48 protein-coding genes and 1 pseudogene (2 of these 49 running past the window's edge) are annotated in these 56,806 nt (G+C 65.8%); 25 read left to right on the plus strand and 24 right to left on the minus strand.

The window, feature by feature from the left end:
• Nucleotides 1–380 carry the 3' portion of an RbsD/FucU domain-containing protein gene (locus tag AAFG16_RS19045; RefSeq protein WP_342740202.1) on the plus strand. 61 nt of this gene lie to the left of the window's left edge, so the window shows 380 of its 441 coding nt (coding positions 62–441); its start codon lies off the left edge, out of view; its stop codon occupies nt 378–380.
• Here AAFG16_RS19045 and AAFG16_RS19050 read toward each other — a convergent pair.
• The gene (locus AAFG16_RS19050) at nt 377–2,065 is read right to left on the minus strand and encodes a Na/Pi symporter (protein ID WP_342740203.1); all 1,689 of its coding nucleotides are present in this window, start codon (nt 2,063–2,065) and stop codon (nt 377–379) included. The two genes, AAFG16_RS19045 and AAFG16_RS19050, sit on opposite strands and share 4 nt — an antisense overlap.
• 268 nt (nt 2,066–2,333) lie before the next feature.
• On the opposite strand from AAFG16_RS19050, the gene AAFG16_RS19055 reads away from it, so the two are divergent.
• The 3 genes from AAFG16_RS19055 to AAFG16_RS19065 all read left to right on the plus strand — a co-directional run bounded on the left by AAFG16_RS19055 (nt 2,334) and on the right by AAFG16_RS19065 (nt 3,629).
• Nucleotides 2,334–2,693, plus strand: coding sequence for a hypothetical protein (locus AAFG16_RS19055; RefSeq protein ID WP_283085838.1), 360 nt, complete (start codon nt 2,334–2,336; stop codon nt 2,691–2,693).
• A 199-nt stretch (nt 2,694–2,892) separates the two neighbouring features.
• On the plus strand, nt 2,893–3,219 hold the full coding sequence (locus AAFG16_RS19060; RefSeq protein ID WP_342740204.1) for an SDR family NAD(P)-dependent oxidoreductase: 327 nt from the start codon (nt 2,893–2,895) through the stop codon (nt 3,217–3,219).
• Nucleotides 3,216–3,629 carry an SDR family oxidoreductase gene (locus tag AAFG16_RS19065; protein WP_342740205.1) on the plus strand — a complete coding sequence of 138 codons (414 nt, stop codon included), beginning with the start codon at nt 3,216–3,218 and terminating at the stop codon, nt 3,627–3,629. The genes AAFG16_RS19060 and AAFG16_RS19065 overlap by 4 nt, the downstream gene beginning before the upstream one ends.
• Before the next feature lie 293 nt (nt 3,630–3,922).
• Here AAFG16_RS19065 and AAFG16_RS19070 read toward each other — a convergent pair whose 3' ends face one another.
• The 3 genes from AAFG16_RS19070 to AAFG16_RS19080 form a co-directional block, all read right to left on the minus strand.
• Entirely contained in the window at nt 3,923–4,732 is an 810-nt protein-coding gene (locus AAFG16_RS19070; protein WP_342740206.1) for a Hint domain-containing protein, read from the minus strand.
• A 297-nt stretch (nt 4,733–5,029) separates the two neighbouring features.
• Nucleotides 5,030–5,785, minus strand: coding sequence for an outer membrane beta-barrel protein (locus AAFG16_RS19075; protein WP_342740207.1), 756 nt, complete (start codon nt 5,783–5,785; stop codon nt 5,030–5,032).
• Between the two features lie 273 nt (nt 5,786–6,058).
• On the minus strand, nt 6,059–7,477 hold the full coding sequence (locus AAFG16_RS19080) for a hypothetical protein (protein ID WP_342740208.1): 1,419 nt from the start codon (nt 7,475–7,477) through the stop codon (nt 6,059–6,061).
• Nucleotides 7,478–7,552: 75 nt separating this feature from the next.
• On the opposite strand from AAFG16_RS19080, the gene AAFG16_RS19085 reads away from it, so the two are divergent.
• Entirely contained in the window at nt 7,553–8,749 is a 1,197-nt protein-coding gene (locus AAFG16_RS19085) for an MFS transporter (RefSeq protein WP_342740209.1), read from the plus strand.
• Here AAFG16_RS19085 and dgcA read toward each other — a convergent pair.
• Nucleotides 8,719–9,714, minus strand: coding sequence for an N-acetyl-D-Glu racemase DgcA (dgcA, locus tag AAFG16_RS19090; RefSeq protein ID WP_342740210.1), 996 nt, complete (start codon nt 9,712–9,714; stop codon nt 8,719–8,721). The genes AAFG16_RS19085 and dgcA overlap by 31 nt on opposite strands.
• Nucleotides 9,715–9,848: 134 nt before the next feature.
• Here dgcA and AAFG16_RS19095 point away from each other — a divergent pair, with 134 nt between their 5' ends.
• Genes AAFG16_RS19095 through AAFG16_RS19105 form a run of 3 tightly spaced genes read left to right on the plus strand, consistent with a single transcriptional unit; the run spans nt 9,849 to nt 12,666 of the window.
• Complete coding sequence (locus tag AAFG16_RS19095; RefSeq protein WP_342740211.1) at nt 9,849–10,982, plus strand: ABC transporter permease; 1,134 nt, start codon at nt 9,849–9,851, stop codon at nt 10,980–10,982.
• Between the two features lie 2 nt (nt 10,983–10,984).
• A complete protein-coding gene (locus AAFG16_RS19100; protein ID WP_283085846.1) occupies nt 10,985–11,767 on the plus strand; it encodes an ABC transporter ATP-binding protein in 783 nt (260 codons plus the stop codon).
• A gap of 29 nt (nt 11,768–11,796) precedes the next feature.
• The gene (locus AAFG16_RS19105) at nt 11,797–12,666 is read left to right on the plus strand and encodes an MlaD family protein (protein ID WP_342740212.1); all 870 of its coding nucleotides are present in this window, start codon (nt 11,797–11,799) and stop codon (nt 12,664–12,666) included.
• Nucleotides 12,667–12,970: 304 nt separating this feature from the next.
• Here AAFG16_RS19105 and AAFG16_RS19110 read toward each other — a convergent pair whose 3' ends face one another.
• Nucleotides 12,971–18,751 (minus strand): negative regulator of septation ring formation, encoded by a 5,781-nt coding sequence (locus AAFG16_RS19110; protein ID WP_342740213.1) that lies wholly within the window; start codon nt 18,749–18,751, stop codon nt 12,971–12,973.
• Between the two features lie 397 nt (nt 18,752–19,148).
• Between AAFG16_RS19110 and AAFG16_RS19115 the strand changes: the two genes are divergently transcribed.
• Together AAFG16_RS19115 and AAFG16_RS19120 are read left to right on the plus strand one after the other, a co-directional pair.
• Nucleotides 19,149–19,523, plus strand: coding sequence for an Hpt domain-containing protein (locus tag AAFG16_RS19115; protein ID WP_283085849.1), 375 nt, complete (start codon nt 19,149–19,151; stop codon nt 19,521–19,523).
• Nucleotides 19,524–19,700: 177 nt separating this feature from the next.
• Nucleotides 19,701–20,021, plus strand: a complete 321-nt coding sequence (locus AAFG16_RS19120) for a 2Fe-2S iron-sulfur cluster-binding protein (RefSeq protein ID WP_008143731.1) — start codon at nt 19,701–19,703, stop codon at nt 20,019–20,021.
• Nucleotides 20,022–20,046: 25 nt separating this feature from the next.
• On the opposite strand, the pseudogene AAFG16_RS19125 reads toward AAFG16_RS19120, so the two are convergent.
• Nucleotides 20,047–20,502: pseudogene (locus tag AAFG16_RS19125) on the minus strand (thioesterase family protein); the annotation flags it as partial.
• Nucleotides 20,503–20,684: 182 nt separating this feature from the next.
• On the opposite strand from AAFG16_RS19125, the gene AAFG16_RS19130 reads away from it, so the two are divergent.
• The 3 genes from AAFG16_RS19130 (at nt 20,685) to AAFG16_RS19140 (ending at nt 23,015) form a co-directional block, all read left to right on the plus strand.
• Nucleotides 20,685–21,713 carry an NAD(P)/FAD-dependent oxidoreductase gene (locus tag AAFG16_RS19130; RefSeq protein ID WP_342740214.1) on the plus strand — a complete coding sequence of 343 codons (1,029 nt, stop codon included), beginning with the start codon at nt 20,685–20,687 and terminating at the stop codon, nt 21,711–21,713.
• Between the two features lie 107 nt (nt 21,714–21,820).
• Nucleotides 21,821–22,420 carry a DUF2147 domain-containing protein gene (locus AAFG16_RS19135; protein WP_283085851.1) on the plus strand — a complete coding sequence of 200 codons (600 nt, stop codon included), beginning with the start codon at nt 21,821–21,823 and terminating at the stop codon, nt 22,418–22,420.
• Nucleotides 22,421–22,667: 247 nt separating this feature from the next.
• On the plus strand, nt 22,668–23,015 hold the full coding sequence (locus tag AAFG16_RS19140) for a hypothetical protein (RefSeq protein WP_283085852.1): 348 nt from the start codon (nt 22,668–22,670) through the stop codon (nt 23,013–23,015).
• A 61-nt stretch (nt 23,016–23,076) separates the two neighbouring features.
• Here AAFG16_RS19140 and AAFG16_RS19145 read toward each other — a convergent pair whose 3' ends face one another.
• From AAFG16_RS19145 to AAFG16_RS19155, 3 genes are all read right to left on the minus strand, one after another.
• On the minus strand, nt 23,077–23,346 hold the full coding sequence (locus AAFG16_RS19145) for a hypothetical protein (RefSeq protein WP_283085853.1): 270 nt from the start codon (nt 23,344–23,346) through the stop codon (nt 23,077–23,079).
• A 184-nt stretch (nt 23,347–23,530) separates the two neighbouring features.
• On the minus strand, nt 23,531–24,895 hold the full coding sequence (locus AAFG16_RS19150; RefSeq protein WP_283085854.1) for a HAMP domain-containing sensor histidine kinase: 1,365 nt from the start codon (nt 24,893–24,895) through the stop codon (nt 23,531–23,533).
• Complete coding sequence (locus AAFG16_RS19155) at nt 24,892–25,572, minus strand: response regulator transcription factor (RefSeq protein ID WP_283085855.1); 681 nt, start codon at nt 25,570–25,572, stop codon at nt 24,892–24,894. Before AAFG16_RS19155 ends, AAFG16_RS19150 begins: the two co-directional genes overlap by 4 nt.
• Before the next feature lie 338 nt (nt 25,573–25,910).
• Between AAFG16_RS19155 and AAFG16_RS19160 the strand changes: the two genes are divergently transcribed.
• Both AAFG16_RS19160 and AAFG16_RS19165 read left to right on the plus strand, forming a co-directional pair.
• Entirely contained in the window at nt 25,911–26,798 is an 888-nt protein-coding gene (locus tag AAFG16_RS19160; RefSeq protein WP_342740215.1) for a MipA/OmpV family protein, read from the plus strand.
• 54 nt (nt 26,799–26,852) lie between these two features.
• Complete coding sequence (locus AAFG16_RS19165) at nt 26,853–27,545, plus strand: hypothetical protein (RefSeq protein WP_283085857.1); 693 nt, start codon at nt 26,853–26,855, stop codon at nt 27,543–27,545.
• A gap of 3 nt (nt 27,546–27,548) precedes the next feature.
• On the opposite strand, the gene garD is transcribed toward AAFG16_RS19165, so the two are convergent.
• The 8 genes from garD to AAFG16_RS19205 form a co-directional block, all read right to left on the minus strand.
• Entirely contained in the window at nt 27,549–29,090 is a 1,542-nt protein-coding gene (garD, locus tag AAFG16_RS19170) for a galactarate dehydratase (protein WP_342740216.1), read from the minus strand.
• 114 nt (nt 29,091–29,204) lie between these two features.
• The gene (locus AAFG16_RS19175; protein ID WP_283085859.1) at nt 29,205–30,653 is read right to left on the minus strand and encodes an aldehyde dehydrogenase family protein; all 1,449 of its coding nucleotides are present in this window, start codon (nt 30,651–30,653) and stop codon (nt 29,205–29,207) included.
• Nucleotides 30,654–30,673: 20 nt separating this feature from the next.
• On the minus strand, nt 30,674–32,017 hold the full coding sequence (gene gudD, locus AAFG16_RS19180) for a glucarate dehydratase (protein ID WP_342740217.1): 1,344 nt from the start codon (nt 32,015–32,017) through the stop codon (nt 30,674–30,676).
• Nucleotides 32,018–32,043: 26 nt separating this feature from the next.
• Nucleotides 32,044–32,988: a 5-dehydro-4-deoxyglucarate dehydratase gene (kdgD, locus tag AAFG16_RS19185; protein WP_342740218.1), complete on the minus strand. Its 945-nt coding sequence runs from the start codon at nt 32,986–32,988 to the stop codon at nt 32,044–32,046.
• A 129-nt stretch (nt 32,989–33,117) separates the two neighbouring features.
• On the minus strand, nt 33,118–34,023 hold the full coding sequence (locus AAFG16_RS19190; protein WP_283085862.1) for a LysR substrate-binding domain-containing protein: 906 nt from the start codon (nt 34,021–34,023) through the stop codon (nt 33,118–33,120).
• Nucleotides 34,024–34,148: 125 nt separating this feature from the next.
• Entirely contained in the window at nt 34,149–35,501 is a 1,353-nt protein-coding gene (locus AAFG16_RS19195; RefSeq protein ID WP_342740219.1) for an MFS transporter, read from the minus strand.
• Between the two features lie 271 nt (nt 35,502–35,772).
• The gene (locus AAFG16_RS19200) at nt 35,773–37,725 is read right to left on the minus strand and encodes a hypothetical protein (RefSeq protein ID WP_342740220.1); all 1,953 of its coding nucleotides are present in this window, start codon (nt 37,723–37,725) and stop codon (nt 35,773–35,775) included.
• A 96-nt stretch (nt 37,726–37,821) separates the two neighbouring features.
• Nucleotides 37,822–38,904: a YbhN family protein gene (locus AAFG16_RS19205; RefSeq protein ID WP_283085865.1), complete on the minus strand. Its 1,083-nt coding sequence runs from the start codon at nt 38,902–38,904 to the stop codon at nt 37,822–37,824.
• 427 nt (nt 38,905–39,331) lie between these two features.
• Between AAFG16_RS19205 and AAFG16_RS19210 the strand changes: the two genes are divergently transcribed.
• Nucleotides 39,332–39,838 (plus strand): ferritin-like domain-containing protein, encoded by a 507-nt coding sequence (locus AAFG16_RS19210; protein ID WP_342740221.1) that lies wholly within the window; start codon nt 39,332–39,334, stop codon nt 39,836–39,838.
• Nucleotides 39,839–39,889: 51 nt separating this feature from the next.
• Here AAFG16_RS19210 and AAFG16_RS19215 read toward each other — a convergent pair whose 3' ends face one another.
• The gene (locus AAFG16_RS19215) at nt 39,890–41,134 is read right to left on the minus strand and encodes an MFS transporter (RefSeq protein WP_342740222.1); all 1,245 of its coding nucleotides are present in this window, start codon (nt 41,132–41,134) and stop codon (nt 39,890–39,892) included.
• 222 nt (nt 41,135–41,356) lie between these two features.
• On the opposite strand from AAFG16_RS19215, the gene AAFG16_RS19220 reads away from it, so the two are divergent.
• Both AAFG16_RS19220 and AAFG16_RS19225 read left to right on the plus strand, forming a co-directional pair.
• Entirely contained in the window at nt 41,357–42,766 is a 1,410-nt protein-coding gene (locus AAFG16_RS19220) for an MFS transporter (protein ID WP_342740223.1), read from the plus strand.
• 112 nt (nt 42,767–42,878) lie between these two features.
• Nucleotides 42,879–45,278, plus strand: a complete 2,400-nt coding sequence (locus tag AAFG16_RS19225; RefSeq protein WP_283085869.1) for an EAL domain-containing protein — start codon at nt 42,879–42,881, stop codon at nt 45,276–45,278.
• A gap of 4 nt (nt 45,279–45,282) precedes the next feature.
• Here AAFG16_RS19225 and AAFG16_RS19230 read toward each other — a convergent pair whose 3' ends face one another.
• On the minus strand, nt 45,283–45,717 hold the full coding sequence (locus tag AAFG16_RS19230; RefSeq protein WP_027560358.1) for a hypothetical protein: 435 nt from the start codon (nt 45,715–45,717) through the stop codon (nt 45,283–45,285).
• 64 nt (nt 45,718–45,781) lie between these two features.
• On the opposite strand from AAFG16_RS19230, the gene AAFG16_RS19235 reads away from it, so the two are divergent.
• Nucleotides 45,782–46,369 carry a hypothetical protein gene (locus AAFG16_RS19235; protein WP_283085870.1) on the plus strand — a complete coding sequence of 196 codons (588 nt, stop codon included), beginning with the start codon at nt 45,782–45,784 and terminating at the stop codon, nt 46,367–46,369.
• Between the two features lie 12 nt (nt 46,370–46,381).
• Here AAFG16_RS19235 and AAFG16_RS19240 read toward each other — a convergent pair whose 3' ends face one another.
• Entirely contained in the window at nt 46,382–47,725 is a 1,344-nt protein-coding gene (locus AAFG16_RS19240) for a PLP-dependent aminotransferase family protein (protein ID WP_283085871.1), read from the minus strand.
• Between the two features lie 186 nt (nt 47,726–47,911).
• Between AAFG16_RS19240 and AAFG16_RS19245 the strand changes: the two genes are divergently transcribed.
• Nucleotides 47,912–48,148 (plus strand): DUF1127 domain-containing protein, encoded by a 237-nt coding sequence (locus tag AAFG16_RS19245; RefSeq protein WP_342740224.1) that lies wholly within the window; start codon nt 47,912–47,914, stop codon nt 48,146–48,148.
• Between the two features lie 26 nt (nt 48,149–48,174).
• Here the strand turns inward: AAFG16_RS19245 and AAFG16_RS19250 are convergent, their stop codons facing one another.
• Genes AAFG16_RS19250 through AAFG16_RS19260 form a run of 3 tightly spaced genes read right to left on the minus strand, consistent with a single transcriptional unit; the run spans nt 48,175 to nt 49,671 of the window.
• Nucleotides 48,175–48,636 carry a hypothetical protein gene (locus AAFG16_RS19250; RefSeq protein ID WP_342740225.1) on the minus strand — a complete coding sequence of 154 codons (462 nt, stop codon included), beginning with the start codon at nt 48,634–48,636 and terminating at the stop codon, nt 48,175–48,177.
• A gap of 15 nt (nt 48,637–48,651) precedes the next feature.
• Complete coding sequence (locus tag AAFG16_RS19255; protein ID WP_283085874.1) at nt 48,652–49,077, minus strand: universal stress protein; 426 nt, start codon at nt 49,075–49,077, stop codon at nt 48,652–48,654.
• Between the two features lie 57 nt (nt 49,078–49,134).
• Nucleotides 49,135–49,671, minus strand: a complete 537-nt coding sequence (locus AAFG16_RS19260) for a histidine phosphatase family protein (protein WP_283085875.1) — start codon at nt 49,669–49,671, stop codon at nt 49,135–49,137.
• A gap of 195 nt (nt 49,672–49,866) precedes the next feature.
• Between AAFG16_RS19260 and AAFG16_RS19265 the strand changes: the two genes are divergently transcribed.
• The 5 genes from AAFG16_RS19265 to AAFG16_RS19285 all read left to right on the plus strand — a co-directional run.
• Complete coding sequence (locus AAFG16_RS19265; protein ID WP_342740226.1) at nt 49,867–51,324, plus strand: FAD-binding oxidoreductase; 1,458 nt, start codon at nt 49,867–49,869, stop codon at nt 51,322–51,324.
• 86 nt (nt 51,325–51,410) lie between these two features.
• Complete coding sequence (msrB, locus tag AAFG16_RS19270; RefSeq protein ID WP_342740227.1) at nt 51,411–51,923, plus strand: peptide-methionine (R)-S-oxide reductase MsrB; 513 nt, start codon at nt 51,411–51,413, stop codon at nt 51,921–51,923.
• Nucleotides 51,924–52,214: 291 nt separating this feature from the next.
• On the plus strand, nt 52,215–54,512 hold the full coding sequence (locus tag AAFG16_RS19275) for a flagellar hook-basal body complex protein (RefSeq protein WP_283085878.1): 2,298 nt from the start codon (nt 52,215–52,217) through the stop codon (nt 54,510–54,512).
• A gap of 35 nt (nt 54,513–54,547) precedes the next feature.
• Nucleotides 54,548–56,431: a flagellar hook-associated protein FlgK gene (gene flgK / locus AAFG16_RS19280; RefSeq protein WP_283085879.1), complete on the plus strand. Its 1,884-nt coding sequence runs from the start codon at nt 54,548–54,550 to the stop codon at nt 56,429–56,431.
• A 20-nt stretch (nt 56,432–56,451) separates the two neighbouring features.
• A protein-coding gene (locus AAFG16_RS19285) for a flagellar protein (RefSeq protein WP_283085880.1) crosses the window boundary here: on the plus strand, nt 56,452–56,806 show its start. It continues 1,547 nt past the right edge of the window; 355 of the gene's 1,902 nt are visible here — the first part of the coding sequence; the start codon lies at nt 56,452–56,454; its stop codon lies beyond the right edge, outside the window.

Consider the following 56,806-nt stretch of genomic DNA (forward strand, 5'->3'; position numbering starts at 1 on the left):
GCCATGGCGACGACCTCGTCTTCGTCGATGCCAATCATCCGGCCACCCGCATCGCGCAGAGCACCACGTCGCAGCGCCTGATCCAGCTGCCGGGCATGAGCATGGAGACCGCCATGCGCGCCATCATGTCGGTCTATCCGCTCGATGATTTCGATCCCGACCCGGTGCGCGTGATGATGCCAGTCGACGATCCCGATCGTGTTCCCGACGTGCAGCGCGCGGTGCTCGCCGAGATCGAGCGTGCCGCCGGCCGCGCTGTCGCGCCAGGCAAGCTCTCGCGCCCGGATTTTTACCGCGCGGCAGCTGCCGGCTTTGGCGTGGTGCACGTCGGCGACAGCAGGGGCTATGGCTGCTTCCTGATCAGGAAGGGCGTGATCTAGCCGCGACCGACCAGATGAGCCGCCGAGCGCCAGGCGTGCTGCGACAGCGCTTGGAGGTTGCGAACCGCCTCGACACGCAGCAGGGCAGCGTCGGCAGTCAGGCTTCCATTGGCGACTGCGCCGAGCGTCTCAGTCCGGTGGGCCCGCAGCATTTCACCGAGCTGTGCCATGCAACGCTCGAGCTCGGCGATGGCCTCGTCGGGCGGATTCGCGCGCGGACCGGCCATCGCATCGCGGGCATGCGAGGCGGGCACGGACTGCGGCGCTCCATCGATGCCGGTCGACACTGCCACACCGCGTGCAATCGCGGCTGCACTTCGCATCACTTCTGCACATAGCTCTCGGGCGCGAATGTCCACAGGTCCGCCGGCCGCTGGGCCAGCATTGTCTCTTCCGTTGGCGAGGTCCGTCAGTCGAGATGCGTGGTCGAGTGCGTGCAGCGTGCTCGTGAGACGACGTTGCTCATCGTCGGTATCTGGAGGTCCGGCCACGTCCGACAGGAATATTTGCGCCCGGCTCACGGCATCGGCCGCTTCCTGCGTGGAGACGACGTCCTTCTCAAGGCGTATCGGTCCAGCGCGGCCAGACAGTTGCGCCTCGACCGAACCGCACACCGTCAGGAGCACGCGCGCGATCGCGCGTCGTACCGCCTCCACCGCCACGATAGGGGTCTCGAGCGCCATCGGATCGAGGCATCGCGTCAGCGGTGAGCCACGGTCGGGCAGAATCCGTTCGACCAATCGTGTGAACGGGTTGATCAACGGCAGCAGGACCGCGACGCCGACGACGTTGAACGCCGTGTGATATCCGGCCAGCAGCGTGACGCCGTCGATCGTGTCCGAGGCGCGCAGCAGCCAGGGCGTCACGACGGGGAACACTGCGAGCGCGATGAGCGCAGTGATCAGCTTGAACAGGACGTAGGCGATGGCCAGACGTTTCGCGGTGGCGCTGGCGCCGATCGCGGCCAGCGCGGAGCTCGTCGCCGTTCCGATGTTCTGGCCGATGATCAGCGCGCAGGCCTGGTCCAACCCGATCGCGCCCGCGAAATAGCCGGACAAGGTCACCGCGATGGCGGCCGTTGACGATTGCATCAGCGCGGTCATGACCAATCCGATCATAACCAGCGCCAGTACGCCGAGCAACCCCGACCACCATGACACCCCTGGACTGCCGAGGACTGCGGGCAGGTCCGCCGGATGCAATCGTTCCGCTAGCCCGCCCATGCCCTGTTGCAGGGTCGTCAACCCGAACAGCACAAGTCCAAAGCCTGCGAGCGCGGCGCCAACGCCGGAGACCCGCCCCTTGGCGAGAAGCCTGGTCAGAGCGCCGACGAAGATCATTGGCAGCGCGGCGGCCGTGAGCGAGACGCGGACGCCGATCAGTGCGACCAGCCAGCCGGTTCCCGTGGTGCCGATATTGGCGCCGAAGACGAGGCTCAACCCTTGCTGGAACGTCAGCAGGCCCGCGCTGACGAGGCCGATCGTGGTCATGGTCGTTGCGCTGGAGGACTGCACCAGCAGCGTGACAATCGCCCCCCAGAACGAGCCGAGCAGGGGCGTCGAGGCCGCCTTGCCGAGCACCACGCGCAACGCAGAACCGGCCAGCGTCTTCAGGCCCTCCGTCATCACGGTCATGCCGAGCAGGAAGAGACCTACCCCGCCGAGCGTCGAGATCGCCGTGGACATGCGCGCGCCTTCTGTCAGGGCACCATGACGAGCAACGCCGACAGTACAGCAACAAAGCCCCGATGAGTCGGATTATTGCCCGATAGCTGGGCTCGCCCCGTTCCGCCCGACCGGCGCTCTTGTCGTAAACGGTGTGCCTTGGAGATCGACAGGCGATGCGTAGGGCTCGATCGGCTTTGCGAGGTCGCCTTCGGCATCGACCATTTTGTTGCAGCTCCGCGCCCGGATTTGAATGGCCTTCCTGCAAGCGACTCTCTATGGTCGATCCATGTCGCGCCTCATGTGTCTATTCGTTGCTGCCATCCTGTCGCTGCTGCCCGCCGCTGCACCAGCAGAATCCATCAAGAAACAGCCGAAGCCGGTCTGGCATGGCTACGGCTTTCTGCCCGGCTATCGCCAGCCGCTGAGCAACAGCATTCCGCTCTACAAGCAGAAGGACGTGATGCGGCGCCTTGCGCGCAGCGAGCGGCGCCATTGGTACATCGACCCGGTGCCGCAGTATTACCGCTGGGACGGCGAGTGGCACTATTTCGGCCGGCCCGGTTTTGGCGGCGGCCGCTACAATGGCGGCAGTTTTGGCCCGTGCTGGACGCGGACGCCGATCGGCGCCGTCTGGAATTGCGGGTGATCAACCTCGTCCCGTTTTGCCGACATGTTTCGAAAGGCACGTCTTCGCGGTCGGCTTTACTCGGCAGATTTCAATCGTAACCGAATCCGGTTCGGCTGAAGCCAAATCGTCGTCCCGGTGTCCTAGCTGTCATCCCTACCTTGCGGTTTCGGGGGGAGTTGCCGGCATGCTTTCTCGGTTCAAGGATAAGGTCGTCATCGTGACGGGCGCCGGCAGCGGTATCGGCGCCGCCGCCGCAAGGCGCTTTCACGACGAAGGCGCTATTGTCGTGCTCAACGGACGGCGCGAGCTCAAATTGGCCGAAGTCGGCGCGGAGCTGGGAACCGATCGCTGCATGATCCGGCCCGCCGATGTCTCGATCGCCGCGGATGTCGAGCGCCTGGTCGCCGACGTAGTCCGGCAATTGGGCAGGATCGACGTCCTCGTCAACAATGCGGGGACGTGCGCACTGATCGATTTCCTGGCTCGCCGGTCCAGTTGTGGCGAGATCTCTTCGCGGTCAATGTCGACGGCGTTTTCTACATGACGCGCGCCGCGCTTCCGCACCTGATCGAAAGCGGCGGCTCGATCGTCAACGTGTCGTCTCTCAGCGGGCTTGGCGGCGATCGGGGCTTGAGCTTCTACAACGCCACGAAGGGCGCCGTCAGTAATCTGACACGCAGCCTGGCGCTCGAATTTGGCCCGAGAGGCGTGCGCATCAATGCGGTGTGCCCATCATTGACTCTCACCGACCTGACGATGCCGATCATGGAGCAACATCCGGAATTGCTCGCGAAGCTGGTGGAATGTATCCCCCTGGGGCGCGCAGCCCAGTCCGAGGAAGTCGCGAGGGTCATCGCATTTCTCGCAAGCGCCGACGCCAGCTTCGTGAATGGAGTGAACCTGCCAGTCGACGGCGGCGTCGACGCATCGACCGGGCACACCTCCTTCTTGTAGGGCGGATTGCGCTTGCGATGACGGGACAGGCAGCGAGCGTCATACCACCACTGTCGCCCTGAGGTGCTCGCTGGGACGGCGAGTGGCACGATTTCGGCCGGCTCGGTTTTGGCGGCGGCCGCTACAATGGCGGCAGTTTTGGCCCGTGCTGGACGCGGATGCCGATCGGCGCCGTCTGGAATTGCGGGTAGCCGACAGGGCAGGACTTTCGCCGGTCGCGAGCGCTCATGCCGCGGCAGCCGGCGCGCCGGCTGCCTGATCGTCCTCGATGCCGTCGATCTCTGCGCGCTCGCTCAGATGATGCGAGCCGCGCGCGATCCGAGGCGGGCGCTGATGATGTCGATCTTTTGCGGGCCGAGGAGGGGCGAGACCAGGCGCCGCGCGCTCGTCATCATCGCGCTGCGGCGGCCATGGCCGGTGATCGGCGCGCAATGGACGACGTCCCGCGCGTTCTGCTCGCCGTGCTTGCGCAGATAATCCGCAAAATTGCTCATGGTCTCGTCGACTCGCAGCAGCGTCTCGCAAGGCGCGCCTTCGGCGTAGATCACGTCGTGGGATTCGAGCTTGATGTGGAAGAATTCGAGCTCGTCATGCTCATCCGCGGCGTCGAGCGTGATCGTCGTGCCGTTGACGAGATTGCCGGCCGGGATGAGGAGGCCGTCGAGCAGCACGGCATGCCCCTGGGTCACGTAGAGGTCGGCGTGCGGCACGTTGGGCGCAAGCGCCGAGCGGGCGATGCGGACCGGCCGCGTACTCTTCACCCACGGCTTGCTCGGATCGCTCCTGGTGCGGCTGAACCGGCCGATCCATTGCACAGCGCGCAATCCGCCGAACACCGTCGGCAACAGATCACCGGCGACGAGATCCTCGATCCTGCGCTCGCCTGCCGCCGTCGAAATCCGGGTGCCCTTCAGGAAGCAGTTGCCAGCGCCGGCGGCGCCGCCTCGAACGAAATTCGCCGCTCCATTGCTCTTACCGTCGGCCATTGCCGAACGCGTCGCCATCGCGCTTGCGGCAACGCCTGCTGCCGCAGCACCAAGGCCTCTCGATATGACGGCACGCCGCGTGGCGGCACCCGACGACGGGTTCGTGATCTCGGACATCGCGCAAAATTCCCTGTGTCTACCGTCGGCTTATATGCAATCGGCTTCAACACGATCAGGATCGTTGCAGCCGAGCTTCGCCTGTTGGTCGCGGCATATAGCAGAAAGTTCGCACGCCGATGAGTCAAAACTTCATGCAGTGACGAAGAGTCACTCGAGAGAATTTCATCCTAGGCATGATCCGGAAAAGTGCGCAGCGGTTTTGCCTTGCGACAAACGCGGAACGCGTTTGCGCGGAGATCATGCTCAAACAATAACCTAACGCACGACGTCGATTCATCCTGATCTCATCGCGCTTTAGTAGTGGCGGATCGGAAGGCCGCTGAAATAGTAGTTCACGCCGATCCGAACAATGTGATCGTCGAATGACACGTGACTGCGATCGAACGCCGCGCCAAGGTTGGGCGTGGTGAAACCGCCATCTTCCAGTTTCACATAAAGATATTCGACTTTTGCCGACCATGCGGGCGCGAATGCCCATTCGGCACCTGCGCCTGCGGTCCATCCGGATCGCCACGACGACGCGCTGTCGAAGACCGCGCCGGTTGCGGACGATTTGATGCCCGCTTTGACGCCTGCGGCTGCATAACCCGCCGTCGCATAGAGCAGCACATTGCCGGGCATGTATCCAATGCGCCCGCGAAGCGTGCCGAGCCATTGCAGTTTTGTGAAGCTCGAGAAATCCACGTTGCCGGCAGGACCACTGTCGAGCGAGCTGCCTTTTTGACCGGCCCATGACAAGTCGCCCTCGGCGCCGAAGACCCAGCTCATCAGCTGCCAATTGTAGCCCGCCGTCGCGCCGAACACGCCGCCATTGACGTTGAACACCGGTGTGTCGTCGAGGCCTGTCACACGATCGACATGCTTGCTGCGTCCCCACAATCCGCCGCCGGCGACGCCGACATACGCGCCTTGCCAGCCATAGACCGGCGCGCCGCGAACGACCGGCGCATCGTGCGGAAAAGGCGGCAGGTCGGCGGCCGAGGCGTTCGCAGCAAAGACGATGGCTGTGACGCCGAGGATTGCCGTCGAGATCGGGAGCGAAGATGTCATCGGACAGAGTCTCTGGCTTGCTGCCGTCGCAAAACCGCTGCACGGGACCAATTGCGTCTCACGCACGCGTTCGCGGACAGCGGCACGCGAATGACCGCATGCCCTCGTGATGTAGACGTTTGCCGAGGTCTTTCTCCGCGCAAATATTTCCACGCATTTTTCGGGCGCGCGTCATGGGATCGACGCGTGAGCGTCACAATCGCGAGTGCGGCGCCTGAGGCGCTCGCCTCTTCACTGCGCTCGCAATGACGGTGTGGAGTGAGCGCTTGCCCGTTACGAGAAGAACGCGATCTTCTCGGCCTGGGTCATGCGGCGGATCGGGGCGAGGGGATCGTTGGCGGCGGCGCGGGGCTTTTGCAGCATGCCGCTGGCGAGGATGGTGGCGCCGAGCGACGGCTCGGGCAAGGACGCGGACATGGACGCAGACAAGGGCGAGGGCATCGGCAGCGTCGCGGTCGGCGCGGTGCCGAAGCTTGCGGCGGCGGCCATGGCCGGGGCCGGCTGCTCCATCACCTCGGCGGCGGCCTCGGCGATCGCGTTGGTGAGGCGCGCGAGCGACTCCATCGCGATCGGTGCGTCTTCTGCGGCATCCGCCGCGACCGGTGCGGCCGGAGCAGCGGCAACCGGCACCTCGACCTCGACCGCAACGGGCCCTGCAGTCTCCGCCGCCATCGGCTCCGGAGCAGCGGCTGCGATCTCGATCGGCTCGATGATCTCGTCGAACTCGGGATCGGGCGCGGCCATCTCGAGCGCGATGGCTTCGAGTATGGCTTCGTCCTCGGCTTCCGCCGCGGCGTCGAGCGAGAACGCGTCGGTCACCTCCGCGACAGCAGCGGGCTCGGCGACCGGCTCTTCAAACGCGATGTCTGCAACCGCGACGTCGTCGGGCGCGCTCTCGCGCTCGGCTGCGATCTCCGGCGCAACGGCAGCATCGATGGCCTGCTCGGCGATCGCGGACGCCGCAGGCGTACCGGCCGTCTCCACGGCTGCTTCGGGCTCGGGAGCTGCCGCGATGTCCGGCTGAGTCTCCGCAAAAGCCACGGGGGCTTCGCTCGCCATCGCGGCGGGCGCGGGCTCGACAGCCGCAGTCTCTGCGACCGGCGGCGGTGTGTCGTGCGCAGGCGCCGGCGAGGGATGCGCGGCCTGCGGCATCGCGCCGCCCTCGGTCTGCTCGATCCGTTCCCTGAGCAGATCGAATGCGGCCTTGAGCTCGACGCGGGGGTCGACGGTCGAAATCTGCCCGCAGGCGGCCTCGATCGAGGCGAGCTGCGAATCAATGAGGTCGCAGATTCGCCCGTCGGCGCCGATCTCGCGCCAGCGCCAGGAGATCTCCTTGATGATGCGCACCCCGCGCGGGATCGGGGCGAGGCTGGCCTCGATCGCGGCGGGATCGAACGCCGCGATCGCGATCGTCTCGGCCTCGCGGATGGCACGGCGGATCTCCACCAGCGCTTCGGGCAGGCGGTCCTCGACGACGGGTTGTCGCTGTGCGGCAAGGGTTTCTTCGATTTTCGCGACCGCATCCAGCACCATGCGTGTGTCGGCATTGCGGTTGCGCTTGGCATATTCGCCGAGGAACCAGCGGCCGCGCGCGGTCTCCATGAAGGCTTCGCGGATCGCGTCGTAATCCTGCTCGTTCGGCTCGGCCGCGCGGGCAGACATGGGCGAAAGGGCGAATGCTTCATTGGCCATGACAATCTCGTCGCGCAAATCAGTGCGCGTTACACTAACGATCACCACGATATCGACCGAATCGCAATTGGTTTGATGCAGTCCGAATCACAAATCCCCACGCCAGCAGCCGTGAAGCGGCGATTCGCCGTCAGTCTTGCGCTGTTCTACTCGGCCGTGTTCGCGGTATCGGGAACGCATCTGCCGTTCTTTCCGGTCTGGCTGAAGGCGATCGGCATCGACGCCGGCTGGATCGGCCTCATCAACGCGCTGCCGGCGATCACGCGCTTCACCACGCTGCCGCAAGTGACCGCCTTTGCCGAAAAGCGGCGCGCCATTCGCGCCGGCATGATGGTGTCGGTGCTGGCGACCGCGATCGGTTTTGCGGCCGTGGCCCTGCAGCAGCAGCCGCTGGCGCTGTTCCTGATCTATGCGCTGACCTGCATGATGTGGACGCCGACGATGCCGCTGACCGATGCCTATGCGCTGCGCGGTGTCGCCCGCTACGGGCTTGATTATGGCCCGTTGCGGCTGTGGGGCTCGGCGGCCTTCGCTGCGGGCTCGCTCGCCTGCGGCTATCTCGTCGACGTGATCGCGGCGCGCGATCTGATCTGGGTCATCGTCGCCTGGGCCGTCGTCGCGGTGCTCGCGAGCCTCTTATTGCAGCCACTCGACGATGTCAGGCGCAAGAGCGCCGAGGCGCGTGCCGACACGGCGCTGCTGCGCGATCTTGGCTTCTGGGCCGTGATCGCCTCGGCCGCGCTGATCCAGGGCAGCCACGTCGCTTATTACACATTCTCGGCCATCAACTGGCAGCTCCATGGCCTCGGCGGGCTGACCATCGCGGGGTTGTGGACGCTGGGCGTGATTGCCGAGATCGTCGTGTTCGCGCTGTCGCCGCGCTTTTCGCTGCATCCGTCCACGATGATCGCGATCGGGGGCTTAAGCGCCGTCCTGCGCTGGATCGTCACCGCCAACGAGCCGCCGCTCGCGCTGCTCGCGCTCGCGCAGCTCGGTCATGGATTCACCTTCGGCATGACCATCCTCGGCACCATGAGCCTGCTTGTGCAACGCGTGCCCTCGCATCAGATCGCGCGCGGGCAGGGCTATTATGCCGCCTGCAACGGGTTGCTGGGCGCCGCAACCTCGATCGCGTCAGGCGCGATCTACGCGCGGATCGGCGACGGCCTCTATTACGTGATGGCCGCGATGGCCGCGGCCGGCGCGCTCGTGATCTGGTCGGCGCGGCATCGGCTGATCGCTCATCCCCAGAGCGAGGGCTCCGGCGGATAGACCAGGCTGCCGTCGTAACGAAGCCCGTGATTGCGGTCGCGCGCCAGCAGCAGCGGGCCGTCGAGATCGACGAAGCGGGCCTGCGGCGTCACCAGCATGGCAGGGGCCATCGACAGCGAAGTCGCGACCATGCAGCCGATCATGATCTCGAAGCCGAGCGCCTGCGCGGCATCCGCCATCGCCAGCGCCTCGGTGAGGCCGCCGGTCTTGTCGAGCTTGATGTTCACGGCGTCGTAGCGATCTCGTAAGGGCGCGAGCGAACCACGGTCATGCACGCTTTCGTCGGCGCAGACCGCGAGCGGCCGCTTGATCCGTGCCAGCGCGTCGTCCTTGCCCGCTGGCAGCGGCTGCTCCACGAGCGTGACGCCGGCGGCGGCACAGGCCGCGAGGTTGGCTTCCAGATTGGCCTCGGCCCAGGCCTCGTTGGCATCGACGATCAGCTCAGACTCCGGGGCGGCCTTGCGGACGGCCGCGATCCGCGCGACATCTCCGTCGCCGCCGAGCTTGATCTTGAGCAGGGGTCGGTGCGCGGCCTTGGCGGCCGCCGCCGCCATCGCCTCTGGGGTACCCAACGAAATTGTGAAGGCGGTGGTGCGCTGGCCCGGCGAGGGGAGGCCGAGCAGGCTCCAGGCCCGCAATCCGGCCTGTTTGGCTTCCAGATCGATGAAGGCGCAGTCCAGGGCGTTGCGGGCTGCGCCAGGCTTCATGGCGGCCTGGAGGGCCTCCCGGTCGAGGCCGCCCCGGACCGCGTCCTCCATGGCCTGGATCGCGGCCAGCGTCGCCTCGGGGGTCTCGCCATAGCGGGGATAGGGCACGCACTCGCCGCGGCCGGTCAGGCCGTCCCGGCTCACCTCGGCCACGACGGTGACGGCCTCGGTCTTGGCGCCCCGGCTGATGGTGAAACTGCCGGCAATCGGAAAGCGCTCGATTTGCGACCTAAGTGCCGGAACTTTGCTGGAAGTCATTTTGAACTCTGGCGAAATCTGAACCTGCTAGTTACCTCTAGCAACTAACAATGGCCAGTTGGGGATACCTTCTCTAGGTAAGGGCGCGTGCGCAACCATCTGATTTTCTCCGCCCCGGCACGGGAGCGGACATCTTGAACGGCGATCCCAAGCTGGAGCGGATTGCCAAAGGCAACGCGCTGGCCCTCTGCGCCACCGGAACCTGGACCGCGAGCTTCGCGCCGGTCCTGGAGCGGATGGTGGCCGACGCCGAGAAGCTCGCCGGCGGCCCGCAAAGCATCTTCATCGACGTCTCCGAGGTCGCCAAGCTCGACACCTTCGGCGCCTGGCTGATCGAGCGGCTGCGCCGCAGCCTGACGCAAGGGCCGGTCGAGGCGCAGATCGCAGGGCTCTCGGCCAATTATTCCAGCCTCGTCGACGAGGTCCGGCGGGTCAGGGCAACGCCCGTGATCGAGACCTCAACGATCACCATCACCGGCATGCTGGAGCAGATCGGCCGCGCCGTGTCCGGCCTTGGCGGCACGGTGTCCGGCCTCATCGACATGCTCGGCGCTGTGCTCGCCGCAGGCTTCCGCGTGCTGATCCATCCGCGCTCGTTCCGTCTGACCTCGACCGTGCACCACATGGAGCAGGTGTGCTGGCGCGCGGTGCCGATCATCGTGCTGATCACCTTCCTGATCGGCTGCATCATCGCCCAGCAGGGCATCTTCCATTTCCGCCGCTTCGGCGCCGACATCTTCGTCGTCGACATGCTCGGCGTGCTGGTGCTGCGCGAGATCGGCGTGCTCTTGGTCGCGATCATGGTCGCGGGCCGCTCGGGCAGCGCCTACACCGCCGAGCTCGGCTCGATGAAGATGCGCGAGGAGATCGACGCGTTGCGCACCATGGGCTTCGACCCGATCGAAGTGCTGGTGCTGCCGCGCATGCTGGCGCTGGTGCTGGCGCTGCCGATCCTCGCCTTCCTCGGCGCGATGGCCGCGCTCTATGGCGGCGGACTCGTTGCCTGGCTGTATGGCGGCGTCGATCCCGAGGCTTTCCTGCTGCGGTTGCGCGATGCCATCTCGATCGATCATTTCATCGTCGGCATCGTCAAAGCACCGGTCATGGCCGCGGTGATCGGCATCGTCGCCTGCGTCGAAGGGCTCGCCGTGCAAGGCAGTGCGGAATCGCTCGGACAGCACACCACGGCCTCTGTGGTGAAGGGCATCTTCTTCGTCATTGTCATGGACGGCGTGTTCGCCATCTTCTTCGCCTCGATCGGGATGTGATGATGGCGCAAGAAATCCAAAACGCTGTTCAAAATCCCATCATCCGCGTCCGCGACATCACCGTGCAATTCGGATCGACGCGCGTGCTCGACGGCCTCAACCTCGACGTCAAGCGCGGCGAGATTTTGGGCTTCGTCGGCCCCTCGGGCGCGGGTAAGTCCGTGCTGACGCGCACCATCATTGGCCTCGTGCCGAAGGTCGCGGGCTCCATCGAGGTGTTCGGCGTCGACCTCGATTCCTCCAGCACCTCGCAGCGGCGCAATGTCGAGCGGCGCTGGGGCGTGCTGTTCCAGCAGGGCGCGCTGTTCTCCTCGCTCACCGTGCGGCAGAACATCCAGTTCCCGATGCGCGAATATCTTCGCGTCTCGCAGCGGTTGATGGACGAGATCACCATGGCCAAGCTCACCATGGTCGGCCTCAAGCCTGAGGTCGCCGAGCGCTTCCCGTCGGAACTCTCGGGCGGCATGATCAAGCGCGTGGCGCTCGCCCGGGCGCTGTCGCTCGACCCGGACCTCGTGTTCCTGGACGAGCCGACCTCGGGCCTCGACCCGATCGGCGCCGGCGATTTTGACGAGCTGGTGAGGACGCTCCAGCGCACTTTGGGGCTCACGGTTTTCATGGTAACGCACGACCTCGATAGCCTTTACACAGCATGTGACCGCATCGCCGTTTTAGGGAACGGTAAGATCATTGCTGCAGGGTCGATGGCCGACATGCAGGCCTCGCAGCATCCCTGGCTGAGGCAGTATTTCCATGGCAAGCGCGCCCGCGCGGTCATGGGTTGAGTAGCTGGGTTGAGTAGCCGGAGCACCTGATGGAAACGCGGGCGAATTACGTATTGATCGGGTCGTTCACGCTGGCGGTGATCGCCGCGGCGATCGGCTTTGTGCTGTGGTTCCAGTCGCTGCACACCACCAAGCAGCGCAGCCCGCTGCGTGTCGTGTTCGAGGGCCCCGCCGCGGGCCTGCGCAACGGCGGCAGCGTCAACTTCAACGGTATCCGGGTGGGTGAGGTGGTCTCGGTGAAGCTGGACAATCCGCGGCGGGTTGTCGCACTCGCCATGGTCGAGAACAACGCCCCGATCCGCAAGGACACGCTCGTCGGCCTCGAATTCCAGGGCCTGACGGGTGTGGCCGCAATCTCGCTCAAGGGCGGCGAGGAGGCGGCACCGCCGCCGCCGCTCGACGAGGACGGCATCCCCACGCTGACGGCCGACCCCAACAAGCTCCAGGACGTCACCGAGGCGATCCGCGCCACGCTGCAGAACATCAACAAGATCGTCGCCGACAATCAGGAGTCGGTGAAGAACTCGCTGAAGAATCTGGAGACCTTCACCAATTCGCTCGCGCGCAACTCCGAGAAGATCGACGGCGTGATGGCCAAGGTCGACGGCGTGATGCTCAAAGCCGACAATCTCATGCTCGGCCTCAACACGCTGGCCGGCGGCAAGGACGGCGGCGAGCTGTTCCTGGCGGTGAAGTCGATCCGCGAGCTCGCCGAGGATTTCGACAAGCGCTCCGGCGCGCTGATGACGGACGGCCGCCGCACGCTCGGCGACATCAGCCGCGCCGTGAACAATTTCGACCGCAACCCGACCCGCGTGCTGTTCGGCGCCAGCAACTCATCGCAAGCCGCCCCGCCGCCCGAGCCGCCGAAGCCGGTAGCGGCGCCGAGGCGCCAGTAGGCGTGTAGTCCGCCGAGTTCTCCTCGTCATTGCGAGCGAAGCGAAGCAATCCAGACTGTCTCAGCGGAAGCAGTCTGGATTGCTTCGTCGCTTCGCTCCTCGCAATGACGAGTTTGTGGAGATCGCGCAATTTCCCAATGCGCAGCCCGTAGCCCGGATGGAGCGCAAGCGTAATCCGGGGTTCTTCGCTTGGCCCCCGAATTCCGCCGCGCTCCATGCGGGCTACGAGCGCAATGACGCGCTTAAACAAAAACGGAGGCCGAGAGGCCTCCGTTGTCATTCGCTATTCGTTGCTTCCCGCCGCTTACCCGAGCCGGCCCGCCGCGTGCGCCAGCAGCGTGTACACCAGACCCGTCTCCGAGGTCAGGTGGCTGCGCAGCTCCTGCGGGCCGCGGCCGTCGCGGGCGACTTCGTCGAGCAGGCGTTCGAACTCGGCGACGTAGCGGTCGACCGTGCCCTTGAAGTTGCGGTCGGCGCGATACTTGCGGGCGACCTCGTCAAAGGCCTTCTGGCCGGCGGGCGTGTACAGGCGCTTGGTGAAGGCCTTGTTCTCGCCGCGCTGGTAGCGGTCCCACATCTCGGCGGCGAGGTTCCGGTCCATCAGCCGGCCGATGTCGAGCGAAAGCGATTCCAGCGGATTGCTGCTGCTCTGTGACGCCTGCGGCTGCTGCGCAGGTGCAGCGCGGCCACGGGGAGCCTCTCGGCCGTTCGGTGCGCCCTGGTTGGCGTCGGTGCGGTTGAGCAGGTCCGACAGCCAGCCGTCACGGCCCTGGTCGTTGCTGGAAGGCGCGACCGACGGCGCTTCGGTGCGGCGCGAGGGGGCGGGCATGCCGAGGTCCGGCGGCGGCAGCGTCGAGGCGCTGCCGGTGTCGCGCATGCGCGTCTCGGTGCCGCGACCGCCCGCGCTTGCCATGATCGGCTCTTCCTGGCGCTGGACGGCGACGGAGGCGCGGCCCGTCGTCGAGACGTCGAGACCACGGCCGTGCTGGGCCACGATGCGGTTGAGCTCGGCGAGCGCCTCGATCTGGTCGACGATCACCTTGCGCATCTGCGCAGTGCTCTCGGCGGCCTCCTGCGGCATCTCGAGCACGCCACGGCGCAGCTCGTTGCGGGTGGCTTCGAGTTCGTTGTGCATCTCGAACGCCATCTGCTTCATGCTGGACACGAGGTTGGTGAACTTCTCGGTCGACTGCTTGAACATCGCATCCGCCTCGTCGGTGGTCTGGCGGTAGATGTCGTGCATGGCCTCGATGGTCTGCCGATGCTCCTCTTCGGAGGCCACGCGCACCGCCTCGAACTGACGGGTGATCGCAGCCGAGCCTGCGCCGGCGGTCTCGGCGACGACGCGGGCGATGTCGCGGGCACGCTCCTCGGCGGCGGCCAGCGATTCGTCGAGCAGGCCGGTGAAGCGCGACAGCCGCTGGTCGAGATCGGCCGTGCGCAGGTCGATCGTGGTGACGAGCGATTCCAGCGCCTGCTTGCGTTCGGCGAGCGAGGCGGTGGTGTTCTTGTTGCTCTGCTCGACGACCTGGGCGGCGTCGACGAGCGCCTTGCCGTGCGCGTCGAACTGGGTCGACAGCTCGCCGAGGTCCTGCAGCGCCTTCGTGGTCTTGCTGTTGAAGACGTTGAGCTGGTCTTCCAGGTTCTGCGTCGCCGCGCCGTTGCGCGAGGTGACGTCGTTCATCGCCGAGACGAAGTCGGCGACACGCGTCACCAGCGCCCGCTCGAGCGAGTTGAGGTTGTCGTGCGCACCGGTCAGCACCTCCTGGAGCAGGATGTTGCCTTCGCGCAGGCGCTCGAACAGGGCGACCGTGTCGGTGCGCAGGATCTTGCTGGTCTCCTGCATCTCGGTGACGGCCGCGATCGAGACCTGGCGCGACTGGTCGATCGCCGCGCGCGAGGCCTGCTCGAGGTCCTTGAGCGACTTGCCGACCGCGCCGGTGGCGATCTCGCTCGCCGCGTTGATGGTGCGGGCGACCTCCGAGCCGTTGCCCATCATGGTCTGCGAGAAGGCGTGGCCGCGCGTCTCGATCGACTTCAGCGCGTCGGAGGTGACGCGGTCGATGTCGAGCGTGAGCTGGCTGGTCTTCGAGCCGATCGCGTCGACCAGCGCACCGCGCTTGGCGTCGATCATGTTCGACAGACGGTCGGCCTGCTGCTGCACGTAGGTGACGATCTCATCGGTCTTGCCGGTCATGGCCTGGCCGAAGCTGCTCGAGGCGGCGAGCACCGAGCGCTCGACGTCGGCCGAGCTCGACTTGACCCGCGAGCTCGCCTCGTTGGAGGCGGAGATCAGCGCGTTCTGGGCGTTGAGCGCGCTGCTCTGGATGTCGCTGGTCGCATTCGCGGTGGCCGCGCTCAGCGCGCGCTCGATCTCGGTCGAGATCGTGCGGATCTGGCTCGCGGCATCCGCCGAGGTCGAGGTCAGCGAGGTCTGCGCCTCACGCGCGCTGTTGAGGATGGTCGAGGCGGTGTCGGCGCCGACCGCGGTCAGCGTGCGCTCGATGTCCGTGGTCAGCGACTTGATCTGGCTCGCCGCATCGGTCGATGCGGAGATCAGCGTGCCCTGGGCCTCGCGCACGCCGCTGGTCAGCGCTTCGATGGTGGCGCCGCCGGCGGTCGCCAGCGCGCGCTGCATCTCGGCCGCGAGCGAGCGGACCTGGCTGGTCTGCTCGGCGGAGACCGAGAGCAGGGTGCTCTGGGCGTCGCGGGCGCTCGTGGTGATCGTCTCGGCGGTGGTCTGGCCGACCTGCGAGAGCGAGCGATGCACTTCGGCCGCGAGCGACTTGACCTGGCTCGCCGCGTCCGACGACGCGGTGACCAGCATGTTCTGCGCTTCGCGAGCGCCTGCAGTGATGGTTTCGGCGGTGGTCGTGCCGGCCATCGAGAGCGAGCGCTGTACTTCGGCCGTGAGCGATTTGACCTGATTTGCCGCGTCCGCCGATCCGGCAATGAGCGTGTTCTGGGCCTCGCGAGCGCCGGTCGTGAGGATCTCGGCCGTCGAGGTGCCGGCCATCGTAAGCGAACGCTGCACGTCGGAGGACAGCGCCTTGATCTGGTTGGCAGTCTCGGTGGAGGCCGCAATCAGCGCGCTCTGCGCATCGCGGGCCCCGGCTGTGATCGATTCGGCGGTGGTGGTGCCCGCCAGCGACAGCGAGCGCTGCACGTCGGCAGTGAGCGTCTTGACGTGGTTGGCCGCGTCCGAAGACGCCGTGACGAGCGTGGTCTGCACTTCGCGGGCGCCGGCCAGGATCGAGGCTGCGGTGGCGGAACCGGCCGCCGACAGCGTGCGCTCGACATCGGCTGCGAGCCCCTTGATCTGGTTCGACGCATCCCCAGATGCCGCGACCAGGCTCGATTGCGCTTCGCGGGCGCTGGTCAGGATTGAGTTCGCTGCTCCCGTGCCGACCGCGGTCAGGGCGCGCTCGACCTCGGTGGAGGTCATCTTGAGCTGGGCGTTGACGTCGGAGGAGACCGTCATCAGCGACTGCTGGGCGGTGCGAGCCCCGGTCTGGATCGTCTCGCTGGTGTTGACGACGAGGTTGGTGAGCGAGCGCTCGGCGTCCTCGACATGCGAGCGGATCGCGGTCGAGATCATCTCGGCGCGGGAGATCATGTCCTCGCTGGCCTGGCGGCCGCTGCTCTCGATGCGGCCGGCGACGGCCTCGACGCGCGAGCCGAGCAGGTCCTCGAACTGCGCCACGCGCACGTCGATGTCGTTGGCGACCGACCCGACCTTGGTCTCGATGGCCTGCTGGATGTCCTGGAAGCGCGCGGTGACCGTGTCGGTCAGATGCGTGCTGCGGCCGTCGATGATCTCGGCGACGCCGGTAATGCGGCGGTCGACCGCCTCGATCGCCTGCGCGGTGCCGTCGGTGAGCGTCGAGGTCAACAGGCCGAGGCGCGTGTCGATCGACTGCATGGCCTGCGAGGCGCCGTTGGTCAGCGCCGTCGTCAAGTAGGTGAGGCGGGTGTCGATGGACTCGAGCGCCTGCGAGGCGCCGCCGGTGAGGGTGGTCGTCAGATGCGTCAGGCGCGTATCGATGGTGTGGATGGTCTGCGATGCGCCGTCGGTCAGCGACGTCGTGAGGTGGGTGAGGCGGGAGTCGATCGACTGGATCGCCTGCGCGGCACCGTCGGTCAGCGAGGTCGCGAGCGTGTTGAGACGGCCGTCGATAGTCTCGGTGACGGACCGCGCGCGGGTATCGAACGACTCCTCGAGCGCGCTGACGCGGAAGCCGAGCTGCTCGTCGAAGGTCTTGATGTGGCCTTCAATCGTGCCGTCGAGGCTGGCGATCTTGCCGTGCAGCGAGGCGTCGAAGTTGGAAACGCGTTCGCCGATCGTGGTCTCGAACTGCACCAGCCGCTGGTCCAGCACGGCCGTGATCTCGCCGCCGTTGGAGGTGAAGCGGGTGTCGAAATTGTCGACATAGGTCTTCAGCGACTCGTGGATGTCCTGCGTGCGCTGGCCCATGCGCTCGACGATCTCGCCGCCGAACGTCTTCACGGTGCGGTCGAATTCGGAGATGTGGCGGGTGATCAGCGCGCCCAGCGTGCCGGAGTCGCGGGCGAACTTCTCGACCAGCTCGGAGCCCTGATTCTTCACCAGCTCGTCGAAGGCGCTCATCTGCAGCGAGAGGGAATCGTGCGCGGTCTCGGTCTGGCTGACGACCTTGGCGACGAGGGCGTTGACGGTGGCGTCGAGCGCCTCGCTCGCCTTGTCGCCGCTGGTCATGATGTGGCCGGCGAGGCGGTTGCCGGCGTCGTCGATCTTGGCGGAGAGGTCGTTGGAGCGCAGCTCGAGCTCGAGCAGCAGCGAGTCCGACGAGTTCTTCAGGGAATCGTGCACCTGCTCGGTGCGCTCGGAGATGCCGTCGACGATCGCGGCGGAGCGCTGCTCGAACTCGCCGGTGATGCGGTCGATGCGCTCGTTCAGCATCTCGTGGACGCGGTCGGCGAGGTCGACGAACTCGTCGTGGACGTGGCCGGTCTTGAAGTTGAGGCTGGTGGTCAGCCGCTCGCTGGCATCGAGCACGGCGCGCGTGGTCTCGTTGCTGGCTTCCTCGAGGCGGTCGAGCAGGTCGCCGCCGCGCTCGCCGAGCGCCAGGATCATGTTGTCGCCGGCATTGCTCAAGGCGCTGGTGATGTGGGCGCCGCGCTCTTCCAGCGCGCCGGTGATGGATTTTGCGACCTCGTCGACGCGCGAGGCGATCGCGTCCGAGATCAGCGCGATGTCGTGGCGCAGATCGATCTGCACGCCGGAGATGGCGCTGCGGACCTGCTCGGCCTGGCCGACCAGGTTGTCGCGCTGATGGGCGATGTCCTGGAGCAGGGCGCGGATGCGCACTTCGTTGTCGCTGTAGGCGCGCTCGAGCGCGGCGACCTCGTTGGCGACCAGCGTCTCGAGCTCGCCGGCGCGTGCGATCGCGCGCTCGATGCCGTCGCCCATCGCCGCGACCTCGCGGCGGATGGCCTGGCCGACGGTGACCATGGAATCGGAGGCCGAGCCTTCCGGCTCGGAGAAGCGGATCGCGACCTGCGCCATCGCTTGCGCGATCATGCGCATTTCCTGGCCGCGCCAAACGAGGCTCGCCAGGAAATAGAACAGCATGATCGGGGCGAAGAACATCGCGAAGAGGCCGGCGATGACCAGCACGCCGCCGCTCTGGCCCATGGCGGCCTGGATCGAGGGCAGGAAGCCGACGGTCAGCGCAGCGCAAGCCGCGAGCCAGACGCCGGCGAAGATGGTGGCGAAGGTGTAGACGCTGCGGGCAGGGCGGCCCTTCTGAAGCGCCTGGAGCAGCTGGCCAATGGTCTCGCGGTCGTCATTGGCGGCGCGGCGCGCGGTGCGCGGCTCCTCGATCGGATCGAACACGGTGGCGCGTTCGTTGGCGGCCGGACGCGGCTCGAAGGCCGGCTCGTCGAAGGACGGGGGCGGCGGCGGTGTTACCGCAGGTGCGGTCTCGTTGCGCATCGCGGCGTTGCGGCTGGTGTCCGCGGCCGTATCGCTGATGTTCAGGGCTTCCTGGATCGCAGAAAGTGCAACTTCTGTCGGGTCTTTGACCTTCTTGGGAGTGTTCGCCATGTTCAGTCCGAGCCCTCGTTACTAGTACACGCCCCCCGCGAGCCCTGCGCGCGACGCAAGCCCACAGACCGGATCATGCCGCTTGTGCGGATCTCCAAGCCGTCCCCACCCGGACGGCTTGTCCGCTAATTTCCGCAACATCCTATTGGCAGAGCGTCGCGAATGAAATGCCCACGATTAAGACAATCTTAATCATCGTTAACAGGATCGCGCCGTAACGCCTTAGCAATAAATACAATTCCCCATGGAACTTGGCCGATTGCGGCAACTTTTCGTCAATAAACGGGCAGAATTACGTAAAGCGGCCCAAACATTTCGTTAACCATTTCCATGCTTGGGTGGAGGTGAACTCACCGCCGGACCGGCGGAACAGTCGCGCGATGCCGGGGCCTGCGCCATGACGCCTGAACTGCAACGGATGGACTGGATGCCCTCGCCCCCGCTTGCGCCCGTCGACAGCCCGCTCGACCTCGACCATCTCTCCCAGATGACGCTCGGCGACGCCGAGCTGGAACAGGAAGTGCTTGCGATGTTCGCCGAGCAGGCGGTCCGCCTGCTCGCCGCGATGACCGCGTTGCCGGCCGAGACCGGCGCGCTCGCGCACAAGCTCAAGGGCTCGGCGAGGGGGATCGGCGCCTTTGCGGTCGCCGACGCGGCCGCCAGCCTCGAGATGGCGATCCGGACCGGCCATGACCGGCCGCATGCCTTCGCGGCGTTGAAAGAGGCCGTGGCCGAGGTGCGCGCCGCGATCGCGGCGATCCTCAAGCACTAGGCTGGCAAGCCCCATTCACGCGGGCGCCTTGCGCGTCGACCTTCTGTTTGGACGCATTTTCCCTTGCGCGAAACGGGGTCCACTTCGCTTGAAAACACTATAGCGCGGCCCTGACCGACCCGTTATAGGACAGCCCCGATACTCCTTTTCCCCAACATCGCGGCAGCACGAGCACACATGGCCAAGATTCACTTTGTCGACCACAAGGGCGAAACCCGCACGGTGGAAATCGAGAACGGCGCAACCGTGATGGAAGCCGCCATCCGCAACAGCATTCCCGGCATCGAAGCCGAATGCGGCGGCGCCTGTGCCTGCGCGACTTGCCATGTCTATGTCGACGAAGCCTGGCGCGAGAAGGTCGGCAGCCCGACGCCGATGGAAGAAGACATGCTCGACTTCGGCTTCGACGTGCGCCCGAACTCGCGCCTGTCCTGCCAGATCAAGGTTTCCGACGAGCTCGACGGGCTCGTCGTGGCAACGCCGGAACGTCAGGCCTGATCGTTCCGAATGAATCAGGTGCAAGCGGCGCGACCTCGATGCCGCACTTGTGCCAGGGCCTGAACTTCTCGACGATCTCTGCTGTCAGCGGCGCCGGCCGCCGCGTCGTCTCGTCGAGCAGGACGCCGACGGACGTCGCCGAGGCGATGCACTTCCCGTTCGAGAACACGACCTGTTCGAAGGTCACCGACGTCCGTCCGAGTTTCACGACGCCGAGGCCGAGCTCGATCGTGTTCGGCCAGTGCAGCTCGGCGCGGAAATGGATGTCGAGCCGCACCATGATCCAGGCGAGGCCCGGCGGGGTCAGCCCGTATTCGGGAAGCTTCATCAGCGTGACACGGCCGGTCTCGAAATAGGTGGCGTAGACCGCGTTGTTGACGTGCTGGTTGGGATCGAGATCGCCGAACCGGACATTGTCGCTGAGGCGGTAGGGGTAGTCCTCGAGGCGCGGCGTCGTATCGAGGCGGCTTGGTGCGTTCACCGATTGATCTCCGTCATATCCATGCCCGTTACAGCCCAGTTATCCTGACCCGGCAAGTGGGCGCGGCTGCGGGGCGCTCCCGCTTTTATGCCTTCCCTGATCCATCCCCGTTGGCTAGACAGGCAGGGTCACCTCTGCCCGACGGGCGCCGTCCAACCGATAACGACCGATAAAGAGACGACATGAGCGACGTGATCAAAACCGATGTGCTGATTATTGGCGCCGGCCCGTGCGGCCTGTTTGCCGCCTTCGAGCTCGGCCTTCTCGACATGAAGGCGCATTTCGTCGACATCCTGGACAAGGTCGGCGGCCAGTGCGCCGAGCTCTATCCGGAAAAACCGATCTACGACATTCCCGGCATTCCGCAGGTCTCCGGCCAGGGCCTCACCGATGCGCTGATGGAGCAGATCAAGCCGTTCCACCCGACCTTCCATCTCGGCGAGATGGTCGAGACGGTGGAGAAGATCGGCGATCCCATGTTTCGCTGCACCACCGATGCCGGCAACGTGTTCGAATGCAAGGTGTTGGTGATCGCGGCCGGCGGCGGCTCGTTCCAGCCGAAGCGCCCGCCGGTGCCCGGCATCGAGGCCTATGAAGGCACCTCGGTGCATTACGCCGTGCGCAAGATGGAGACGTTCCGCGACAAGAACGTGCTGATCGTCGGCGGCGGCGATTCCGCGCTGGACTGGACGCTCAATCTGCATCCGCTGGCCAAGCGCGTCACGCTTCTCCATCGTCGTGACGATTTTCGCGCCGCGCCCCACAGCGTCGAGCAGATGCGCGCGCTGGTCGCCGGCGGCAAGATGGATCTGCGGCTCGGCCAGGTCACCGCGCTGTCAGGTGCCGATGGTCAACTGACCGGCGCCACCGTCAAGGGCAACGACAACAACGTCAGCGAAATCGTCTGCGACACCATGCTGCCGTTCTTCGGCCTGACCATGAAGCTCGGTCCGGTCGCGAACTGGGGCATTGCACTGGAGAACAATCTGGTGCCGGTCGAGACATCGGCGTTCGAGACCAACGTATCAGGCATCTTCGCCATCGGCGACATCAATACCTATCCCGGCAAGATCAAGCTGATCCTGTGCGGCTTCCATGAGGGCGCACTGATGTCGCAAAAAGCCCATCGCTACGTCTATCCGGAGAAGCGGCTCGTGTTCCAGTACACGACCTCGTCCTCCAGCCTGCAAAAGAAGCTGGGTGTCAACTGACCGCGAGGGTGCGCACGGGCGATGCCCCATGTTTCTGGTGCTGGAATCGTTCGCGAAATCGCCGTAGTCTGCAGCCATTCCAGTTGCCGCTTAGCAAGGTGATCATAATGCGGAATCTCTTTTCCAGCTGTCGGCTGCTCCCGCTGCTCGCGCTCGCGCTGTCGATCGGCGCGGTGAGCCCGGCTGCGGCACAGGCGCAGCAGCCGACCGCCGCGGGCCTGTGGCAGAAGGTCGAAGACGGCAAGACGGTGGGATGGTTCCTCTTCATCGACCATAACGGCATCTTCGAAGGCGTGATCGCAAAAACCTTTCCGCGGCCCGGCGACAATCCGAACGAGGTCTGCGCGAAGTGCACCGACGATCGCAAGAACCAGCCGGTGCTCGGGCTCTCCTTCATCCGCGACATGAAGCGCGACGGCTTGAAGTACGAGGGCGGCAACGTCGTCAATCCGCGCGACGGCAACATCTGGAAGGCCAAGATGACGGTGAGCCCCGATGGCCAGACCCTGACCATGCGCGGCTTCCTCGGCATTTCCCTGTTCGGCAAGGACGAGACCTGGCAGCGTCTGCCGGACGCCAACCTCGCCCAGGTCGATCCCGCCATCGTTGCGAAGTATCTGCCCGCGCAGGCCGCCGCGACCAAGCCGGCGCCCACGCCTGCGGCGAAGAAGGGCGGAGCCATGAATGCGCCCGCGCCAAGGCAGTAGGCTGTCCTTGCATTCCTGAGAGTCGTCGCCGCGGCGATTTCGCCCGACGGACGCTTCCGTCGAAAGGCGCATGCCGTTGCGCGTTTCTGCCGTAGTTCCCCGGAATGCGCGTTGGCGCCGGATTTGCATAGCTGTCGCAAAGCTGCTGGGGGAACGAGTCGCCATGTCCATGCCTGCCTGACGGCGTGGCCGGCGGGCGACACCGCCTGTCCCCTCGCGGCGTCATTGTGATCCGCGGGAAGACGACATGCGATTTGCAAGACTATGTGCCGCGACGCTGCTGGCGCTATTGGCGACGTCGGCGCTGGCGCGCGATGACGGGCGCTACGCCAACTCGCCGCTCAAGCCCTGGTTCGAGAGCCTGCACAGCGAATACGGACAGTGCTGCTCGGATGCCGACGGCTACGTCGTCGCCGATGTCGATTGGGAATCCGACAAAGGACGTTATCGCGTGCATCTCGACGACGAATGGGTCGTGGTGCCCGACGGCGCCGTGATCACCGTGCCGAACAAGATCGGCCGCACCATGGTGTGGAAGCACTACGTCGACGGTCATCCGCGCGTGCGCTGCTTCATGCCGGGCAGCATGACGTGAGGGTTCGCTGCTACAATTTGTAGGTCGCGCTGCCCCGCGCGGTGTGTCCCGGCGCGAGCCGTCAGCGCGCCTCGCTCTCCGAGCCCGCGCTCGCCAGCCGCTTGACGCGCGGCGACAGCACCGAGACTTGCGCGGGGGAGGCGGGCATGCCGGCGACGATCATCGTGGGCGCGGCCGACTGCTCCTCGACACCGGCACCGCCGAGCACCTGCACCTGGGTCGTCGAGATCGGAAACGACTTGACTTCGTAAGACGGAAGCTCGCCGGCGAACGCGCCGCTGGAGCTCGCAATCATCGCACCGGCGACGGCAATCATCGAAAGAAAACGCATTGGAAAATCTCCGTTGAAGATGTCAATCGGAGGTTTGGTCGCCGCGATGCCGCGACAGGTTCGCTCGTGTGCGAACATTCGGAGGCCGCCGGCGATCTATTTGGTTGCGTTGGACGAAAGGATGAAACGCGGAAGATGTTTTTCGCGCAAATGTTTCCGGACGGTTTCGCCGAGGGGCGCCTTGCTAGCGTGCTTCCAGATCGAGCTGCCGAGAAGTCGTCGCCGCCGTCGGTTCGGGAAAACGCAGGCTCATCGTCGTGCCGCGGCCGGGTGCGGAGGAGATGACGAGCTCGCCGCCATGGGCGGCCATGATCTCGCGGACGATCGACAGGCCGAGGCCGGCGCCGCCGCCTGCGGTGTTGCCGGTCTGAAACGGCTCCAGCAGCTTTTGTTCGGCGCCGTCGGGCAGGCCTGCGCCGTCGTCTTCAACCGAGATGCTGCGGCGGTCGAGCGTGACGACGATGCGTCGCGCGCCGTGGGCGTGGATCAGCGCGTTGCCGACGAGATTGGCGAGCGCACTGCGAATGGCGGCATCGACGCCCTGCACCAGCACTGGGCCTTCCTCGGCGCGCTCCAGCGCAAGCTCGATGCCGGCGTCGAGCGCCGAGGGACCGAAATCGGCCAGCACGTCCAGCGTGATCTCGGCAAGATCGATCGGCCGCTTTTCGATCGCGTGATTTTGCAGGCGCGCCAGGTCGAGCATGGCGGACACCAGCGACGTCAGGCGGCGGACGTCGCGCACCAGCTCTGTCCTCAGGACCGGATCGGACACGTCGTCGATCTTCGCGCGCAGCAGCGTGAGCGGCGTTCGGAGCTGATGGGCGGCATTGCCGAGAAAGCGGCGCTGCATCCGGATATAGGCGTCGATCTCGCCGAACGCGCGGTTCAGCGCCTCGACCAGGGGCTTCAACTCGGAGGGGACTTGGGACAGCGATATCAAACCTCGCGGGGCCGAGGGATCGATCGCGAGCGCGCGGTGCGCGACCCGTTCGATGCCGCGCGAGACGAAACGCGCAGCAAGAGCTGAACCGATGGCGACGGTCGCCGCAAAGGCCAGCGCCACCAGCATGATCGAAAAAATCCTGCTGACGAGGAAGCTTCTTGCCATCCGGCCGAAGCGGACCTGAGGCTCGCCGACCATCGTCGTGAGCCGCAAGGAGCCCCGTTGCGCAACGGCGAGACAGAACGTGCTCTTTTGGTCGTGTGTGCTGAAGACGGACAGGCCGACCGGCCCGCGATAGGGAAAGGCGAAGGGGAGAGGCGGCCGGTGCTCGCCACCGTACTCGCTGACGAGATCGCCCACGGACACGACGTACCAGAGGTTTGGACTGTCCGCCTTCAATTCCTCGAGCGCGGGAGTCGGACGTATCGTCAGGTTTTGCCCGTCGAAATCAGTGGCTCGATCGAGAACGGCGGCCACGACCCGGCAGGCCCTGAACTCGCGTTCCTCCAACGGGTACCTCGAGACGAAGATCGCGACCATGGTCAGAAAGATCGCTGTGGCGGCGATACCGAGCGAGAACGCAAACGTTCGGGCGATCGACGTCATCGCGGCGTTGCCAGCCGCAGGATGTAACCGATGCCCCGCATGCTGCGGATCTCCACGTCGCCGCCGAAAGCGGCCAGCTTCTTCCTCAGGCGCGAGACCTGCGCTTCGAGCGTGTTGGATTCGATCTCGTCGTCGAAACCGTAGATCTCCTCGATCAGGGCGGCGCGGGTGATGACGCGGTCGCGGCGCATCAGCAGTGCGCCCAGGATCAGCGCCTCGCGCCGCCGCAGCAGGATCTTCCTGTCGGCGACCACGACTTCGTTGCTGCCGAGATGCAGCTCGACATTGCCGAGCGACAGCACCGAAGGCGCGAGCAGGCGCGGTCGGCGCAACACGGCGCGCACCCGCGCAAGCAGCTCCTGCGGCTCGAACGGCTTACCGAGATAATCGTCGGCACCGCCATTGAGACCATCGACGACATCCTCCTTGGTGTCCTTGGACGTCAGCATGATGATCGCCGGACGCTCCGGCGACTGGCTCAGCGCCGTGACCACCTCCAGCGCATCGCCGTCGGGCAGCATTCGGTCGACGATCGCAAGATCATATTTGAAATTGTCCAGTGCCTGGCGAGCATCGGCGATCGAGCCGACGAGGTCGACGATACCGTGCAATTGCCCGAGCAGGCGGCTGACATAGGCGCCGATCTGTGGTTCGTCTTCGATCACGAGGGAGCGCACGCGGGTCGTCCTTGACTCTGCCGGAGCCATAGGCCCCGATCTTGACGCTTCCTGACCGAAGTCCGGCATTTCGGTTCGTGCGCGAGTTCCGTTTAAGGCAGCGAGCTTGGCGAATAAAAGGCGGCAGCGAGAGAGCTGACCGGACGCAGCGGCGAAAATTGGGGGGCTGAGTCCAGTCCTGCAATGTTCGGGCAATGTTGGTCCGGCGGCACCGTCGGCGCGGAATGTCGCAGGGGCGATTACTCGTTGCAATGTTGGGGCAATTTTGCCGGATCACATGCTGGGGCTCCAGACCACACCAGTCGACTCGGCCAGGACGGCCGGTCCGGGGCCCCGTAATGACGCATCTCGACGAAGCCGCTCACCGCCTCACGGCGAACGTGCGGCGGACGACCGCCTTGCTTGCCGCACTCGGCACGATCACCGCAATTCCTCAGTCCGCATCGGCGCAGACCGCATTCACCCTGCCGGCGCCGCCATTCGAGCTGCCGATGCTGCCGTCGCCCTCCGGCAACTGGACCGTCATGGTCGGCATCGGCGGCGAATACACGCCTGACTTCGTCGGGTCGAAGAACGGGAGGTTTCTCCCGATCCCGATCTTCACCATCCGTCGCGCCGGATCGATCGACCAGTTTCGCGGGCCTCGCGACAGCGCCAGCATCGCGCTGCTCGACGTCGGCAATTTCCGCGCGGGCCCTGCGTTCAAATACGTCTCCTCGCGCAAGAGCGACAAATATGCCGAGCTGACCGGCCTTGGCGACGTCAAGGCGGCCTACGAGCTCGGCGGTTTCGTCGAATATTATCCGGTCGACTGGCTGCGCCTGCGCAGCGAACTGCGCCAGGGTTTCGGTGGCCACACCGGCGCGGTGGCAGATGTCTCCGCCGACGTCATCGTGCCGCTGATCCAGAGGTTGACGATCTCGGCGGGCCCGCGCTTCACCTGGAAGAGCACCAAGGCGACCGCGCCGTATTTCGGCGTCGATGCGGTGCAGGCGCTGGCATCGGGGTTGCCGATGTATGACGCAAGGGGCGGTGCGCACTCGGTCGGCTTCGGCAGCCAGATCTCCTACCGCATCAATCCGCAGTGGGAGGTCCATGCCTATGTCGAGTACGAGAAGCTGCTGGGCGATGCCGCGGACAGCCCGCTGGTGAAGCAGCGGGGATCGTCGAACCAGACCACCGTCGGCCTGGGTGCGTCCTATTCGTTCGATTTCAGGATTCGATAGGCCGCCATGCGTAGCAAGGTCATCCTATGTGTTGCCGTCGCGATCGCTTCGGTCGTGCTCGGCGCCGCCGCAGCGTTCGAGACGCGCGCGAGCCGGCTGCAGGCGATCAAGACGGTCGGTATCATCTCGGCCATCGGCGAGGAGATGAGCCTGACACAGGCCGGCCTGACAGGGTTCGGCAAGACAGAGCAAAGCGCTTCGATCAGCGCGTGGGGGCTGGACGAGTTCATCGTGCAGCAGGCGACGAGGCTCCTGAGCGGCCGCTTTCGGGTGCAGGCAGTGAGCTATCGGCGCGTCGCGTTCGCCGCTGTCAGGGATTCGCCGGTTACGCCCGTCAATCTCCTGCGCAGCGATCCGTTCAAGGAGCTCGTTCGCAGCGATGTCTCTCCGCAGGGCCTGGACGCCTACATCGTGATCACGCGGGCGAAGTCGAAGCTCGGCAACGGCCGCAACGTCGAGGGCGTCGGGCTCGCCGAATACCGGACCCTGTTTGCGGATTACGGGCTGATCCACGCGCTGTACGAAGTCCGCGTCATCGACGGCAAGTCGTTCGACGTGATCGAGAAGCGGGCCGCCGCGCCGCTCGACAATACGGCGACGATGCGGATTGCCGGCCCGAGCGGCACGGTCGACGCGACGTTCGATGGTCCGGCTTCGAGCGAACGGCTGCGCGCGGCGATTGCGGACCTCATCACCCGCAGCCTACCCGTCACGCTCGGCGACATGCACCTGATCGACGGCCAGTGACCCTCAGGTCACCGGCGCCGGATTGAACAGCGTGAGATCGTTGTGGATGCCCCAGCGATCCGACCACGGCTTGGTGCGACCGGAGGCGACGTCGAGGATCAGGCGGAACAGGTCCCAGCCGCATTCCTCGATGGTCTTCTCGCCGGTGGCGATGCTGCCTGAATCGAAGTCGATCAGGTCCTTCCAGCGCCGCGCGAGCTCGCTGCGGGTCGCGACCTTGATCACGGGCGCTGCCGCAAGGCCGTAAGGCGTGCCGCGGCCGGTGGTGAACACCTGCAGCGTCATGCCGGAGGCGAGCTGGAGCGTGCCGCAGATGAAGTCGGAGGCGGGCGTTGCCGCGAACAGCATGCCCTTCTGCGTCGCCTTCTCGCCGGGCGAGAGCACGCCGGTGATCGCGCTCGAGCCGGATTTCACGATCGAGCCGAGCGACTTCTCGACGATGTTGGCGAGGCCGCCCTTCTTGTTGCCGGGCGTGGTGTTGGCGCTGCGGTCGGCGCCGCCGCGGGCAAGATAAGAGTCGTACCAGGCCATCTCGCGCACCAGTGCGCGGCCGACGTCCTCGTTGATGGCGCGGCGGGTCAGCAGCTGGATGGCGTCGCGCACTTCGGTCACTTCCGAGAACATCACGGTCGCGCCGGCGCGCACCAGCAGATCCGCGGCGAAGCCGACGGCGGGATTGGCGGTGACGCCGGAGAAGGCGTCGCTGCCGCCGCATTGCAGGCCGATGACGAGGTCCGAGGCCGGGCAGGTCTCGCGCTTGCGGCTGTTGAGCACCTTCAGCCGCGCTTCGGCCTGGGTCATGATCGCATCGACGATCGCGCCAAAGCCGTCGAAGGCTTCGTCCTGGATGCGCACGATGGCATCGCTGACACCTTCCGGCACCAGCCGCTCCGGCGCGAGCTTTTCGCAGCCGAGGCCGACGACCAGAATCTCGCCGCCGAAATTCGGGTTGAGCGCGAGGTTTTGCAGGGTGCGGATCGGTACGACCGCGTCGGGCGCGGTGATCGCGACGCCGCAGCCATAGGCGTGCGTCAATGGCACGACGTCGTCGACATTAGGATACTTCGGCAGCAGCTCGGCGCGGATGCGCTTCACCGCATATTCCATCGTGCCCTTGACGCATTGCACGGAGGAGGAGATGGCGAGGATGTTTTTCGTTCCGACCGAGCCGTCCGGATTGCGGAAGCCTTCGAAGGTGAAGCCTTCGAGCGGCGGCAGCGGCGCGGGAACGGCGGTCGAAATCTCCAGCTTGTCGAGGGCAGGGGCCTCCGGCATGCGGATGCGCGCCTCGTCCACCCATTCGCCCGCTGATATCGGGGAGAGCGCGTAGCCGATGATCTCGCCATAACGGACGATCGGGGCGCCTTCCGCGATGTCGACCAGTGCCGTCTTGTGCCCCTGCGGCACGAAGGCGCGCAGCGTCAGCCCGCAGGCGAAGCGGGAGCCGGCGGGAAGCCCGAAATCATTGACCACGATCGCCACATTGTCGCGCTCGTTGAGCTTGATGTAGCGGGGCTGCTCTTTCGCTGCGACGTCCTGGTCCATCTGCGCTTGCCTCAGAAGCAGTAGGGTGGGCAAAGGCGCAAAGCGCCGTGCCCACCTTGTTTCACGTCGAACGTAGCTGGTGGGCACGCTTCGCTTTGCCCACCCTACGATGTCTCAGCCCGGGAAGGTATAAGCCGTCTTCACCGTCGTGTAGAACTCGCGAGCATAGGAGCCCTGCTCGCGGGCGCCGTAGCTCGAGCCCTTCCGGCCGCCGAACGGCACGTGATAGTCGACGCCGGCGGTCGGCAGGTTGACCATCACCATGCCGGACTCGCTGTTGCGCTTGTAGTGCGAGGCGTATTTCAGGCTGGTGGTGCAGATGCCGGAGGCGAGGCCGAACTCGGTGTCGTTGGAGATCGCCAGCGCCTCCTCGTAGTTCTTGGCGCGGATGACGGCGGCAACGGGCCCGAAGATTTCCTCACGCGCGATGCGCATGTTGTTGTTGGCCTCGGTGAACAGCGCCGGCTGCAGGTAATGGCCGGGATTCTCGCGCTTGAGCAGCTCGCCGCCGAAGGCGAGCTTGGCGCCCTCGTCCTGGCCGATCTTGATGTAGCGCAGGTCCTGGTCGAGCTGGCTCTGGTCGACCACGGGGCCGATATGCACGCCGGCCTTGAGCGCGTCGTCCACCGACAGGCTGTTCAGCCGCTCGGCCACCGCAGCGACGAAGCGGTCGTGGATGCCCTCGGTGACGATCAGGCGGGACGAGGCGGTGCAGCGCTGGCCGGTGGAGAAATAAGCGCCATTGACGGCGACCTCGACGGCAGTCTTCAGGTCGGCGTCGTCGAGCACGACCAGCGGATTCTTGCCGCCCATCTCGAGCTGGAATTTCTTCATGGGGTTCGAGAGCACGCAGGCCTGCGCGATCTTGCGGCCGGTCTGCACCGAGCCGGTGAAGGAGATCGCAGCGACGTCAGGATGCTCAAGCAGGGTCTGGCCGACCACCGAGCCGGAGCCGACGACGAGGTTGAACACGCCGGCCGGAATGCCGGAGCGTGTGATGATTTCGGCGAGCGCGTGGCCCGAGCCAGGCACCAGCTCGGCCGGCTTGAACACGACCGTGTTGCCGTAGCAGAGCGCGGGCGCGATCTTCCAGGCGGGGATCGCGATCGGGAAATTCCAGGGCGTGATCATGCCGATGACGCCGACCGGCTCACGGGTGAGCTCGACGTCGAGGCCGGGGCGCACGGAAGCACCCTTCTCGCCGATCAGCCGCAGCGCCTCGCCGGCGAAGAACGCGAAGATCTGGCCGGCGCGGGCGACTTCGCCGATGCCTTCCGGCAGAGTCTTGCCTTCCTCGCGCGCGAGCAGGCGGCCGAGCTCTTCCTTGCGGGCGAGGATTTCAGTCGAGATCTTGTTGAGGGCGTCGTAGCGTACCTGCGGGGTCGACTGCGCCCAGGCGGGGAAGGCGGCCTTGGCGGCGGCGATCGCTTTCTCGGTCTGTGCCTTGTCGGCCTTGGCGTATTCGCCGACGAGATCGTTGGTGTTGGAGGGGTTGATATTCTTGGTGACGCCGGAGCCGTCGACCCATTCGCCGCCGATGAAGTTCTTCAGGATCGCAGTCATGTTGTCCTCCGAGATAATTTCTAACGCACGAGGCACGGACGCTTGTCGTCGAAGGTCCAGCCGGGGATCAGGTCCTGCATGGCCATAGCGTCATCCCGGGCGCCAAGTCCATGCTTCTTGTAAAGCTCATGCGCGGCCTCGATGGCGGCGCGGTCGATCTCGATGCCGAGGCCCGGACGATCCGGGACCGCGATCTTGCCGCCGCGGATCAGCAGCGGCTCTTTCGTCAGCGCCTGGCCGTCCTGCCAGATCCAGTGGGTGTCGATCGCGGTCACCTTGCCGGGGGCGGCGGCGCCGACATGGGTAAACATGGCGAGCGAGATATCAAAGTGGTTGTTGGAGTGCGAGCCCCAGGTCAGGCCGTTGTCACGGCAGGTCTGGGCCACACGCACCGAGCCTTGCATGGTCCAGAAATGGGGATCGGCTAGCGGGATGTCCACCGCGCCCAGGCGCAACGCATGGGAGAGCTGCCGCCAGTCGGTGGCGATCATGTTGGTGGCGGTCGGCAGGCCGGTGCCGCGGCGGAACTCGGCCATGATCTCGCGGCCGGAGAAGCCGGCCTCGGCGCCGCAGGGGTCCTCGGCATAAGCGAGGATGCCGTGCATGTCCTTGCAGAGGCTGATCGCCTCGTCGAGCGACCAGGCGCCGTTGGGGTCGAGCGTGACGCGCGCGTTCGGAAAGCGCTTGGCGATGGCCGTGACGGCCTCGATCTCCTGCTCGCCGCGGAGCACGCCTCCCTTGAGCTTGAAATCGGCGAAGCCGTAATGATCGTGGGTGGCCTCGGCGAGCCGCACCACCGTCTCGGGCGTCATCGCCTCCTGGTGGCGGAGGTTGAACCATTCCGCCTTGCCGGCCTCGCCCTGGATGTAGTCGAGCTTGCTCTTGCGCCGATCGCCGACGAAGAAGAGATAGCCGAGCGTCTCGACGCTCTTGCGCTGCTGGCCTTCGCCGAGCAGGGCTGCGACCGGCAGATTGAGATGCTGGCCGAGCAGATCGAGCAGCGCGGATTCGATCGCCGTGACCGCGTGGATCATGACGCGGAGATCAAAGGTCTGCTTGCCGCGGCCGCCGGCATCACGGTCGGCGAAGGCGGTGCGGATGTCGGCCAGGATGTTGTTCATCGCGCCGACGGTCTTGCCGATCACGAGATCGCGGGCGTCCTGTAGCGTCTGCCAGATCTTCTGCCCGCCAGGCACCTCGCCGACGCCGGTGTGACCGGCATTGTCGGTGAGGATGACGATGTTGCGGGTGAAAAACGGCGCATGCGCGCCGCTCAAATTGAGGAGCATGCTGTCGCGGCCGGCAACCGGGATCACCTGCATCGCCGTGACGATCGGTGCGCCGGAGATTTCCGTCTGGGCCATCGCACGCTCCTCCCTGTTGCCTGCTGTTATTCTGCAGCCTGTTGTGACGATCGTGCGGCGGGCAGCTTCTTCACCAGCGCGGCCAGTTCCGCGATCTCCTGCTCGGTGAGATCGGTCAGCGGCGGACGGACCGGGCCGGAGTCGCGGCCGATCACCTTCATGCCGGCCTTGATGATCGAGACCGCATAGCCCTTCTTGCGGTTGCGGATCGCGATCAGCGGCAGGATGAAATCCTTCAGCCCGGAATGGATCGCCGCATGGTCGCGCGTGCGCACCGCGGCATAGAAGTTGGTGGCGAATTCCGGCACGAAGTTGAATACGGCCGACGAGTAGGTCGTTACGCCCATGTCGAGATAGGGCAGCGCGAAGGTCTCGGCGGTCGGCAGGCCGCCGACATAGGTCAGGCGGTCGCCGAGCTTGGTGTAGACACGCGTCATCAGCTCGATGTCGCCGATGCCGTCCTTGTAGCCGACGAGGTTCGGGCAGCGCTCGGCGAGGCGGGCGAGCGTGTCGGGCTGCAGGATGGCGTTGTCGCGGTTGTAGACGATGACGCCGATCTTCACCGAGGCGCAGACCGCCTCGACATGGGCGGCAAGGCCTTCCTGCTCGGAATGGGTGAGGTAGGGCGGCAGCAGCAAGAGGCCGTCGGCGCCGGCTTTCTCGGCGCCAATCGCGATCTCGCGGGCAATCGCGGTGCCGTAGCCGGTGCCGGCGAGCACGGGCACGCGGCCCTTGGTCTCGTCGACGGCGACCTTGACGACTTGCGGAACCTCGGTCGGGGTCAGCGAGAAGAACTCGCCGGTGCCGCCGGCGGCGAACAGGCCTGCGACGTCATAGCCGCACAGCCAGTCCATGTTGGCGCGGTAGGTCGCCTCGTCGAAGGAGTAGTCCGCCTTGAAGGGCGTAACGGGGAAGGACAGGAGGCCCGATCCGATCTTCTGGGCCATTTCCTGCGGGGTCATCTTGCTCATGGGCGCTGCTCCCTTGTCTCGTGTTGTGGAGGACGCAAGCAGGAGGCCGCGCGTCCATGCGCCGTGGTTTAGGAGACGGCTCGATGCGCGTCCAAGCCAAAGCCTATATCGACCGATGCGGATTGAGCATCAATCTTCCGCCACCACCGCGGAGGACAATTCGCCGGCGATTTTGACCAGGGCCGAGAGCAGCGGATTCTCGTCGTCGCGGCGCCAGACCATGAACAGCTCGACGGGGACGCGGGTGCGCAGCTTGAGCGGCCGCAGCCGTACGTCGGAGATTTTCAGGCTCGCGGCCGCGGCCGGCACGATGGCAAGGCCGAGGCCGGCGCGGACCATGGCGAGGATTGAATGGATCTGGCTGAGATGCTGGACGTAGCGCGGCAGCACGTCGGCCCGGGTGAACAGCGCCACCAGGAGATCGTGGAAGTAGCGGCTCTCATAGGGCGAATACATCACGAAGGGCTGGTCGTCGAAGTCCTTGATGGTGATGCTGTCGGCATTCGCGAGCGGATGCTTCTTCGGGATCGCGGCGAGCAGCGGCTCGGCGACGACGCGGCGGCTGGTGAGCTCGGGACGCGCGATCGGCGGCCGGAGCAGGCCGGCGTCGATCTGGCCCGAGGTCAGCGCCTCGAACTGGTCGCCCGACACCATCTCCTTCAGCGAGAAGTCCACCTCGGGCAGTTTCGCGCGGCAGGCCGCGACCAGCTCGGGCAGGAAACCGTAGGCGGCGGCTGCCGTGAAGCCGATCTTCAGCGAGCCGGTCTTGCCGAGCGCGATGCGGCGGGCGACCTGCGAGGCGCTTTCCGCAAGCTTCAGGATGCGGCGCGCCTCGGGCAGGAAGCTTCGTCCCGCCGGCGTCAGGCGGACCGAGCGGCTGGTGCGCTCCAGCAAGGGCGCATCGATGATGTGCTCGAGCACCTGGATCTGCCGGGACAGCGGCGGCTGGGTCATGTTCAGCCGAACGGCGGCGCGGCCGAAATGCAGTTCCTCCGCCACCGTAACGAAACAGCGGAGCTGGTTGAGGTCGAACATCGATACATGCCTTAGATGGATAAGGCGTTTCCCCGGCACTTCTAGCATCGATCACCCCCAAAACAAAGACGGCGGCTTTTTCGAGCCGCCGTTGAGTTGCCTGGTCAAGCTCCCACGGGGAGCCCTCAGGAGGAACGTTTGAGCACGACCCGCTCGATCTTGCCCACGATGACGAGATAGGCGAAGGCAGCCACCAGCGCGTTGAGACCTACGAACAGCAGCGCGCCGTTGAACGAGCCGGTCGCGGCCAGGATGTAGCCGATCACGATTGGCGTGGTGATCGAGGAGAGATTGCCGAAGGTGTTGAGCAGGCCGCCGGAGACGCCGCCGGCTTCCTTCGGCGAGGTGTCGGAGACCACCGCCCAGCCCAGCGCGCCGATGCCCTTGCCGAAGAAGGCGAGCGCCATGAAGCCGACCACCAGCGCCTGTCCGTCGACATAGTTGCAGGCGATGATCGACATCGACAACAGCATGCCGCCGACGATCGGGATCTTGCGCGCCATGGTCAGCGAGCCGGTCCTGCGCAGGATCGCATCGGAGATGATGCCGCCGAGCACGCCGCCGATGAAGCCGCACAGCGCCGGCAGCGTCGCGACGAAACCGGCTTGCAGGATCGACAGGCCGCGCTCCTTGACGAGATAGACCGGAAACCAGGTCAGGAAGAAATAGGTCAGCGTGTTGATGCAGTACTGGCCGAGATAGACGCCGAGCATCATGCGGTTGGAGAGCAGCTGGCGGATGTGGTCCCAACCGGAGCCGGATTCCTGCGCACGCTCGCGCAGCAGATCGTCCTTGGGCGCGTCGAGATCGACCAGCGCGCCGCCGTCCCTGATGTAGTCGAATTCCGCCTCATTGATCGAAGGATGCTCTTTCGGGCCGTAGATGTTCTTGAGCCAGACGATGCCCATGATGACGCCAAGCGCACCCATCACGAAGAACACATAGCGCCAGCCGTAATCGTGCGCGATCCAGCCCATCAGCGGCGCGAAGATCACGGTGGCGAAATACTGCCCCGAATTGAAGAAGGCCGACGCGGTGCCGCGCTCGTTGCCGGGAAACCACGCCGCGACGATGCGGGCGTTGGCGGGGAAGGACGGCGCCTCGGCGATGCCGACCAGCAGGCGAAGCACGAACAGCACGGCGATGGCGACGCCGGCACTGAGGAAGCCGACCCAGCCCTGCATCAGCGTGAACAGCGACCAGACGATGATGCTGAAGGCATAGACGAGGCGCGAGCCGTAGCGGTCGAGCAGCCAGCCGCCCGGCACTTGGGCAACGACATAGGACCAGCCGAAGGCCGAGAAGATCCAGCCCATGGCGACGGGATCGAGATGCAGCTCCTTGGAAAGCGCGGGGCCGGCGATCGACAGCGTGGCGCGGTCGGCATAATTGACGGTGGTGACCAGGAACAACATGGTCACGATGAACAGCCTGACGCGAGACCTCCTCACGTCCGCTGTGGACACCACTGCGCTCATCACGCGCCTCCTTACAACTCGAAACGTTTCCTCAAGGCGACTCCTAGAGGCGCGCGCGGCAAAGTGTCCAAGTTGAAGGGAGTATCGATCGATGCCGTTTTTGGATTGATGGAACGGCGGGTCGAGGGGAACGATCGCGAGGCTGGCGAGATGCTGGCCCCAAGCTCGTCATTGCGAGCGCAGCGAAGCAATCCAGAATCTTTCCGCGGAGGGACTCTGGATTGCTTCGCTGCGCTCGCAATGACGGTGTAGGGAGAGTTGGTCTTCGCTGCTACTGCCGCGCGCTCGGCAGCAGCTGAGGCAGGAATCCGCGCGTCACACCCGGCGGCACGGCGTCGAGACCAAGTACTGCGCTTGCCGCCGGCAGCGCTGCGTCCGCCATCGCCGCATGGCCTTCCGCGCTCGGATGCACGGCGCCGCCATAGACTGCGGAGAGTACGCCCCAGGTGGCGTCGTGGATGTCGGTCGGCTGGCTCGCGGCCGGCAAGCCTTGCGGATAGGTCATCGCGGCAAAATAGCTGTCGTTGGCGTCGCGGATCCAGCGCGCGCGGGGCAGGTAGGCGCGGTACTCCGAGGCGCCGCGGCCGCACAGCATCGGCTGGCTAGCGGCGCTCACGATGTCAGGGTTAAAGCTTTGGCCGTTCTCGGCAAAGCAGCTGCGGTCGAATTCGGGATCGTTGCCCGAATGCGCGCAAAAGCCGTGGTCGGCGAACGTGGCCTGATGTGCATCGACGAAGGTCATGCGGTCGGCTTCGGGATCGCGGCACAGTGCGCCGCGGGTGCAGGTGGCGAGCCCCTTCAGCTGCGGCAGGAATTCCATGTCGACGAAGGTCGAGACGCGCGCGAGGCGTTGCGCGTCGGCGTTGAAGGACGGATGGATGTCGAAGCCGGCGCGGCCGCCGCGGCAGGGCACGCCGCCATCGGCAAGCGCCGGATTGGCGTAGGAGACATAGACCACGTGCGAGAGGTCGCCGCCGACGAGCGGCTTCAAGGCCTCGCGCAGGCGAACGAAGTTCTGCGGCAGCTCGCGCGCCAGCGCGTCGCGGGAATCGTCGACGCTCGCCATCACGCCGGAGCGGCGGAACAGCGCGCGCTCGGTCGCGGTGTCGACGATGACGTCGGCGACGAGGCCGGAGAAATAGACGTCGTTGGCGCCGACCGAGAGCAGCACGAGGTCGAGCGTGCGATCTGGCTGGCGCTTCCTGGCGGCGGTGAGCGCTTCGCGCAGCTCGGCGACCTGAGCATTCACGCTGGTGTTGCAGACGCCGGTCTTGCCGGGCGGGCATTCGCGGGCGCGCTGCGAGCCGAGCAGCCCGTCGCCGATGCTGGCGCCGGTGCAGGCGAGCGGCAGATAGGTCACGGCGATGTGGGTGTAGCGCACCGCGAGCGCCAGCGCGGTGCGGGTCTGGTAGCTGTAGAGCGAGCGATGGCACGGCGAGTTGAACCAGAGCGCGCCGTAATGCTGCCAGTTGGCGAGCGTGTCCGGCGCCTCGCAGGCGCGCCCACCTTTGTAACCGGCGCGGCTCGGCCGGTAGTATTGCGCGCCGGCGGTGCCGAGGTAGGAGCGGAAGCAGAAGCCTTCGTCCGACAGCGCCAGCGGCCGGTCCGGATTGCCTTCGCCGGAGGCGATGCTGTCCCCGAGGCCGGCGATGAAGATATCGCGGACCTGGATCTCGGCCTGGACGCGCTGGGTCGGATCGGAGCCGGAGGAGACGTCGACGGTCGCGACCGTCTGCTTGCCGTAGCGGACGCGCAAATTGACCGGCTCGGCGCAGTCGAAGGTCGATTGTTGCGGCCCGTCGCCGTCGTCGAAGCTCCAGGCGCAGGTGGCGCCGACCGGCACTGCGCCGGTCAGGCGCACGGTGACGGGGTGGTCGATCGGGGTGATGTAGTTCTCTTTGAAGTTGTCACGGGTGCAGGGCTGGTTGACCCGGCCCTGCACGTCGATGCAGAGCCGGTTGACCATGTTGCGGGCCCAGCCGCGGCCCTCGCTCTGGAGCTCCAGCGATTGTTCGGCGGCGAGGATGCTGCGGTTACGCGCATTCTCGACATGGAGCAGGAAGTCGCGCTCCTCGCGGAACAGGCGGAAGCGGTTGCGCACCTCCCAATTGATCTGCATCGCGCCGGCATCCTGCGCGGCTGCGCGCCCAGACGGCCAAACGGTCAAAATCCCGGCAAGCAGCAGGGCGCAGGCAGAGAGGGTGCGAAGGGGAAGTCGGATCATGGCCCGCGTCTTCAACGGCAAAGTTGAGGCGGAAATAAGAGAGCATTGCTCCCCCGCCTGCAACCTTTGTCTGCCGCTTTTGCGGGCGGGCGCGGCTCAGCGCTTGCTGGCCTGCCGCACCAGACGCTCGCGCTCCATGGGCGTCACCTGCTTGGGCAGATTAGCCTGCGCGCAGGCCTCCGCCAGCCGCCGCCGCTCCTGCCAGGGCTGGACCACGTTCATCCAGAGCTCGCGCGCGCCCATGATGGAGATGGCGAGGCCGAACGGGATCACGAAGTAGAGGATGCGGAACACCAGCAGCGTCGCCAGAAGCTGCTCGCGGCCGAATTCGGGCAGCGCCACCAGCATCGCGGCATCGAACACGCCGATCGAGCCGGGGGCATGGCTGGCAAAGCCCAGCAGCGTCGCCAGGATGAATACGACGGCGAGCGAGAGGAAATCGATCTGCGGAGTGGCCGGCACCAGCAGGTACATCGCCAGCGCGCAGAAGCCGAGATCGACCACGCCGATCAGGATCTGCACCAAGGTCAGCGGCGCTGACGGCAGCACGACCTTCCAGCCCTTCTGTCCGAGCTCGCGGCGCTTCTCGCCCATGCAGAGCCAGACCAGGTAAGCGCCGATCGAGGCGAGGCCGCCGAACGCGATCAGCCGGTTGATCGAGGACGGCAGCTGATCCATGTACGAGGCGGCGTCGGGATGGATCGCCATGCCGATGGAGAGCACGAAGATGTTACCGAGCCAGAAGGTCAGCCCCGACAGGAAGCAGATCTTGGCGACATCGATCGCATTCAGCCCGTAATCCGAATAGATCCGGAAGCGGATCGCGCCGCCGGTAAAAACCGTGGCGCCGATGTTGTGGCCGATCGAATAGGACGTGAAGCTGGAAAGTGCTGCGATGCGATAGGGCACATGCTTCTTGCCGATCGTTCGCAATGCAAAAAAGTCGTAGAAGGTCAGCGTACAGAACGCGAAGACGACGCAGATCGCCGCGAGCCCGATATTTTCCCGGGGAATCTCGGTCAGCGCGGTCAGGATGACGCCGGTATCGATGCCTTTGAGGGTACGCACAAGCGTGGTGACCGCGAAGGCGATGATGAAGACGCTCGCGGCAATTCCGAGCCGTCGCCAGCCGATCCATCGTTTGAAGCCGCGTTTCAGCGCGGTCAGCAGTCCGTGCATTCATCCTCCCGGCAGGGGGCAAGATCGACAGGGCCAGGCATTGGCCAGTCGGCCGCGACCACGGCCCGTGGGCGTCGATCGCTAAGCATGTTGTAGCTCATTTAAGGCAAAAACGGCGACTTGTGCAGCCCTTGACAACGATAGGTTCTGCTTTGGACCTGCGACCTTTGTCATATGCGGTTCACATCCGAGGCGCGTTAAGCATATGAGTCGTAATGCGCGGCTTGGATCGCGTGTCGGTATTTTGACATCATTTCAAATCCTGGGGCCCGCTTCCTTGTTCCAGCGCAAGCGCAAGTGGCTTTTTTGGAACGTCGATGCTGCGCGCCCGTTAGCGCCCCATCAGCAATCGAACATGGCGGAATAAGCGGCTTTTTCGTGGAAGCCGATGCCTGCGTGTTCCCGAAACCGAAAGAGGATCGGAACGATGGGACTGTTCACAAAAGACATCAAGACCATGAACGACCTGTTCGTGCACCAGCTCCAGGACATCTATTACGCTGAGCAGCAGCTCACCAAGGCGCTGCCGAAAATGGCACATAAGGCCACCGATCCGCAGTTGAAGCAGGGCTTTTTGACGCACCTCGAGGAAACCAAGCAGCACGTCGCGCGGCTCGAGGAAGTGTTCAAGATGCACGGCGTCGCCGTCAAGGCGGTCGATTGCCCGGCGATCGACGGCATCATCGAGGAGGCCGACGAGACCGCCGGCGAAGTCGCCGACAAGGCGGTGCTGGACGCCGCGCTGATCAATGCGGCGCAGGCCGCGGAGCATTACGAGATCGTCCGCTACGGCAGCCTGATCGCCTGGGCCAAGCAGCTCGGCCGCAATGACTGCGCCAATGTGCTCGCCAAGACGCTGGAGGAGGAGAAGGCGACCGACAAGAAGCTGACGACGCTCGCCGAGAGCAAGATCAATCTGCGCGCCGCGAGCTAGCGACCCATCTCGTCTGGAGACGCCGTGCAGCCGTGCGGCGTCCCCTTCGGTCTATTCGTCTTGCGGCACCGCTTGACCGGCCTGGTATTTCAGTCCGAACATCAGGGCGATCACCGCGAAGGCTGCAATGGTCGCGGCAAACACCAGGCTCGCCACGGTCAAGCTGGTCAGGGTCGAGAGCACGCCGATCCCGATCACCGGAAGCGCGTTTCCGAGAAAGCAGCAGATGAAATAGGCCGAGACCACCTCGGCACGGCGATCATCCGGCGCGATCTGGTTCACCACCTGCAAGCTGCCGCGATAGCCGAGGCCCGCCGCCACGCCGCAGGTCGCGGTCGAGGCGATCATCACGCCGAGCGATCCCACGAATTGTGCCGTCACGAGCAGGGCAAGGCTCGGCAGCATCAGTCCGAGCGACCACAGCATGGCGGCGCGGCTGGAAAGGGAGCGCGTCAGCGCGATGACCAGCGCCACGGCAGCCGCCAGCTCGAGGAAGATCGCGCCGGCGACGGCGTGGCTGGTGACATGCAGCTCATTGGCGAGCACGCTCGGTGCCAGCGCGGCGAAAAAGGCGACGAGGGTCATGGCGCCAAAGCCTGTCACCGCGGGCGCGACGAACCGGGGCCGGATCGACGACGGGACGCCGGCACGCGGTCGGATCGACAGCTGCGCGAACGCGGTCAGCGGCCGATCCACGGTCTCGCGCGCGAAGGCGAGGAGGGCCGCGACGACGACCAGCACCGCGAGGTAGGCGATGAAGGGCGTTTGCAGCGGAAGTGCGACATATTCGGCAAGCACGCCGGCGATCAACGCGCCGAGGCCGAGGCCGGTGAAATTCGCGATCGTCGCGATCACGGTGGCGCGGGAACGATCCTGCTCGGCGATCAGTTCGGCGAGCCACGCAGTGCCGGTTCCGGCGCCGATCCCGATGGCAAGGCCGCTCAGCACGCGTGCCACGTAAAGCGAAGCGACCCCGTGTGCGAGCAGGAAGACCAATGCGCCCGCGATGGCGATGCCAACGGCAATGACCGCCGTGCGTCGCCGCCCGACCTCGTCCGACATCCGGCCGAAGACCAGCAGTGCGGTCAAATTGCCGATGACGTAGACGGCATAGATCAGCGTCAGCGTGATCTGGGAGAAGCCGAACTGCTGCTTGTAGATGACGTAGAGCGGGGTTGCGATGGTGCTGCCGGCGAACAGGACGCCAATCAGGCATCCGACGGCAATGATGGTTGCGGTCTTGCCGAACTCCGATCTTGCGCCACTCGGAATCGAGGTGTTGCCAACTCTTGCCATGAGGTCACTGCCGAGAGGGGAACATGAAGGGGTCAACAGAGGCAATCTCGCCCTGTTCCCATGCTTCCGCGCGTACGGGAGTTGCATGGCGAGCAGGGCGCGAAGCTTCGTTGTTTGTTGCTGAAGGATACGATTCATCGCGCGATGATGTTTCGATCATAATCGAATCATGATGGCGCGGTGAAAGCGTATGTTTCGGGTGGGGCTGCAACGAGGTGCAGCATGCGAGCCAACACCATCAAGTATCAAAGCTTCGACGACAGAGCCGGCGCGCCGCGAGCCCGCTCGCCTCTTGCGACCTCGCTCACGCTGGCGGCGATGAGCCTCGGCTATGGCGTGGTGCAACTCGACGTCACCATCGTCAACACCGCGCTCGATGCGATGGGCAGGACGCTCGGCGGCGGCGTTGCCGAGCTGCAATGGGTGGTCAGCGCCTACACCATTGCGTTTGCCGCCTTCATCCTGACGGCCGGCGCGCTCGGCGACCGCATTGGTGCCAAGCGCATCTTCATGGCGGGGTTCGCGATCTTCACCGCGGCCTCGCTTGCCTGTGCGCTTTCGCCCAACGCCATCGTCCTGATCGCCGCACGGCTGGTCCAGGGACTGGCGGCGGCGATCCTGGTGCCGAATTCTCTCGCGCTGCTCAACCATGCCTATACTGACGACCGTGCGCGCGGCCGCGCCGTCGCGGTCTGGGCGGCCGGCGCGAGTCTCGCGCTCACCGCCGGCCCGTTCGTCGGCGGCGCGTTGATCACGCTGGTCGGCTGGCGCGCGATCTTCCTGGTCAACCTGCCGATCGGGCTCGCCGGCTTGTGGCTGAGCTGGCGCTACGCGACCGAGACCACGCGCGCGACCTCGCGCGAGATCGATCTGCCCGGCCAGCTTGCCGCGATCGGTGCGCTTGGGGCGCTTGCCGGCGCGATCATCGAAGGCGGCGCGCTCGGCTGGGATCATCTGGCGGTGATCGGAGCTTTCGTCGCGGCTGCCGTTCTCGCCGTGCTCTTCATCTGGCGCGAGAGCCGCGCGGCGCAGCCGATGCTGCCGCTGGCGTTGTTCGGTCATCGCCTGTTTACCCTGACCACGATCGTCGGCCTGCTCGTCAATGTCGCGATCTATGGCCTGATCTTCGTGCTCAGCCTGTACTTCCAGCGCATCAACGGGCTGTCGGCGTGGTGGACGGGTCTCGCCTTCGTGCCGATGATGGGGGCGGTGCTGCCGGTCAACCTGCTGGCGCCGCGCCTTGCCGAACGGATCGGCTCGTGCCCGACCATCGTCGTCGGCGCCTGCATCTCGGCGCTCGGCTGCCTCGGTCTGGTCTGGATCGAAGCCGGGACGAGCTATTCCGCGATCTTTGCCCAGATGATCGCGATCAGCGGCGGGCTCGGCCTGCTGGTGCCGCCGCTGACCTCGACCTTGCTCGGCAGCGTCGAGAAGGCGCGCTCCGGCATCGCCGCAGGAGTCCTGAATGCGACGCGGCAGACCGGCAGCGTGCTCGGCGTCGCCCTGTTCGGCTCGCTGGTCGCCGCTGAGGGGGCATTCATGACGGGGCTGCACCTCGCGCTGGTGATCTCCGCGGCCGTCCTGCTGCTGGCGGCCGCCGTGATCGGCGTAGGCGCGCCGGCGCGGGGATGAACAATGTGAGCGAACGCACACATCTTCCGTTCACCAACCCAGAAACAGGCACGTAGCGAGTTACCGATCGTCCACCTCTATCGGTTCAAGTGCGGCGCGATAGGGGCCGGCAATGTATCAAGTTCTTTACTGTCTCACCGACGAGCATGATTGGCGACTTGTTGCGCTTGGCGGTGCGGTGTGTCTGCTCGCGAGCGCTGCGGCGATCAGCCTGTTTCACCGGGCGCGAGCGACGCATGGCGGCGCCCGCGTGGCGTGGATCGCGCTCGATTCTGCCGTTGCCGGCTGCGGCATCTGGGCGACCCATTTCATCGCGATGCAGGCGTACGGGCCCGGCGCCGGCGGCGCCTACAACATCCCCGTGACGGTGCTGTCGCTGATCTTTGCGATCGCAGTCACCTTCATCGGGCTCAGCATCTCGGTGTCGACGACGCGCGGGCTCCTGATTGCGCTCGGCGGCGCCGTCGTCGGCAGCGGTGTGGCCGCCATGCATTACACCGGCATGATGGCGTTCGAGATTCCAGCTCATGTCGGCTGGGAGACCGGCACCGTAACCGTCTCGATCCTGCTCGGCATCCTCTTCGGCTCGCTCGCTCTGTTTGTCGCGGGACGGCGCGACGGCGTGTCCAGCGCCCTCGGCGCGACGGTCCTGCTGACAGTCGCCATCGTCTCGCATCATTTCACCGCGATGGGCGCGCTGGAGCTGACGCCCGATCCCACGCTCGTGGTCAGCGGTCTTTCGATCCCGCCGGCGTCGTTGTCGATCCTGACCGCCAGCGCGGCGGCTGCCATTATCGCGATCGCGCTCGCGGCCGCCTTGCTCGACCGTCGTGCCAAGGGCGAACTCGGACGCCAGCAGGTCGTGCTGGATACCGCGCTCGAGAACATGTCGCAGGGCCTGTGCATGTTCGATGCGGACGGCAAGATCCAGCTCTTCAACGAACGCTATGCCGCGATGCTCGGCCGCACTGGCATTCCGCTCGCCGGCCGTCTGCTCGTCGACGTGCTACGGGAGGAGCAGGCGAAAGGCCAGTGGCAGGGCGATGCGGGCGAGTTCTTCGCGCGTCTCATCGCCGATGCGCGCGAGGGCCGCACGACCAGCCAGGTTGTCAACCGGCTCGGCCGCTCCATCCGCGTCGTCAACCAGCCGATGCAGGGCGGCGGCTGGGTCGCGACCTTCGAGGACATCACCGAATGGCTGGAGGCGCAGGCCAAGATCTCGCACATGGCGCGGCATGACGCGCTGACCAGCCTGCCGAACCGCGTGCTGTTTCACGAGCAGCTCGAGCAGGGACTGCACCGCACCAGGTCAGGCGACCAGCTTGCGGTGCTCTGTCTCGATCTCGATCATTTCAAGGACATCAACGACTCGCTCGGCCATCCGATCGGCGATGCGCTGCTCAAGGAGGTCGGCCGCAGGCTGAAGGCCACCGTCGGCGAGAACGACACTGTGGCGCGGCTCGGCGGCGACGAGTTCGCCGTCGTCCAGATCGGGCGCTCCGAGGAAGCCGCGGCGAGATCCCTTGCGGGCCGCCTCGTCGAGGTGATCTCGGCGCCCTACGAGATCGACGACCACCAGATCGTGATCGGCGTCTCGATCGGCATCTCGTTGTCGCCGCAGGACGGCGACAATCCGGACGAGCTCTTGAAGAACGCCGACCTTGCGCTGTATCGCGCCAAGGCCGACGGTCGCGGCACCTATCGCTTCTTCGAGACCGGCATGGACGCGCGCGCGCAGGCGCGGCGCCTGCTGGAAATGGATCTGCGCGCGGCGCTGCAACGCGACGAATTCGAGGTGCACTACCAGCCGATCCGCGACGTCGCCGCCGATCGCGTCGTCGCCTTCGAGGCGCTGCTGCGCTGGAACCATCCGCAGCGCGGCCTGATCTCGCCCGTCAACTTCATTCCGCTGGCCGAGGAGACCGGCCTCATCATCCAGCTCGGCGAGTTCGTGCTGCGCGGCGCCTGCGCCGATGCGGCCGCCTGGCCCGACGATGTCGACGTCGCCGTCAACCTGTCGCCGGTGCAGTTCAAGAGCCCGAACCTGATCGCGTCGGTGACTGCGGCGCTCGCCGCCTCGGGACTGAGCGCGCGCCGTCTCGAGCTCGAGATCACCGAATCCGTGCTGCTCCAGAACAGCGAGGCGACGCTGACCACGCTGCACGAGCTGCGCGCCATGGGCGTGCGGATCTCGCTCGACGATTTCGGCACCGGCTATTCGTCGCTGAGCTACTTACGCAGCTTCCCGTTCGACAAGATCAAGATCGACCGCTCGTTCGTGTCGGAGCTGGCGACGCGCGAGGATTCCATGGCGATCATCCGCGCCGTGACCGGCCTTGGCCGCAGCCTCGGCATCGTCACCACCGCGGAAGGCGTCGAGAACGACGCGCAGCTCGAGCTCTTGCGGCGCGAAGGCTGCACCCAGGCGCAGGGCTATTTGTTCAGCAAGCCGCGGCCTGCCTCGGATGTGGCGTTGATGCTGGAGCGTCCGCGTTTGCGGGCGACCGCCTGAACGGTCAACCGCGGCGCAGGGCGAAATGCGCGCCGCAGAACGCCATCACGGCGCCGAGGCACAGGGCGGCAAGCCCGGCAAGCACGACCGAGACGGTCGGGATCGGGCTCGGCGCCGAGGCCGCCTGGCCCGCGCCTGCGAGCAGGAGCACGCCGACCGCGATCAGGAACTGCCGCATCCGCTGCGGGATCTGGCCGTCGACCGCGCTCTGCATCAGGCTCGCCGTGAAATAGCCGCCGGAGAAGCCGACGGTAGCGATCAGCCACCAAGCGATCGCGGCGCCCGCAGGCATGAACTCGTGGGTGTCCGAGCGCCAGAGGCCGCCGAGGTCGAGCCCGTAGCGCGCCCCGAGCATGTGCACGGCGAGCGCGAGCAGCACGCCGGAGATCACGGCGGCGCCGAGAATCAGGCGGCGCGGAAAAAAGGTCGTCTCAGCCATGGCTCGCTTGTAGGATGGGCGAGGGCGGTCGCGCAAGCATATCGCGGACGGGATTGATTTCGAGATGCAGGTTTCGGGAGCTGAGGCCGCTAGGGCCACGAGCTACGCCTACAAGGCGTCGCTGATCGGCTCGGCGCATCGCTTCGAGCTGACGGAGGAGGGGCTGTCCTGGCACATCGCCGGCCGCTCGGGCCTGTGGCGCTATGACGAGATCAGTGCTGTCAGGCTGTCGTTCCGCCCGGTGTCGATGCAGCAGCATCGCTTCCGCGCCGATGTCAGCCACAGCGGCGGCGGCCGCATCGCAATCCTCTCGACGAGCTGGCAGACCGCCGCGCTGATGGCGCCGCAGGACAACGGTTTTCGCGACTTCATCCTCGAATTGCATGCGCGGATGGCGAAGGCGGGCAGCCGCGCGGCGCTCACCGCGGGCCTCGGCGCCAAGACCTATGCCGCGGTGCTGGCGTTCCTGGCGCTGCTGACGGTTGCGATGGCGGGGCTTCTGATCCGCGCGCTCATGATCGGCGAGCTCGCGGGCGTGCTGTTCATCCTCGGCTTTGCCGCGCTGTTCGCCTGGCAGGTCGGCGGCTTCGTGCGGCGCAATCAGCCGCAGAGCTACAGTTTCGATCGCGTGCCGAAGGCGCTGCTACCTTAGTCCCCCGACGCGCTACTCCGTCGAATCAAAATCCTCTTCCTTGGTGCCGAGCAGCGACACGATCGTGCGCAGGCCCGAATCGAGCTGCTCGAAGCTGGGTGGGGCGAGCGCGAGGCGCACCGCATTCGGCGCGTGGCCGTGCGCGATCGCAAAGGTGGAGGACGGCGTCAGCGCGATGCCGCGCCGCGCAGCGGCAGCCACGAAAGTCTGCGAGCGCCAGTGCGGCGGCAGCGTTAGCCAGAGATGATAGGAGCGCGGGTCGGCGGCGTGCTGGTAGCCGGCGAGCAGCCTTGCCGCGGTCTGCTGGCGGCGCGTGGCGTCGATGCGCTTCAGCCGCGTCAGCTCGGCGACGGTGCCGTCGGCCATTAGCCGCTGCCCGGCCGCCAGCGCATGGCCGGAGGCGGTCCAGCCGCCGGTGCGCACCGCGCTCATCACGCTCTCGCGCAAGTGCGGCGGCGCGACGAGGATGCCGAGCGCAAGGCCCGGCGCGACCTTCTTGGACAGGCTGTCGATGACGATGCAGCGGTCCGGCTCGAGGGCTGCGAGCGGCGTGTCGTCGGCGAGGAAGCCATAGACGGTGTCCTCGATGATGGTGAGGTCGAGCTTCTCGGCGACGCGCATGATGTCGGCGCGCCGCGTCGCATTCATGGTGACGCCGAGCGGGTTCTGGATGATGGGCTGCAGATACAGCGCCGACAGATGCGCCTCGCGATGCGCCTTCTGGATCGCATCGGGCCGCGCGCCGAATTCGTCCATCGGTATAGGCACCAGCGTGATGCCGAGTCGCGCGGCGATGCTCTTGACGTAAGGGTAGGTCAGCGCCTCGACGCCGCAGCGGCCACCGGTGGGCACGAGCGCGGCGAGCGCGGCCGCGAGCGATTGCTTGCCGTTGGCGGTGAACACGATCTGCTCGGCCTGCGGCGTAAAATCCTTGCGCGCGAGATAGGCGGCGGCGGCATTGCGCGCACTCTTGGTGCCGGTGCTGGTGGAGACGCGTAGCGCGGATTCGAGCGCATCGACGCGCTCCAGCCCTGCAAGGCTCTTGGCGATCATCGCCCATTGCTGCGGCAATAGCGGATAATTGACCTCGAAGTCGATCCGCGCATCGCGCGGCTCGCTGATGGTCTCGACCTCGCGCCTGACGTCGCCGGAGATGAAGGTGCCGCGGCCGACCTCGCCGACGACGAGGCCGCGGCGGAGCAATTCCGTATAAACCCGGCTCGCGGTCGAGACTGCGATGCCACGGTCATAGGCAAAATTGCGCTGCGGCGGCAGCCGGTCGCCGGGCCTTAACGTGCCGTTAGTGATATCGGCCGCAATGGCATCGGCAAGCTTCACGTACTCGAACTTGGACATTATTGCACCGAGAGCAATGTTTTACTTGCTCCGAGAAGTGTACTGGAGCATTTAAGTTCCATCAAGTTCCGCGATTGAGCCGAGGAGAGCGAGAGCAATCCGACGGCAAACGAGGTGCAGGCGCTGACCGCGTCCGCGCCAACGGCACCTGCTTCGCCGCGCGGGACAATACGCCGGAGAAGAAACATGACCACGATTTCGCAAACTGCCGGGCGGAATTTACGCCCATCCTCGTCGAGCGGATTTTTTGCAACGCTCGCCAACGCCGCTTACGCGCTGTTCGACCGCCTGGAGCGCCGCTCCGCCGTCAAGACCCTGAACGAGCTCGACGACCGCGCCCTGCGCGACATCGGGATCAACCGCAGCCAGATCGAGGACGCGGTGTACGGGCAGGTCAAGGCCGAACTGACGCGGTATCTGTAAGCGCGGCTTCCAGATGACTTCGGGGCTCAGGCCATCGCGGCCTGATCCCACATCCCGCCGAAAGCTCGATCATCTTCGGGCTGGTTGGACTTGCGGCGACGCCTCGGCGCCGAACCCGCTCCGCGCCGCCGCCTGGGATCGATCCGCTGCATGCCGGTGCGAAGGCGCGCAAGCAGTACCGGGGCGCGCATCGCGGCCCGCTTCACGAGAAACGCGATCGTCGCGGCCCGGCTCAGGATGCTGAGCATCAGCACCACCGAGAAGATGTCGATATAGGCGACGAGGTCCCCGACCAGCATCAGCGCGGGAGGCAGCGGCACGCTGTGGTAATAGGCCAGCAGCAGGACGGCCACCGGGACGAGGGCCACCACCTTTCGCCAGGTCAGCCGGTCCAGCAGTGCCGCAAACTGCACGACCAGGATCTCCCACAACGCATCGCCGATCGCGAGCGGGATTTCATAGCTCCACTTGCGCCACCATTGCTTCACCGCATTGCTCCGCGTTCAGTGCCTCACCACCAGCACCGAGCACTTGGCGTAACGCACGACGTGCCCGGCATTGGAGCCGAGGAAATAGGTGCGCATCGCCGGCCGGTGCGAAGTCATGACGATGAGGTCGGCCTTCATCTGTGCGGCTTCCTCCAGGATCTCGTGATAGATGCCGCCCTGGCGGACCACGCTGGAGATGTGGGAGGGGTCGATGCCGGATTCGCGGGCGACGATGGCGAGCGCCTCTTCCGAGGTCTGGCGCTGCTGCTCGTCGAAATCGGCCGGGACGTATTCGGCGAGCATCACCGGCGTCATCGGCAACACGTTGAGCAGCCGGACCGATCCGCTCCAGTTCTGCGACAGCGTTGTCGCGGTCGCGATCGCCGGCTTGGCGAGATCGGTGTCGGCGAGGTCGATGGGCACGAGGATGGACTTGAACATCTGCGCCTCCCTATGAACCAGGCTGGATCAACCGGTCGAGACGGCGCCCGCGCGTCTCTAGCCCGATCGAAGCAGCTTGGGGCTGACGAACAGCACCAGTTTGCCGCGGCGGTAGGCCACGTCGTTCCAATCCTTGACGTCAAAGTCGAAGATCGCAAGTCCCGCGGTGGGCAGATTGTCGGCAAGCGCCTTGGCGCTCGCGGGATCACCGCTGCCCATCAGCATCAGGGCGGTCTCATGCATGCCGGGATTGTGTCCGATCAGCAGCACACGCCTGGGGTCGGCGGGGGCGGTTGCAGTGCGAATGGATTCCAGGATCTGCGCGGGATCGGCGCCGTAGAGTTCCGGCAGGACCTCGATCTCAGGCGCCGCGACGCGGTCCTTCATCGCCTCCCAGGCGATGTCCCAGGTCTGCCTGGCACGGACGGCATGCGACACCAGCACGGTCTCGGGGAAGGGGGGATGCGCGGCGATCCAGTCGCCCATCTGGGCGGCGTCCTTGTGGCCGCGGTCGTCGAGCCGGCGGTCCTGGTCACGGCCGCTCGGCGCGTCAGTCTCTGTCTTGGCGTGACGCAGCAGCATCAAACGGCGCATGGCATTCTCGAATCGTTCCACGTCCAGAATAATCTACAGGCGCCCGTTGAGGACAAGGTGACAGGCGCCCGATCGGTCTTTAAAGCGCGACGAGCAATAGAACAAATCGTCATCACGATTTAAGTTGTTGTTTTGAACGTGATCTTTTCGGAAAACCGCTGCACACATGTCCGGATCATGCTCTAAGAAAACTGCATGAACGAGACTTTCACAAGCGTGTCCCAGCAGGAAGCCGGCTTTCGCGACCGAGTGCGGCTGTCGTTCGATCTCGATGCCGACATCTGCGTGATCGGGGCTGGGCTCGCCGGGCTCTCGATCGCGCTGGAGGCGGCCCGGCTCGGGGCCAGCGTCGCGGTGCTCGAGGGCCGCCATATCGGCTGGAACGCCTCCGGCAACCAACTCGGCACCGTGACGCCGGGCTTTGCCTTGCCGCTCACCGACCTGATCGAGCGGATCGGCTTCGAGGACGCCAGGGAATTGTGGACGCTGTCGAAGGAGGGCGCCGAGTTCGTCCGCGCCAACGCCAGCGAGGAGAACATGCCGGGCATCGGCCTCAGCGAGGGCGTGCTGGAGGTCTCCAATGTCGATGCGGGCGACCGGCTGATCAGCCGGTTGCAGATCCTGAATGAGGATTTCGACACCGAGGTCGAGGGCTGGCAGATCGATCGCGTCCGCGAGGCACTCAAGACCGATCGTTACTTCCACGGCGTGTACTATCCCAGGGCGTTCCAGGTCGACGGACGCAAGTATGTGAACGGCCTTGCGGCATTGGCGCGGCGGGCAGGGGCCCGCATCTTCGAGGACACGCCGGTGGTCAGCATCGATCATTCCGGCATCCGCAAGCGCATCGTCACACCGTCGGCGCGGCTGCGCGCGACCCACATCGTGCTCGCCGGCAACATCCATCTCGGCGCGCCCTTGCGGCGGCTGTCGGAGACGCTGCTGCCGGTCTGGCGCTATGCCGGCATCACCGCGCCGCTCGGCGAGCGCGTGCACGACATCGTCGCCTTCAAGGGATCGGTGATGGATTCCGACGGCGTCGACCATTTCCGGATCGTCGATGGCGACCGGCTGATGTGGGAGAGCCCGGAGACCACCTGGGCCGCGTGCCCGCAGCGCTTCACAGGCAGCGTCAAGCGGCGGATCCGCACCATCTTCCCCGCGCTCGGCGATGTCGAGATCACCGACATGTTCGGCGGCGCCACCGGCCAGACCGTGCACGGCATGCCGCAGATCGGCCAGTTGCGCAAAGGCCTGTGGGTGGCGAGCGGGTTCGGCCGCCACGGCATGAATACGTCGGCTATGGCCGGGCAGCTGATCGCGCGCAGCATCCTGTGGGGCGATGAACGCTGGAAGCTGTTCTCGCCGTTTGAACTGGTCTGGGCGGGCGGCGTGACCGGTCGTGTCGCGGGCCAATTGGTCGGGCTCTGGGGCAGGGCAAGTTCCGCCGCCGCGGGCTCACTCGCCCGCTACCGCGAGCGTGCCAGGGTCAAGGACCGGGAGCGCGAGGCCCGGCTGGCCGAAGCCAACCGCGCCGCCGGCACCGGTCCGCGCCGTCCGCCGCCGGGCGTGCGGCCTCGGCTGGCCCCGGTACCGAAACCTGCGCCGGAAGCCGTGGAACCGGCCCCGCAGGACGCCAGCGTCTCGCAATAACCCTGAGAAAAATTCCGCCCGGACGTGTAACGTCGGCCGTTAGAGCCCGTATCTCAGGGCGTGGACTCCCGCGCACGGAGAATGAGATGTTTGACCGCCGCATCCTGCTAACGACTGCCGCCGGCCTGTTCGGCCTTTCCGCCTTCCGCTGGCTGAGAGGATCCTCTGCCGAGGCCGGCGAGAAGGCCACGGAAAAGTTCGAGATCGAGAAGACGGAGGCCGAATGGCGCGCGCAGCTGACGCCGCAGCAATATGAGATCCTGCGCAATCACGGCACCGAGCGGCCGGGCTCCAGCCCGCTGCTGAAGGAGCACCGCAAAGGCATTTTCGCCTGCGCCGGCTGTGACCTGCCGTTGTTCGCGTCCGATACCAAGTTCGAGAGCGGCACGGGCTGGCCGAGCTTCTACCAGCCGATCGAAGGCAATGTCGGGAAGACCGAGGACCGCACCTACGGCATGCTGCGCACCGAGGTGCATTGCCGGCGCTGCGGCGGCCATCTCGGCCACGTCTTCGACGACGGTCCGAAGCCGACCGGTCTGCGCTACTGCATCGACGGTTTCGGGCTGGTTTTCCACCCGGCGGCGGCGTCGGCGACGTAGTGACTTGAGGTGTCATTCCGGAGCGATGCGTGAGCATCGAATCCGGAATCTCGAGATTCTCAGGTGCGCAATCGCGCACCAGAGTTCGGTCCTGCGGACCGCCCCGGAATGACGTCACGTCCCGGCAATTGTTGCCGGCCCGGCAATTGTGCCCCGGTCATCCGACCTGGGCTTGTCTATTTAAGTCATTGATTTCCTGAAGATACCCGCATTGGCATAGCCCTTGCGACTGTCTCTTCCGACTGCGGCCATGGTCGACCGGCCGCCGGGATCGGATTTGGAGACAAAGTTATGGGTATCTTCGATGCAATGAACACCTCGGTGGGTGGCCTGCAGGCGCAGTCCTTCGCGCTGCAGAACATTTCCGGCAACATCGCGAACTCATCCACCACCGGTTACAAGGGCATCGGGACCAGCTTTGTCGACCTCATTCCGGACGCCTCGGTGCCGAGCAAGCAGGTCGCGGGCGGCGTGACGGCCAACGCGAAAGCGACCATCACCACGCAAGGCACGATCTCGTCCTCGACCGTCGCGACCAACATGGCGATCACGGGCGACGGCTTCTTCTCGATCCAGAAGGCGACCGGCGTCGTCGACAACGTGCCGGTGTTCAGCGGTGTCACCTACTATACGCGCCGCGGCGATTTCCAGCTCAATGCCAACGGCAACCTCGTCAACGGCGCCGGCTATTACCTGATGGGCACCACGGTCGACCCCAAGACCGGCAATCCGACCGGCAACGTGGCGACGGTCCTGAAATTCCAGAACAACTTCATCCCGGCACAGGCGACGACCTCGATCCAGTACGCGGCGAACCTGCCGAGTACGCCGAGCACTGCGGCGAGCTCAACCGCGGCGGCCAAGACGCTGCTGGCGGCCGGCGGCCTGAACCCGTCCGATTTCGGAGCCAACCCGCTGCCGATCGGCACGCCGGCCCCGGGCTATACGAATGCGACGGTCTCTGGCGGCGCCGCGACCGGCAATCTGCGCTCGGCTTATACGTCGACGACTGGGGCGGGCTCGGTTGCGTTGCAGGACAACGCATCGGCGGTTGCAGGTACGGGCACCAAGCTCGATCCTTCCGCGGTCAACCATCTTGCCACGAGCATTCTCAACGCGCTCAGCAACGGTACGACCGGTACGACGCTGACTATCACCGGCGCCAGCGGCACCAACACGATTACCTTCGACCCCAATGTCACCACGATCACGTCGTCCGGAAACAGCACCACGATCGGATTGGCTCCGGGCAGCACCGCGAAGGTCTCTGATATCTTGAACGCGATCGCGACGGCCGCCGGCATCCCCGCCGCCAACGTGACTCTGAGCGCCAGCGGCAATATCCAGATCGCGACCGGCACCGCCACCGATGTGTCGGTCACCAGCGGCGCGGCGGCCACCGCGCTCGGCATCAGCACCGTCACGCGCGGCGGCAACGTGCTGTCGACGCCCGCGATCACCGCCTCCACCGTGCTGGGCGGCGCTGCGACCGCCGGCGGCGCCGAGGTGCTCTCCTCGGGCTTCGTGGCCAATGACACCATCACTGTCAATGGTCAGACTTTGACTTTCGTCTCGCCGCCTACTGTTCCCAGCGCCAGTCAGATCCTCACGACCGATAACATCGGGAACCTGCTCCAAAAGATCGACGCTCTTGTCGGTGCGTCGGGCTCATCGGTCAGCAGCAGCGGCGTGATCACGCTGAACACCGGTACCGGTAGCGCCACCCCCACTCTGTCGGTGTCTAGCAGTAACTCCGCCGCCTTCGCCGCGCTCGGCTTTACGTCGACCGTCACCAAGAATCGCGGCGGCGGCGGCACGATCGGCACGGGCACCGTGATGGGCGCCGATGTCGCGACCTTCACCAAAGAATCGATCAGCGGCGGTGCAGTGACCGCGTACAACGCGGCCGGCACGCCGGTGAACCTGCAATTGCGCTGGGCCAAGACCGACAGCGCGTCGCTGGGCAACGGTCACACTGATAGCTGGAACCTGTTCTACCAAACCGATCCCGCCGCAACGGGTGCGTCGCAGCCGGCTTGGGTGAACACCGGACAGACCTTCACCTTCGCCGCCGACGGCTCGCTGACCTCGCCGAGCGGCTCGGGCATCACCATCAACAATGTCAGCGTCAGTGGCCAGCAGCTCGGCTCTGTCGCCTTCAACATCTCCTCGGGAGGGCTGACACAATACGCCAGCACCAGCGGTGCGGTGACCATCAACACCATCACCCAGAACGGCTATGCCGCCGGTCAGCTCCGCTCCGTCGCCGTCAACAACAACGGCCTCGTGGTCGGCACCTTCTCCAACGGCCAGAACCTCGACCTCGCGCAGGTGTCGTTGTCGCACTTCAACGGCACCAACTACCTCAAAGCGCTCGACGGTGGCGCTTACGCCGTGACCGAGCAGTCGGGCCCTGCGATCGACGGCGCCTCGGGCACCATCAGCGGCTCGTCCCTGGAAGGCTCGAACACCGACATCGCCGACGAGTTCACCAAGCTGATCGTGACCCAGCAGGCCTATTCGGCCAACACCAAGGTGATCACGACGGCCAATTCGATGGTGCAGGACCTCCTGAACGTGTTGCGCTGATCGGCGCGTGACGTAACCAAAGGCGGTAAGTACACATGGGTTTGAGTTCAGCCCTTGCCAGTGCGATGAGCGGTCTGCGTGCCAACCAGGCCGCGCTCTCGATCGTCTCCTCGAACGTCGCCAATTCGCAGACGCCGGGTTACGTCGTCCAGACGGCGAACCAGATCGAGGTCACCACCGGCGACTTCGGCTCGACGGCGATGACGACCGGCGTGAGCCGGGAGCTCGACACCTATGTGCTGAACCAGCTGCGAACCGAGACCGGTGGCAGCGGTTACGCCGATCAGATGGCCAACATCCTGAAGCAGCTTCAGAGTGTCTATGGCACGCCCGGTAACAACGGCACGCTCGAAACAGCGCTGAACAAATTCACCACGGCGCTGCAGGCGCTGTCGACGAGCTCGGGCGCCTCGTCGGCACAGACCGTTGCGCTGGGTGCGGCGCAGGCGCTGGCGCAGCAACTCAACGTCACCACCAAGGGCATCCAATCGCTGCGCTCCAACGTCGAGCAGGATCTCGGCACCTCGGCGCAGGCCGCCAACGCGGCGATGCAGAAGGTCGCCGACATCAACACCAAGCTCCAGGGCCTGTCGGCTAACGATCCCTCCGCCGCGACGCTGATGGACCAGCGCGATCAGGCGATCAACACGCTGTCGAAATATGTCGACGTCCGCGTCACCACCGACGGTTCGAACCAGGCCAACATCTACACCACCACCGGCATCCAGCTCGTCGGCGCCGGGCTCGCCTCGCAATTCTCCTTTGCCTCCGCCGGCGCGCTGTCGGCGACCTCGCTCTACAACAGCGATCCCACCAAGTCCGGCGTCGGTGCGTTCAACATCAGGCTGCCGAACGGCTCGCAGATCGACGCCGTCGCCAACAACGTGGTCTCCTCGGGCCAGATCGCGGCCGACCTGAAGCTGCGCGACCAGACGCTGGTGCAGGCGCAGACCCAGCTCGACCAGCTTGCGGCGACGATGTCGAGCGCGCTGTCCGACAAGACCGCGGCCGGCAGCAAGGTCTCGGGCCCGCCGGCCGGGTTCGACCTGGACCTTGCCGGTGCGCAAGCAGGCAATACGGTCAACATCACCTATACCGACACCGCGACCAACACCCAGCGCCAGATCACGCTCGTCAACGTGACCGATCCGGCGGCGCTGCCGCTCCAGAACGCCACCAACGCCAACCCGATGCAGGTGGGCGTCAACTTCTCCGGCGGCATGGGTGCGATCGCCGCCGCGCTCAACACCGCGCTGTCGGGCTCGCATCTGTCGTTCTCCGCCGCGCCGTCGCCGGCGACCGCGACGACGCTGCGGGTCACCGACGACAACACCGGCCTTTCCAAGATCAATTCGGCCTCGACGTCCAAGACGATGTCGTCGCTGGCCTCCGGCAATCCGCAACTGGCGCTGTTCACCGACGGCGGGCAGGCGCTCTACACCGGCGCGATCACCGCATCGGGCTCGCAGATGACCGGCCTCGCCGGGCGCATCGCCGTGAACACGCAGGTGGTCGCCGATCCGACCAAGCTGTCGGTCTACAACACCTCGCCGGTGACGCCCCCGGGCGACACCACGCGTTCGGACTATCTCTATTCGCAGCTCACCAATGCGGTGTTCTCCTATTCGCCGACGACCGGCCTCGGCTCTGCCAACCAGCCCTTCACCGGCAGCGTCTCGAACTACCTCCAGCAGTTCCTGAGCATCCAGGCCAACGCCTCGACCCAGGCGACCCAGCTCCAGCAGGGCCAGAGCGTCGTGGTCTCGACGCTGCAGGCCAAGTTCGACTCGACCTCCAGCGTCAATTTGGACTCGGAGATGTCGAACTTGATCCAGCTCCAAAATGCCTATGCCGCCAACGCCCACGTTATGTCGGTGGTGCAGAGCATGATGAACACTTTGATCCAGGCTCAAGCGTAACCAGTACAGGGCTCTGAAACATGTCGATCAGCAGCATAAACTACTCCTCGTCGATCCTCGGCTCGCAGATCCGCAACATCAACCAGCAGCTCACCGACCTGTCGACGCAGCTCTCGACCGGCAAGCTGTCGCAGAATTATTCCGGCATGGGCACCAACGAGGGATTTGCGATCGCCGGGCGCTCGCAGCTCTCCAACATCGCCGCCTATACCGACACGATCACCAACGTCAACGTCAACATCAACCTCGCCAATACCGCGCTGCAGTCGCTGACGACGATTCGCACCAACACCAAGACGGGTTCGGCCAGCACGGCGCAGGATCTCAACGTCAACGGACAGACGGTGGCGCAGAACACGGCCGCAGCCCAGTTCG

The sequence above is a fragment of the Bradyrhizobium sp. B117 genome (genome assembly GCF_038969555.1).
Taxonomy (GTDB): domain Bacteria; phylum Pseudomonadota; class Alphaproteobacteria; order Rhizobiales; family Xanthobacteraceae; genus Bradyrhizobium.

Bases quoted from the DNA above. Each gene is read 5' to 3' on its own strand.
- AAFG16_RS19050 (WP_342740203.1), bottom strand. From the start codon at position 2,065: ATGTCCACGGCGATCTCGACGCTCGGCGGGGTAGGTCTCTTCCTGCTC.
- AAFG16_RS19055 (WP_283085838.1), top strand. From the start codon at position 2,334: ATGTCGCGCCTCATGTGTCTATTCGTTGCTGCCATCCTGTCGCTGCTG.
- AAFG16_RS19065 (WP_342740205.1), top strand. From the start codon at position 3,216: ATGACGCGCGCCGCGCTTCCGCACCTGATCGAAAGCGGCGGCTCGATC.
- AAFG16_RS19070 (WP_342740206.1), bottom strand. From the start codon at position 4,732: ATGTCCGAGATCACGAACCCGTCGTCGGGTGCCGCCACGCGGCGTGCC.
- AAFG16_RS19075 (WP_342740207.1), bottom strand. From the start codon at position 5,785: ATGACATCTTCGCTCCCGATCTCGACGGCAATCCTCGGCGTCACAGCC.
- AAFG16_RS19080 (WP_342740208.1), bottom strand. From the start codon at position 7,477: ATGGCCAATGAAGCATTCGCCCTTTCGCCCATGTCTGCCCGCGCGGCC.
- AAFG16_RS19085 (WP_342740209.1), top strand. From the start codon at position 7,553: ATGCAGTCCGAATCACAAATCCCCACGCCAGCAGCCGTGAAGCGGCGA.
- dgcA (WP_342740210.1), bottom strand. From the start codon at position 9,714: ATGACTTCCAGCAAAGTTCCGGCACTTAGGTCGCAAATCGAGCGCTTT.
- AAFG16_RS19100 (WP_283085846.1), top strand. From the start codon at position 10,985: ATGGCGCAAGAAATCCAAAACGCTGTTCAAAATCCCATCATCCGCGTC.
- AAFG16_RS19105 (WP_342740212.1), top strand. From the start codon at position 11,797: ATGGAAACGCGGGCGAATTACGTATTGATCGGGTCGTTCACGCTGGCG.
- AAFG16_RS19110 (WP_342740213.1), bottom strand. From the start codon at position 18,751: ATGGCGAACACTCCCAAGAAGGTCAAAGACCCGACAGAAGTTGCACTT.
- AAFG16_RS19115 (WP_283085849.1), top strand. From the start codon at position 19,149: ATGACGCCTGAACTGCAACGGATGGACTGGATGCCCTCGCCCCCGCTT.
- AAFG16_RS19120 (WP_008143731.1), top strand. From the start codon at position 19,701: ATGGCCAAGATTCACTTTGTCGACCACAAGGGCGAAACCCGCACGGTG.
- AAFG16_RS19130 (WP_342740214.1), top strand. From the start codon at position 20,685: ATGAGCGACGTGATCAAAACCGATGTGCTGATTATTGGCGCCGGCCCG.
- AAFG16_RS19135 (WP_283085851.1), top strand. From the start codon at position 21,821: ATGCGGAATCTCTTTTCCAGCTGTCGGCTGCTCCCGCTGCTCGCGCTC.
- AAFG16_RS19140 (WP_283085852.1), top strand. From the start codon at position 22,668: ATGCGATTTGCAAGACTATGTGCCGCGACGCTGCTGGCGCTATTGGCG.
- AAFG16_RS19145 (WP_283085853.1), bottom strand. From the start codon at position 23,346: ATGCGTTTTCTTTCGATGATTGCCGTCGCCGGTGCGATGATTGCGAGC.
- AAFG16_RS19150 (WP_283085854.1), bottom strand. From the start codon at position 24,895: ATGACGTCGATCGCCCGAACGTTTGCGTTCTCGCTCGGTATCGCCGCC.
- AAFG16_RS19160 (WP_342740215.1), top strand. From the start codon at position 25,911: ATGACGCATCTCGACGAAGCCGCTCACCGCCTCACGGCGAACGTGCGG.
- garD (WP_342740216.1), bottom strand. From the start codon at position 29,090: ATGGACCAGGACGTCGCAGCGAAAGAGCAGCCCCGCTACATCAAGCTC.
- AAFG16_RS19175 (WP_283085859.1), bottom strand. From the start codon at position 30,653: ATGACTGCGATCCTGAAGAACTTCATCGGCGGCGAATGGGTCGACGGC.
- gudD (WP_342740217.1), bottom strand. From the start codon at position 32,017: ATGGCCCAGACGGAAATCTCCGGCGCACCGATCGTCACGGCGATGCAG.
- kdgD (WP_342740218.1), bottom strand. From the start codon at position 32,988: ATGAGCAAGATGACCCCGCAGGAAATGGCCCAGAAGATCGGATCGGGC.
- AAFG16_RS19190 (WP_283085862.1), bottom strand. From the start codon at position 34,023: ATGTTCGACCTCAACCAGCTCCGCTGTTTCGTTACGGTGGCGGAGGAA.
- AAFG16_RS19195 (WP_342740219.1), bottom strand. From the start codon at position 35,501: ATGAGCGCAGTGGTGTCCACAGCGGACGTGAGGAGGTCTCGCGTCAGG.
- AAFG16_RS19200 (WP_342740220.1), bottom strand. From the start codon at position 37,725: ATGATCCGACTTCCCCTTCGCACCCTCTCTGCCTGCGCCCTGCTGCTT.
- AAFG16_RS19205 (WP_283085865.1), bottom strand. From the start codon at position 38,904: ATGCACGGACTGCTGACCGCGCTGAAACGCGGCTTCAAACGATGGATC.
- AAFG16_RS19210 (WP_342740221.1), top strand. From the start codon at position 39,332: ATGGGACTGTTCACAAAAGACATCAAGACCATGAACGACCTGTTCGTG.
- AAFG16_RS19215 (WP_342740222.1), bottom strand. From the start codon at position 41,134: ATGGCAAGAGTTGGCAACACCTCGATTCCGAGTGGCGCAAGATCGGAG.
- AAFG16_RS19220 (WP_342740223.1), top strand. From the start codon at position 41,357: ATGCGAGCCAACACCATCAAGTATCAAAGCTTCGACGACAGAGCCGGC.
- AAFG16_RS19225 (WP_283085869.1), top strand. From the start codon at position 42,879: ATGTATCAAGTTCTTTACTGTCTCACCGACGAGCATGATTGGCGACTT.
- AAFG16_RS19230 (WP_027560358.1), bottom strand. From the start codon at position 45,717: ATGGCTGAGACGACCTTTTTTCCGCGCCGCCTGATTCTCGGCGCCGCC.
- AAFG16_RS19235 (WP_283085870.1), top strand. From the start codon at position 45,782: ATGCAGGTTTCGGGAGCTGAGGCCGCTAGGGCCACGAGCTACGCCTAC.
- AAFG16_RS19240 (WP_283085871.1), bottom strand. From the start codon at position 47,725: ATGTCCAAGTTCGAGTACGTGAAGCTTGCCGATGCCATTGCGGCCGAT.
- AAFG16_RS19245 (WP_342740224.1), top strand. From the start codon at position 47,912: ATGACCACGATTTCGCAAACTGCCGGGCGGAATTTACGCCCATCCTCG.
- AAFG16_RS19255 (WP_283085874.1), bottom strand. From the start codon at position 49,077: ATGTTCAAGTCCATCCTCGTGCCCATCGACCTCGCCGACACCGATCTC.
- AAFG16_RS19260 (WP_283085875.1), bottom strand. From the start codon at position 49,671: ATGCGCCGTTTGATGCTGCTGCGTCACGCCAAGACAGAGACTGACGCG.
- AAFG16_RS19265 (WP_342740226.1), top strand. From the start codon at position 49,867: ATGAACGAGACTTTCACAAGCGTGTCCCAGCAGGAAGCCGGCTTTCGC.
- msrB (WP_342740227.1), top strand. From the start codon at position 51,411: ATGTTTGACCGCCGCATCCTGCTAACGACTGCCGCCGGCCTGTTCGGC.
- AAFG16_RS19275 (WP_283085878.1), top strand. From the start codon at position 52,215: ATGGGTATCTTCGATGCAATGAACACCTCGGTGGGTGGCCTGCAGGCG.
- flgK (WP_283085879.1), top strand. From the start codon at position 54,548: ATGGGTTTGAGTTCAGCCCTTGCCAGTGCGATGAGCGGTCTGCGTGCC.